Annotated in this window: 46 protein-coding genes; 27 read left to right on the top strand and 19 right to left on the bottom strand. The window is 45.8% G+C overall.

The annotated features are described in order from the left end of the window. Positions 1-185: 185 nt before the first annotated feature. Entirely contained in the window at positions 186-1034 is an 849-nt protein-coding gene (locus ACZ2XM_RS14635; RefSeq protein WP_490589698.1) for a class II glutamine amidotransferase, read from the bottom strand. A 97-nt stretch (positions 1035-1131) separates the two neighbouring features. Here ACZ2XM_RS14635 and hisF point away from each other — a divergent pair, with 97 nt between their 5' ends. The 11 genes from hisF (at position 1132) to ACZ2XM_RS14690 (ending at position 14452) form a co-directional block, all read left to right on the top strand. Continuing rightward, positions 1132-1917, top strand: a complete 786-nt coding sequence (gene hisF, locus ACZ2XM_RS14640; protein WP_201498426.1) for an imidazole glycerol phosphate synthase subunit HisF — start codon at positions 1132-1134, stop codon at positions 1915-1917. 101 nt (positions 1918-2018) lie between these two features. Beyond that, positions 2019-2534, top strand: coding sequence for a 6,7-dimethyl-8-ribityllumazine synthase (ribH, locus tag ACZ2XM_RS14645; RefSeq protein ID WP_490589699.1), 516 nt, complete (start codon positions 2019-2021; stop codon positions 2532-2534). Positions 2535-2652: 118 nt separating this feature from the next. Further along, positions 2653-3717: a transcription antitermination factor NusB gene (nusB, locus tag ACZ2XM_RS14650; RefSeq protein ID WP_490589700.1), complete on the top strand. Its 1065-nt coding sequence runs from the start codon at positions 2653-2655 to the stop codon at positions 3715-3717. A 2-nt stretch (positions 3718-3719) separates the two neighbouring features. Further along, positions 3720-4760: a thiamine-phosphate kinase gene (thiL, locus tag ACZ2XM_RS14655; RefSeq protein ID WP_490589701.1), complete on the top strand. Its 1041-nt coding sequence runs from the start codon at positions 3720-3722 to the stop codon at positions 4758-4760. Positions 4761-4901: 141 nt separating this feature from the next. Further along, positions 4902-5498, top strand: a complete 597-nt coding sequence (locus ACZ2XM_RS14660) for a phosphatidylglycerophosphatase A family protein (RefSeq protein ID WP_490589702.1) — start codon at positions 4902-4904, stop codon at positions 5496-5498. 349 nt (positions 5499-5847) lie between these two features. After that, positions 5848-7212 (top strand): bifunctional UDP-N-acetylglucosamine diphosphorylase/glucosamine-1-phosphate N-acetyltransferase GlmU, encoded by a 1365-nt coding sequence (gene glmU, locus ACZ2XM_RS14665; protein WP_490589703.1) that lies wholly within the window; start codon positions 5848-5850, stop codon positions 7210-7212. Positions 7213-7315: 103 nt separating this feature from the next. Beyond that, positions 7316-7684 (top strand): hypothetical protein, encoded by a 369-nt coding sequence (locus ACZ2XM_RS14670; RefSeq protein ID WP_490589704.1) that lies wholly within the window; start codon positions 7316-7318, stop codon positions 7682-7684. Between the two features lie 196 nt (positions 7685-7880). Continuing rightward, entirely contained in the window at positions 7881-9728 is a 1848-nt protein-coding gene (gene glmS, locus ACZ2XM_RS14675) for a glutamine--fructose-6-phosphate transaminase (isomerizing) (RefSeq protein WP_490589705.1), read from the top strand. A 296-nt stretch (positions 9729-10024) separates the two neighbouring features. Beyond that, positions 10025-10888, top strand: a complete 864-nt coding sequence (locus ACZ2XM_RS14680; protein ID WP_490589706.1) for a LysR substrate-binding domain-containing protein — start codon at positions 10025-10027, stop codon at positions 10886-10888. 657 nt (positions 10889-11545) lie between these two features. Further along, the gene (locus ACZ2XM_RS14685) at positions 11546-12913 is read left to right on the top strand and encodes a dicarboxylate/amino acid:cation symporter (RefSeq protein WP_490589707.1); all 1368 of its coding nucleotides are present in this window, start codon (positions 11546-11548) and stop codon (positions 12911-12913) included. 96 nt (positions 12914-13009) lie between these two features. Next, positions 13010-14452 (top strand): aspartate ammonia-lyase, encoded by a 1443-nt coding sequence (locus tag ACZ2XM_RS14690; protein WP_490589708.1) that lies wholly within the window; start codon positions 13010-13012, stop codon positions 14450-14452. Positions 14453-14597: 145 nt separating this feature from the next. Here ACZ2XM_RS14690 and ACZ2XM_RS14695 read toward each other — a convergent pair whose 3' ends face one another. Then, entirely contained in the window at positions 14598-15182 is a 585-nt protein-coding gene (locus tag ACZ2XM_RS14695) for an NAD(P)H-dependent oxidoreductase (protein ID WP_490589709.1), read from the bottom strand. A gap of 240 nt (positions 15183-15422) precedes the next feature. Here ACZ2XM_RS14695 and ACZ2XM_RS14700 point away from each other — a divergent pair, with 240 nt between their 5' ends. The 3 genes from ACZ2XM_RS14700 to ACZ2XM_RS14710 all read left to right on the top strand — a co-directional run bounded on the left by ACZ2XM_RS14700 (position 15423) and on the right by ACZ2XM_RS14710 (position 18183). Beyond that, positions 15423-16310 (top strand): LysR substrate-binding domain-containing protein, encoded by an 888-nt coding sequence (locus ACZ2XM_RS14700; RefSeq protein ID WP_490589710.1) that lies wholly within the window; start codon positions 15423-15425, stop codon positions 16308-16310. A 135-nt stretch (positions 16311-16445) separates the two neighbouring features. Beyond that, on the top strand, positions 16446-17204 hold the full coding sequence (truC, locus tag ACZ2XM_RS14705) for a tRNA pseudouridine(65) synthase TruC (protein WP_490589711.1): 759 nt from the start codon (positions 16446-16448) through the stop codon (positions 17202-17204). A 97-nt stretch (positions 17205-17301) separates the two neighbouring features. Next, on the top strand, positions 17302-18183 hold the full coding sequence (locus tag ACZ2XM_RS14710) for a DMT family transporter (protein WP_490589712.1): 882 nt from the start codon (positions 17302-17304) through the stop codon (positions 18181-18183). Between the two features lie 79 nt (positions 18184-18262). On the opposite strand, the gene ACZ2XM_RS14715 is transcribed toward ACZ2XM_RS14710, so the two are convergent. The 7 genes from ACZ2XM_RS14715 to ACZ2XM_RS14745 form a co-directional block, all read right to left on the bottom strand. Continuing rightward, positions 18263-19039 carry an ABC transporter ATP-binding protein gene (locus ACZ2XM_RS14715; protein ID WP_490589713.1) on the bottom strand — a complete coding sequence of 259 codons (777 nt, stop codon included), beginning with the start codon at positions 19037-19039 and terminating at the stop codon, positions 18263-18265. A 30-nt stretch (positions 19040-19069) separates the two neighbouring features. After that, positions 19070-20311: an ABC transporter substrate-binding protein gene (locus ACZ2XM_RS14720; protein WP_490589714.1), complete on the bottom strand. Its 1242-nt coding sequence runs from the start codon at positions 20309-20311 to the stop codon at positions 19070-19072. After that, positions 20308-21345 (bottom strand): FecCD family ABC transporter permease, encoded by a 1038-nt coding sequence (locus ACZ2XM_RS14725; RefSeq protein ID WP_490589715.1) that lies wholly within the window; start codon positions 21343-21345, stop codon positions 20308-20310. The genes ACZ2XM_RS14720 and ACZ2XM_RS14725 overlap by 4 nt, the downstream gene beginning before the upstream one ends. 337 nt (positions 21346-21682) lie before the next feature. Continuing rightward, entirely contained in the window at positions 21683-22507 is an 825-nt protein-coding gene (locus tag ACZ2XM_RS14730; RefSeq protein ID WP_490589716.1) for a sulfite exporter TauE/SafE family protein, read from the bottom strand. Positions 22508-22703: 196 nt separating this feature from the next. Then, entirely contained in the window at positions 22704-23195 is a 492-nt protein-coding gene (locus ACZ2XM_RS14735; protein ID WP_490589741.1) for a flavin reductase, read from the bottom strand. 104 nt (positions 23196-23299) lie between these two features. Next, positions 23300-24346, bottom strand: coding sequence for a methionine synthase (locus ACZ2XM_RS14740; protein ID WP_490589717.1), 1047 nt, complete (start codon positions 24344-24346; stop codon positions 23300-23302). Positions 24347-24496: 150 nt separating this feature from the next. Further along, complete coding sequence (locus ACZ2XM_RS14745) at positions 24497-25519, bottom strand: DUF1852 domain-containing protein (protein WP_490589718.1); 1023 nt, start codon at positions 25517-25519, stop codon at positions 24497-24499. A 281-nt stretch (positions 25520-25800) separates the two neighbouring features. On the opposite strand from ACZ2XM_RS14745, the gene ACZ2XM_RS14750 reads away from it, so the two are divergent. After that, on the top strand, positions 25801-26727 hold the full coding sequence (locus tag ACZ2XM_RS14750) for a glutaminase (protein ID WP_490589719.1): 927 nt from the start codon (positions 25801-25803) through the stop codon (positions 26725-26727). A 22-nt stretch (positions 26728-26749) separates the two neighbouring features. Here the strand turns inward: ACZ2XM_RS14750 and ACZ2XM_RS14755 are convergent, their stop codons facing one another. Then, positions 26750-27475 carry a GntR family transcriptional regulator gene (locus ACZ2XM_RS14755; RefSeq protein ID WP_490589720.1) on the bottom strand — a complete coding sequence of 242 codons (726 nt, stop codon included), beginning with the start codon at positions 27473-27475 and terminating at the stop codon, positions 26750-26752. Between the two features lie 231 nt (positions 27476-27706). Here ACZ2XM_RS14755 and ACZ2XM_RS14760 point away from each other — a divergent pair, with 231 nt between their 5' ends. From ACZ2XM_RS14760 to ACZ2XM_RS14785, 6 genes are all read left to right on the top strand, one after another. Next, a complete protein-coding gene (locus ACZ2XM_RS14760; RefSeq protein ID WP_490589721.1) occupies positions 27707-28996 on the top strand; it encodes an SLC13 family permease in 1290 nt (429 codons plus the stop codon). 365 nt (positions 28997-29361) lie between these two features. Next, positions 29362-30372 (top strand): Bug family tripartite tricarboxylate transporter substrate binding protein, encoded by a 1011-nt coding sequence (locus ACZ2XM_RS14765; RefSeq protein ID WP_490589722.1) that lies wholly within the window; start codon positions 29362-29364, stop codon positions 30370-30372. 175 nt (positions 30373-30547) lie between these two features. Beyond that, entirely contained in the window at positions 30548-31003 is a 456-nt protein-coding gene (locus ACZ2XM_RS14770; protein ID WP_490589723.1) for a tripartite tricarboxylate transporter TctB family protein, read from the top strand. Positions 31004-31008: 5 nt separating this feature from the next. Beyond that, a complete protein-coding gene (locus ACZ2XM_RS14775; RefSeq protein WP_490589724.1) occupies positions 31009-32514 on the top strand; it encodes a tripartite tricarboxylate transporter permease in 1506 nt (501 codons plus the stop codon). A 315-nt stretch (positions 32515-32829) separates the two neighbouring features. Then, positions 32830-34686, top strand: a complete 1857-nt coding sequence (locus ACZ2XM_RS14780) for an Ltp family lipoprotein (RefSeq protein WP_490589725.1) — start codon at positions 32830-32832, stop codon at positions 34684-34686. Between the two features lie 100 nt (positions 34687-34786). After that, the gene (locus tag ACZ2XM_RS14785; RefSeq protein WP_490589726.1) at positions 34787-35128 is read left to right on the top strand and encodes a DUF3817 domain-containing protein; all 342 of its coding nucleotides are present in this window, start codon (positions 34787-34789) and stop codon (positions 35126-35128) included. A gap of 120 nt (positions 35129-35248) precedes the next feature. Here the strand turns inward: ACZ2XM_RS14785 and ACZ2XM_RS14790 are convergent, their stop codons facing one another. Next, positions 35249-35860 (bottom strand): YceI family protein, encoded by a 612-nt coding sequence (locus tag ACZ2XM_RS14790; RefSeq protein WP_490589727.1) that lies wholly within the window; start codon positions 35858-35860, stop codon positions 35249-35251. A 317-nt stretch (positions 35861-36177) separates the two neighbouring features. Here ACZ2XM_RS14790 and ACZ2XM_RS14795 point away from each other — a divergent pair, with 317 nt between their 5' ends. After that, the gene (locus ACZ2XM_RS14795; protein WP_490589728.1) at positions 36178-37284 is read left to right on the top strand and encodes a siderophore-interacting protein; all 1107 of its coding nucleotides are present in this window, start codon (positions 36178-36180) and stop codon (positions 37282-37284) included. A 177-nt stretch (positions 37285-37461) separates the two neighbouring features. On the opposite strand, the gene ACZ2XM_RS14800 is transcribed toward ACZ2XM_RS14795, so the two are convergent. The 3 genes from ACZ2XM_RS14800 to recG all read right to left on the bottom strand — a co-directional run bounded on the left by ACZ2XM_RS14800 (position 37462) and on the right by recG (position 44717). Further along, a complete protein-coding gene (locus tag ACZ2XM_RS14800; protein WP_490589729.1) occupies positions 37462-40572 on the bottom strand; it encodes an efflux RND transporter permease subunit in 3111 nt (1036 codons plus the stop codon). A gap of 24 nt (positions 40573-40596) precedes the next feature. Next, a complete protein-coding gene (locus tag ACZ2XM_RS14805; protein WP_490589730.1) occupies positions 40597-41958 on the bottom strand; it encodes an efflux RND transporter periplasmic adaptor subunit in 1362 nt (453 codons plus the stop codon). 467 nt (positions 41959-42425) lie between these two features. Next, positions 42426-44717, bottom strand: coding sequence for an ATP-dependent DNA helicase RecG (gene recG / locus ACZ2XM_RS14810; RefSeq protein WP_490589731.1), 2292 nt, complete (start codon positions 44715-44717; stop codon positions 42426-42428). Between the two features lie 315 nt (positions 44718-45032). Here recG and ACZ2XM_RS14815 point away from each other — a divergent pair, with 315 nt between their 5' ends. Beyond that, complete coding sequence (locus ACZ2XM_RS14815; RefSeq protein ID WP_490589732.1) at positions 45033-46052, top strand: patatin-like phospholipase family protein; 1020 nt, start codon at positions 45033-45035, stop codon at positions 46050-46052. 129 nt (positions 46053-46181) lie between these two features. On the opposite strand, the gene ACZ2XM_RS14820 is transcribed toward ACZ2XM_RS14815, so the two are convergent. After that, a complete protein-coding gene (locus ACZ2XM_RS14820; protein ID WP_490589733.1) occupies positions 46182-46787 on the bottom strand; it encodes a hypothetical protein in 606 nt (201 codons plus the stop codon). 584 nt (positions 46788-47371) lie between these two features. Here ACZ2XM_RS14820 and argA point away from each other — a divergent pair. Then, complete coding sequence (gene argA / locus ACZ2XM_RS14825) at positions 47372-48694, top strand: amino-acid N-acetyltransferase (protein WP_490589742.1); 1323 nt, start codon at positions 47372-47374, stop codon at positions 48692-48694. Between the two features lie 134 nt (positions 48695-48828). On the opposite strand, the gene bamJ is transcribed toward argA, so the two are convergent. Next, on the bottom strand, positions 48829-49554 hold the full coding sequence (bamJ, locus tag ACZ2XM_RS14830; protein WP_490589734.1) for a BamJ family beta-barrel-assembly machinery protein: 726 nt from the start codon (positions 49552-49554) through the stop codon (positions 48829-48831). Between the two features lie 525 nt (positions 49555-50079). Between bamJ and ACZ2XM_RS14835 the strand changes: the two genes are divergently transcribed. Beyond that, on the top strand, positions 50080-51705 hold the full coding sequence (locus tag ACZ2XM_RS14835) for a mechanosensitive ion channel (protein ID WP_490589735.1): 1626 nt from the start codon (positions 50080-50082) through the stop codon (positions 51703-51705). A 337-nt stretch (positions 51706-52042) separates the two neighbouring features. Then, positions 52043-52828, top strand: a complete 786-nt coding sequence (gene budC, locus ACZ2XM_RS14840) for a meso-2,3-butanediol dehydrogenase (protein WP_490589736.1) — start codon at positions 52043-52045, stop codon at positions 52826-52828. Positions 52829-52961: 133 nt separating this feature from the next. Here the strand turns inward: budC and ACZ2XM_RS14845 are convergent, their stop codons facing one another. The 3 genes from ACZ2XM_RS14845 to ACZ2XM_RS14855 form a co-directional block, all read right to left on the bottom strand. Continuing rightward, positions 52962-53615, bottom strand: coding sequence for a lysophospholipid acyltransferase family protein (locus ACZ2XM_RS14845; protein WP_490589737.1), 654 nt, complete (start codon positions 53613-53615; stop codon positions 52962-52964). 51 nt (positions 53616-53666) lie between these two features. Then, positions 53667-55556 carry a DNA topoisomerase IV subunit B gene (gene parE, locus ACZ2XM_RS14850; protein WP_490589738.1) on the bottom strand — a complete coding sequence of 630 codons (1890 nt, stop codon included), beginning with the start codon at positions 55554-55556 and terminating at the stop codon, positions 53667-53669. Positions 55557-55704: 148 nt separating this feature from the next. After that, complete coding sequence (locus ACZ2XM_RS14855; RefSeq protein WP_490589739.1) at positions 55705-56316, bottom strand: YqiA/YcfP family alpha/beta fold hydrolase; 612 nt, start codon at positions 56314-56316, stop codon at positions 55705-55707. A gap of 198 nt (positions 56317-56514) precedes the next feature. On the opposite strand from ACZ2XM_RS14855, the gene ACZ2XM_RS14860 reads away from it, so the two are divergent. After that, entirely contained in the window at positions 56515-56772 is a 258-nt protein-coding gene (locus ACZ2XM_RS14860) for a DUF1289 domain-containing protein (RefSeq protein WP_490589740.1), read from the top strand. Positions 56773-57011: the final 239 nt, after the last annotated feature.

Here is a 57011-nt window from a genome sequence, read left to right on the forward strand (position 1 = left end):
AGTCATATAATGACTTCTAGCCAGAAAATTTATATCAGTGACTCGCTAAGTACCAGTTTTAAACAGGACTGACTATAGCATAGCTATGCAAATTTTATAGTGTGGTCTAAACCATCGAGAATTTACCTATCAACTTAAGACACAAAAATTAGAACGAAAAAAAACCTCTATCAAAAAAAGCTTATCTAAGCATTCTGCGCAATCTCTAACCCCTCTGCAATCGAGAGATAGACCGGCTGCTCAGGTACGTCTTGATAGTCAATCTTACCGTCTTTAAAAATCACACACTCATTCACCGCCAGCTGCTGCCAATGTTCATCCTCAGTCAACGGGGTGGTCGCCACTACTGTCATGACATCATCAGCATCATTCACTTGGCTAAAGTCCATGGTCACCTCAGCATCGATTAGAGTGGCAGAGCCAAACGGAGCTTGACGAGTAACGTAAAACAATAGGGTTGTGGCATAGCTCAGTAACCAGTCACCATTTGATAGGAGACAATTAAATAAGCCGTAATTGGCTAAGAAACGACACTGCTCGGTTAGAAAGGCATATAGAGTCTCTGCGTCAGGTTTGTGCTCGAAATTGTCTTTGAGTTGGTTTAATAGATAACAAAAAGCAAATTCAGAGTCTGTATCACCAACCGGACAATAATGGCTCGCGATGCCTTGCTTAATGGGGTCGCTATCATCAGCGTCTTGAATGGTCATTTTGCCATTATGAGAAAACACCCAAGGCTCGCCCCAAATCTCCCGTACAAAGGGATGAGCATTGCTTAGCAGGCTGTCATCTGATTTGCGAATATGCACGATAGTGTTGGTCGCTTTGATGCGTAAATTACTCACCAATTCTGCAATTGGCGAGTCCATAGCCGCGCGATCATCACAATAATGGCGTAGGCCAGTCGGCTCAAAATAAGCCACGCCAAAGCCGTCAATATGGTCATCAGTAAGGCCGCCACGACGGCGAAAGCCGGTTAAAGAAAAGCGAATATCAGCAGGTTTTTTGCTGTTCATGGCTAGCAGTTGGCACATAGGCAGGCTTAAGATTTGTTTTGTAAAAAAGTAACGAGTATCATAGCATTCTGGGCAATTTGTCTTTGTATTCTTATGCTATCCAACAGGCGGTTTTATGCTAGCAAAACGTATTATTCCATGTCTAGATGTGGACAATGGCCGTGTGGTCAAGGGCGTGCAATTTGTCGACATTCGCGATGCGGGCGATCCGGTCGAAGTGGCGAGACGCTACAACGAACAAGGCGCAGATGAAATCACCTTTTTGGATATTACGGCCACCCATCATGGCCGGGCAACCACCTATGAAACCGTTGAGCGGATGGCAGAGACCGTATTCGTCCCGTTGACAGTTGGTGGCGGCGTTCGCGAGATTGGCGATATTCGTAACTTGCTTAATGCTGGGGCTGATAAAGTCGCTATCAATTCAGCGGCAGTCTTCACCCCAGAGTTTGTCGGAGAAGCGGCACAGAAATTTGGCAGCCAATGCATTGTGGTCGCGATTGATGCTAAGCAAGTAGACGATGTCGAAGACGCACAAGGTAATCTGCAACCGCGTTGGGAAATATTTACCCATGGTGGCCGTAAACCTACCGGTATTGATGCCGTAGCTTGGGCGGTAAAAATGGCTGATTTGGGCGCGGGCGAATTGCTAGTGACCTCAATGGATGGTGATGGCACCAAAAAGGGCTATGACTTGGCATTAATGAAAGCCATTACCCAAGCGGTCAACGTGCCAGTGATTGCTTCAGGTGGTGTGGGTAATTTGCAACATTTAGCCGATGGAGTGTTACAGGGTGGCGTCGATGCCGTGCTAGCGGCCAGTATTTTTCACTTTGGCGAATACACGGTGGCGGAAGCAAAACAATTTATGGCTGCACAAGGGATAGAGATGCGGCTGTGAAAAAATGGTATTATAGCGGCATCTAATATTTTTTGAATTTTCACCGGTTATTTCCCCTTTACGATTTACCCTCATCTATTGAGTTCTATTAGGATTATTTTATGAAAAATTTACAACAGCAGCGCAGCGAAATCACCCATATCGATGGCAACCTATTTGAAAATACCGCTGCCCGTGTTGGTATTATCGTAGGTCGTTTTAACGGTTTCGTCGTTGAGTCGTTGGTTGATGGCGCTATTGATGCTTTATTACGTCATGGTGTGCAAGGCATCAATATTACTGTTATTCGTGTTCCTGGTGCTTTTGAATTACCACTAGCGGCTCAACGCGCAGCCGAATCTGATCGCTTTGACGCTATCGTTGCCCTAGGCGCCGTCATTCGTGGCAGCACGCCACACTTTGATTTTGTGGCTAGCGAATCTGCTAAAGGCTTGGCGGGCGTAGCTACGGATTACAACATCCCAGTTATTAACGGCGTCTTGACTACTGACAGCATCGAGCAAGCTATCGAACGTGCGGGTACTAAAGCCGGTAATAAAGGCTCTGAGGCCGCTATGGTTGCTTTAGAAATGATTGCCGTTTTATCACAGCTAGATATCGAAGAAGACGAAGAATAAATTACTAGTAATTGGTTAATTAAGGAGACTCTTGCTTTAAGGGTCTCTGCTTAGAATTTTTATAATAGTCCATAGTAAAGTCAAAACCCTCCAAGTTTGACAATAGGTATCTCCCCCCATGAGCAAAACCAATCCGGCAACCGCTGCCGACCAGTTCGACATCAACGAATCTGCGTACAAAACCTCCCATACCGCCGTGCGCAAGGCGCGACGCTTTGCTATGCAAGGTCTGTATGAGTGGCTCATGACGGATCGCCGCTTTGAGCAGACCGATCATCGCGAGTGGAAAGCCAACGCTCCCCACGATATCGCAGCCCGCACCCGTGCCAATAACGCGATGCATACCGTCCATCTGGGCTACTATCATGAGCTGATGCGTCATATTCCTGAACAAGTGGAAGAACTAGACGCGCTAATCGCTCAACATCTTGACCGTGAAATCGGCTTAATTGACCCGGTTGAACATGCCATCTTGCTAGTGGGCGTTTACGAATTAAAAGACCGTTTTGAGATTCCATATAAAGTCGTATTAGACGAAGCCATGAAGCTAAACACCCATTTCGGGGCTACCGATGCGCATAAGCTAATCAATGCGGTACTGGATAAATTAGCCCCTGAATTGCGTGAGCTTGAAGTAGCGGCCGATGAAAAACTACCTAAGGTGGCGAAAGCTGTTAAGCCTGCTCCTGTAGCAGAAGTAGCTCCTCAAGAGACGGTAGAAGACACGGATAGTGATGTTGAGCCTGTAGACGCTGAGGCAGATGCTACGCCAAAACGTGAGCCTAAACCTAGAATTGGTCTTAAATCAGGTCAGCCTATCAAGCGTAAACGTGTCGCACCTTCAACCGCTACGGCTAAAGCGGCTGGCACGGTTAAAGACAGCGCTGAAGTAGCGGAAAAAGCAGCAGAGTCTAAACTAGAAAGTGCTGAAATCGACCCTGCAAGCATTGATCCTACTAGCATCGAAACGACGTCGCTGAAAGAGGCATTATTAGCGGCAGGTACGTTAGCGACCGATTCAGTGGCAGAACAACCGCAAGAAGAAGCGATTGAGACCGCTGCTGAAGTTGATACTGATGTAGCTGCTGAAACCAGTGAAGCCACAGAAGCTGAAGTTGAAGAGAGTGTTGTAGACTCTGAAGTTACTGATACTACTGACCCTAAAAAGCCAGACGCTGAATAATCATGACCGAATTTGAGCTCATCTATCGCTACTTTGACCAACAACAGCAAGCGGCTGGGGCTAATACCCTAAGCCAGGCGACTGTGTTAAAAAGTCTGGGCGATGATGCGGCTGTCATTCGTTTGCCTGCTGAAAGCCAGTTGGTTAGTTGTGTAGATACCTTAGTGCAAGGTCGTCATTTTGCTGAAGACTGGTCACAGGTCGAGGCCTTGGCTTTTACCATTGGTTTTAAGTCGGTCGCGGTCAATGTCTCCGATATCGCTGCTATGGGCGCTACGCCACACAGTATTTTGTTGGCGTTGGCGTTACCAGAGAGACTGGCTACTGAGGCTTGGTTGGGTGAGTTTGCCAAAGGTCTCTTTCATGCTTGCACCCAATTTGGCGTACAGCTGATCGGTGGCGATACTACGCGCCATGATAAGTTGGTGCTTAGTGTTACAGCGCAGGGCTTGCTAACTAAAGATACCCGCCCTATTTATCGCAATGGCGCACAAGTCGGTGATAAAGTCTATGTCTCCGGTACTTTAGGCGACGCCTGTTATGCTTTGCATCATCTTGATACGGAGTTAGGTCAGCAGTTGAGTCATCGGTTGCATATGCCAACGCCTAAGGTGCAATTGGGGCAGGCATTAGCTCAACAAGGTCAAGCTACAGCGATGATTGACGTGTCAGACGGTCTTGCGCAGGACCTTAAGCATATTTGCCTGCAAAGCTCGGTGGCGATACGCTTAGATATCGATAAACTGCCAACCAGTAGCGCACTGCAGCAAGTTGCCACAGCCGAACGCTTGCGCTGTCAGTTGACCGGTGGCGACGATTACGAGTTGGTGTTTACTTTGCCTGCCGGCGTCTCCCCTCCCAAAAGCGCTACCATTGCGAATACTAGGGTCACCTGTATTGGTGAAGTGGTCAGTGCCGCTGATAACAGCAATGCTATAGAGGCTCATATTCAACTGGCTTATGAAGGCCAGCCCGTCACACCAGCCAGCCCCCACCCCTTTAGCGAGATGCCAAACCTGCAAGGTTTTCAACATTTTAGCTAATAGTTTTATCACTATCTCGCTCGCTACCTAACTTACGGGTTAGCTACCATCTGAGTTTAGTGAATCATCTCCCTCTGTGATATTCTTATACCCATCATTGTAGCTTTACCCTATCATTCACTTTTATAGTTGCTTATGCTCATGAGTAATCCGCCGTCTGCGCCAGGTCATAAACCCGATATTAGCAAAGCTAACGTCTGTCCTTCTCTACCTGCCGGTGCCAGTCTGGCAGATAAGGTCGTGTATTGGTTAGGGATTGGTCTTGGTAGCGGTATGCCACAGCGGGCGCCAGGAACGTGGGGCACGGTTGGTGGTTTAATTATTGCCATTCCCCTCATGATGCTAGGCTTTGTCCCATTTTTAGTCCTAACTATTATTGCTAGTATTGTTGGCATTTGGCTGTGTGGCCGCACTTCAGACCTCATGGGCGTGCATGATGATCCGCATATTGTCTGGGATGAGTGGGCGGGTATTTGGATAGCGTTATTACCGCTAGCCTATGTCAGCAGTGGTATGAGCGACGAGCGTATGCCCATCTGGTCTACGTTTGGCATGGTTAATTTACTCCTCGCTTTTGTCCTATTTCGCTTTTTTGACATTATTAAGCCTTTCCCGATTAGTTGGGCCGATAAGCAAGTCGCTGGCGGTTTAGGGATTATGCTCGATGACCTTATAGCCGGCGTTATGGCGGTAATCGTTATTTTAGCGCTGTGGTTTAGCTATGCTTGGTTTTATTAGCGCTCGGTTTTATTAATTTAATGCTCTTAGTTTTATTTATTAATACGACAGATATTTGCCGATTTTTATAATATTAAATTTGCTTTTTTATTTAAGCTACAGCTAGTACACTGAGTCATATTACCTTATGAATTTATGGCTAAGGGCATTACGCTATTGGCTTGGTTTATATTATTTAAGCGTTAAAGACTGACCTTAGCATGCTAATGACTATAGCGGTTTTATACTAGCCTTGGAAAGTGCAGTAACCCGTAAAAATACAGGCACGGATGCCTATTTTAAATCATCCGCTTTGTTGCGTTATAATCTAGCGCAATGACTCGGTAATAACTCAACAAGACCTATAATTATGACGCATTCTCTCTCTGTAATTATCCTCGCCGCCGGTAAAGGCACCCGCATGAAATCGGCCAAACCGAAAGTATTGCAGACCTTAGCAGGCAAACCTTTGCTGACTCACGTATTAGATACCTGCGCGCAATTGGCCATGCAAAAAACCATCGTGGTCTATGGGTTTGGTGGCGATCAAGTGCAAACCGCTATGACCGATTATGCTCTGACTTGGGTAGAGCAAACCGAACAGCTCGGCACTGGTCATGCGGTCAAAGTGACTTTGGATGAACTGCCAAAAGATGGTAAAAGCCTGATTCTATACGGTGATGTGCCGTTAGTTAGCGCTGAGACACTGAAAAAATTAGAGAGCGTAAACCACCAAGGTATGTCGATGCTGACGTTGACAGTAGACAATCCGTTTGGTCTAGGTCGTATTAAGCGTGATGAGCAAGGTAATATCTTAGCTATCGTTGAACAAAAAGACGCGACTGCAGACGAGCAAGCCATTCAAGAAATTAACAGTGGCATCTATTGTGTCGATAATGCGCTATTGCATAAATACTTACCCAACTTGTCGAATGACAATGCGCAACAAGAATACTATCTCACCGATATCGTCAAAATGGCGGTCGCTGATGGTATTGAAATTGCGGCGATTGAACCGGCACAAGACTTTGAAATTGAAGGGGTTAATGACCGTCAACAGCTTGCCAGTTTAGAGCGTAGATGGCAGGTCCATCTCGTTGAGGTCCTACAAGTCGCCGGTGTACAGTTTGCTGATCCTGCTCGGGTGGATATCCGCGGTCAGGTTAGCGTGGGTCAAGACGTCTTTATCGATGTTGGTGTGGTCTTGCAAGGCGACTGTCACTTGGGCAGCAATGTCACCGTTGAGGCCGGCTGTATTATTAAAGACAGTACCATTGGCGACAATACCCATGTAAAGCCTTACTGTGTCATCGATTCAGCGGAACTTGGCAGCAACGTTAGCGTCGGACCTTTTGCGCATCTGCGCCCGCAGACGCAATTGGGCGATGATAGCAAGGTCGGTAACTTCGTAGAGACGAAAAAAACTAAGCTAGGCCGTGGTAGCAAAATTAATCATTTAAGCTATATTGGTGATGCTACGGTGGGTGAGCAAGTTAATATCGGTGCAGGTACGATCACTTGTAACTATGATGGCGTAAATAAACATCAGACCGTCATTGGCGACCACGCTTTCATTGGTTCTAATAGCAGTCTGGTCGCGCCCGTGACGATTGGCAAAACGGCTACCGTTGGTGCCGGTTCAGTGATTACTAAGGAAGTCGCCGACAATGCGTTGGCCGTAGCCCGTGGCAAGCAAGTGCAAAAAGCCGCTTGGGAAAGGCCTACGAAAAAGTAAAAATAAAGTGGCTAAGCATGCAGATTAAATAAGGCCAGTTTGCCTAGCAAGGTTATAAGCTTTAGGGTCATTATTGAAAGTATTTTCTTTGAGGGTTTGCCTTATGAAAAATATTTTACCCGCTACTTTATTACTAGCCACTACCATGTTGCCATTCTCACTAGCCTCGGCGAGTACGACTATAGAATATGCCGCACAATGTCAGTACTTTAATGCTAACAAGGTCTTAAAGTACTCGGGCAAGTGTCAAGGTAATTGGGGGGTGGTTGCGCCCACGCCAGAGGAATCGTATCAGCGCTATATCTTGACTTACCCTAATGGCAATGAGATGTGGATATATATTAATTCAGATGGCTCAGCCACGGTTAATGACATTTCCGCAGTCTCGTTAAAATCTAGGAAAGGGTTTGAGAAAGTCAGGACGACTGAAGGTGAAGTATTTGAATTTACTAAAGGAGGAGAAAAAAGATAAATAGCGTCAATTGTGCCCAAAATCCCTATTTATCCTAATCCTCCAAAGTACCGCTTACAGCTTTATAGTCATTTAATGTGCTATAGCCCAACGCTTATAGATAACTGGGGCTAAAACTTTTAGCAATCATTAAGGTTTAGCCCTTTATCACTAATATTGTACGTAATCATCAAGAATAATCAGTTAAGGAACTGCCATGTGTGGAATTGTCGGCGCTGTCGCTGAACGTAATATCTCTAATATCCTCCTAGAAGGATTAAAGCGTCTAGAATACCGCGGCTATGACTCTGCGGGCCTGACGGTCATCCGCGATGGCGAGCTACACCGTGAGCGCCAAGTGGGTAAAGTACAAGAATTGGTCAATGCCGTAGAGAAAAACCCTAGTTTTTTTGAAGGGAAAATTGGTATTGCTCATACCCGTTGGGCCACTCATGGCGAGCCTGCTCAATGCAATGCCCACCCGCATGTATCGGGTAAAGTGGCGGTCGTGCATAACGGTATCGTAGAAAACTATGCTCCGCTCAAAGAAGAGTTGATAGCTAAAGGCTATGTCTTTACTTCACAGACGGATACTGAGGTCGTTGCGCATTTAATCGCCGATGCTTATAAACAGACGGATAATCTACTGCAAGCGGTCGAGCAGATTACTCCGCTACTGCATGGTGCCTTTGCGTTAGGCGTGCTGCATGTGGACCATCCCGAACAGTTAATCACGGTCCGTCTAGGCTCTCCGCTAGTGATTGGTATCGGTATTGGCGAAAACTTTATCGCTTCCGACCAGCTAGCTCTATTGCCCGTGACCAACCGCTTTATGTATTTAGAAGAAGGCGATATTGCGGTATTGACCAAAGACGATATTACGGTTTATGCCGATGGCGAAACGGTTTCACGTGATATTAAAGAGCTTGATGCTGAGCATCATAATGCGGATAAAGGTGAATTCAAGCACTATATGCTCAAAGAGATTTATGAGCAGCCTGATGCTGTTGCCCGTACTGTAGAGATGGGTATTAACCAGCAAGGCTTTAAAGCCGACTTCTTAGCGCGTAATGAAGCCATATTAGCCCATATAAAACATATTCAAATCTTAGCCTGTGGTACCAGTTACCACGCGGGTATGGTCGCGAAATATTGGTTTGAAGGCCTCACTCGCCTACCCTGCTCGGTCGAGATTGCCAGCGAGTTCCGTTATCGCAATCCTGTGGTCGTTGATAATACTTTGATGATTTGTATCTCACAGTCTGGTGAGACCGCAGATACCTTATCGGCTCTACGTGATATCCAACGTCGTAGCAAAGCCGGTGAAATTAATGGTTTTGCTAGCCTAGCCCTATGTAACGTCGCCACTTCCTCGTTGGTGCGTGAGACGGATATCTTCTTGCCTACGCTAGCCGGTGTCGAGATTGGTGTCGCCTCTACAAAGGCCTTTACCACACAGTTGGCTGCCTTGATGCTACTGGTCTTAAAAATTGGGCGTGTGCAGGCGCGTATTAGCGATGATGTCTTTAATGAAATGATCGTTGAGCTGCACAAACTCTCTGGGCAACTGTATAGCAGCTTAAGTTTAGACCAAGCCATCGCTGAGTTAAGCGAGAAGTTTGAAGCGAGAAAGAGTGCTATTTTCTTAGGTCGTGGCGTACAGTTCCCTATCGCTCTAGAAGGCGCGCTGAAGCTAAAAGAAATCTCTTATATCCATGCCGAAGGCTATGCAGCCGGTGAGCTTAAACATGGCCCGTTAGCGTTGGTCGATAAAGATATACCTATCGTAGTGCTAGCCCCTAAAGACAGTATGCTCGATAAACTTAAAGCCAATATGCAAGAAGTGCATGCGCGTCATGGTGAGCTGTTTGTCTTTGCCGGTGAGAACACACAGATTGAGAGCGATGAGCGTCTTCATGTTATTCAAGTGCCTGATGTCCATGAAATCTTAGCGCCTATCGTTTACAGCGTACCGATGCAGCTATTGTCCTATCACGTTGCAGTATTACGGGGTACGGATGTGGATCAGCCACGTAACTTGGCCAAGAGCGTTACGGTTGAATAATTTTATAAATATCAATAACTTAGATTATTATTAAGTCATTATTTATCATACTAAGCCCAACTAAGTCCTTCGCTATCTTGTATTAACAAGTTGGCGAAGGATTTTTTTTGCATAATAGAAGTAAAAAATAGCAATAGAAATATTGGCATGAGCTCTATATGCTTTAATCTCAATGTTAGGGCATTAGGCTCGTGATGGTTTGAGTCAACGGGCTCTAAAGGAAGTAGGTCAAACAGCGCTAGCTATCTTACCTATAGGCTATGGCCTGTCCTCAATTAACCACTGTAGTGAGATAAATGATAAAAGAACTTAAAACTTTCGTAGCAGTGTGCGAGTTAGACAGTTTCGCAGCTGCCGCTCGGCAGATAAACCTGACTCAGTCTGCCGTCAGTGCGCAAATTAAAACTTTAGAAGACTCCTTAGGACTATCGTTATTTACCCGCTCTGCCCGAGCCATTACGCTCAATCCACAGGGCAGCCGTATCTTACCTATAGCCAAAGAAATTTTAGGGCTATATGCGACCATGCAGTTGCCTTCAGACACCGACATTGCCAGTTATTATGGGCAGCTCAAGATTGGGGCTATCAACTCAGTGCAAGTCGGTATCCTGCCCGAGGCATTAAAAGCTATTAGCCTATTAGCCCCTTTAATGCAGACAGAGATTATTCCAGGGCGCTCTACAGAGTTGTTTGAGCAGCTTGAGGTAGGCAGTATAGATGCCGCCATAACGGTACAGCCGGCTTTCACTTTGCCTAAAGATATCGTGATTGACCCAATCATGACTGAGCCTTATGTGCTTATTAGTCCTAAAAAATGGCCCTTTTATAGCCTTAGGCAAACTCTCGAACAGCATCCCTTTATCCACTACACCCTCAAGTCATCAGCCAGCGCAAAAATCAGCAAGTTTTTTAAACAACAAGATATTAAAGTGAACACCATCATGGAGATTAATGATCTGGATGCCATCGTGCGGATGGTTGAGTCGGGTTTAGGGGTCGCCTTGATTCCGTATGCTGGCCTATGGATTAGAAGCCCAGCACCCGTACAAGTTCATCATTTAAGCGATAAAAGCTTAGTCAGAGAGATTGTACTTGCTTATCGTTATGTAGATCGCCAACAGCCAAAAATTAATGCCTTAAAACAGGTGCTAGCCTTATAATTAATCCTCCTTTTTAACCCACCGCTCTTAATAAGGACGCTTTCAGCAAATACCCCTTAACCAGCATCTCTCAATAAGTGTCTTTTAATAAAAAATCTTAGTAAGTGCCTCTCTATAAGTACCTTTCAATCAGAGCCTTTAAACAAGCGCCTCTCCATAAGTGCTTGTAAACGATTCTTCGTTAATAACCACTCTGCAATCTCATCTCCTCAATCACTAAATTACCGCCGAAAACATGCTAACAACGCGGCACGGATTACCGTGAAACTTTGCTAGGGCAACATTATGTACAAGCTAGCTCACTAAGCCCCAATATTTTTGATGCTGAGAACGGAATATTTACGTTTTTCATGCTTAGCATTCTCAGTTACGATGTTCCTACTCTAGTGATGAATGCCGACAGAGTCTGATAAACCCATAATATTGCTAACTTTTACTCAAAGATTTACACAAATAAATCTTAATGCATTGTGCTTGCCAAAAAACATGAATTGCAGCCGCTAATAAACTTTAGAAAACAATAAATTTAAGGAAATAATAAACCAACTACATCAAGGAAAGATGAGCTATAGGGTATATCAAGGACTGATTGCCCTATAGATTTTTTATATATCAACGATTGCACGACTTAAATTATAAAACTCAAGGAAAGACTTTATGTGGAAAAATATGGGATTGACGGGCAAAATTATCGTTGCTATGGCGCTAGGTATCATAGTCGGTTTATTTATCAATTACTCTGGCTTGAACGTCGAAGGCAGCTTCGTTAATACTTATGTTACTAATGGGTTTTTTGCCATCACCGGCAAGCTCTTTGTTAACTCACTCAAAATGCTCGTAGTGCCCTTAGTGTTAATTTCGCTGATTTGCGGAGTGTGTGGTATCAGCGATATACGGCTGTTGGGACGTATCGGCAGCAAAACTTTTTTTATCTATATGCTGACGACAGCACTGGCCATTGCCACCGCTATTGGCCTGGGCGTACTATTCGGTATCGGTAAAGGCATGAATATCGCCACCGATGCCGCCTTTGAAGCGCAGTCAGCCCCGCCCCTACTCGATGTATTCTCCAATATTATTCCGTCCAATCCCATCAGTGCGATGGCGAATGGCGATATGCTGTCGATTATTTTCTTTGCTATCTTAATTGGTATCAGCATTCTCATGGTGGGCAAACCTGCCAAAGGCTTGGTAAAGAGCTTGGAGTTGATTAATGAAGTCATCTTAAAGATGGTGACAATCATTATGAACCTGGCCCCTTATGGCGTCTTTGCCCTGTTAGCCAAGGCCATGTCTGAGCTGGGACTGGATCTTATTTGGTCGCTGCTCGGCTATGTGGCCGTGCTAGTAGGATCGTTGGCCTTCCATTTCTTCATCACTATGATGATTGTGCTAAAAGTGTCTTCCGGCTTATCCATCAAGACTTTTTTAACCAAAATGCGTGAAGTACAAATTTTTGCCTTCAGTACTTCTAGCTCCAACGCGACTATTCCTATTACCTTACGTACAGTGACGAAGCGTATGGGGGTGAATAACTCTGTAGCCTCATTTACCGTGCCTTTTGGTGCCACCATCAACATGGATGGGACGGCAATTATGCAAGGGACCGCCACCATCTTCATTGCCAATATTTATGGCATCGATTTGGGCGTTACCGAATATCTGACCGTGATATTAATGTCCGTGTTGGCCTCTGTCGGTACCGCAGGCGTCCCCGGAGTGGGGCTCATCATGCTATCGATGGTATTTGCGCAAGTTGGCTTACCTATCGAAGGCATCGGGCTAATCTTAGGGGTCGACCGTATCCTTGATATGTTACGGACCGCAGTCAATGTGGGCGGTGATGCTGCGGTGACGGCCATCGTGGCAAAGTCTGAGGGCAAGATGGATTTAACGGTTTATAACGATCCTGAGGCGGGCACAAGAGAAGTGTTTGATGGCCATATCGATGAAAACAGTGAGCGTGAATTCTCTGAAGTCTTTAGCGATGGCATTATGGGCAGCGAATATGACGATATCAAATAAAAGGCAGCACTCATTTTAATAACATAGATAACAATTACCGTCCCTACTCTCTTAATTTAACCTTAATTTAACTGACTCGCAAAAGGCCTTACCAACATGGCATATTCTGATAATTTAGAAACCGCTACTCTCCTAACACGTGATACTGTCCTAACTCGTATTGAAAAAGACTTACTTGGCGAACAAGCCGTGCCGGCTACCGCTCTATACGGTATTCAAACGCAGCGCGCCCAGCAAAACTTTAACATTACAGGCGTGCCAATCAGTCACTTTCCTGATTTTATTAAAGCATTGGCTATGGTGAAACATGCCGCGGCTCGCGCCAATCATCAGCAAGGGCTGCTCAGCGATGAGAAGGTCAACGCGATTGCCGCAGCCTGCACAGACCTTATTAATGGCGAGCATCATGAGCAGTTTATTGTGGACCTTATCCAAGGCGGTGCCGGGACTTCAACCAATATGAATGCCAATGAAGTCATTGCTAATATTGCCCTAGCAAAGATGGGCTATGAGTGCGGTCAATATAGTCATCTGCATCCTAATAACGATGTGAACCGCTCGCAATCGACCAATGATGTTTACCCTACTGCGGCCCGTTTAGCGATTATATTTGCGGCGCAACCGCTGAAAGAAGCGTTGGCTAATTTACAGCATAGCCTTGCGGCTAAAGGGCAAGAGTTTAGTCATATTCTCAAAATGGGCCGTACCCAATTGCAAGATGCCGTGCCCATGACCTTGGGACAAGAGTTTGATGCTTTCGCTAGTGATTTAGGCGGCGAAACTGCGCGTATTGATCACAGCTGCCGTCAGTTATGTGAAGTAAACTTAGGCGGTACTGCTATTGGTACGGGTATCAATGCGCCCAAAGGCTATGCGCACTTGGCCATCAGTGAGTTAGCAGATATCAGTGGTTTGCGCGTACGTCTTGCAGAGAATCTGATAGCGGCCAGCTCCGATATGGGCGCCTTTCTGACTTTCTCCGGCACGCTGAAGCGCTTAGCCATTAAATTATCTAAGCTCAGCAATGATTTGCGCCTATTATCCAGTGGTCCACGCACGGGATTAGGAGAAATCAATCTGCCTGCCATGCAGCCTGGCTCCTCCATTATGCCAGGCAAGGTCAACCCGGTTATCCCAGAAGCGATGAATCAAACCGCGTTCCAAATAATGGGCACAGATATGACCATTACCATGGCGGCAGAGGCCGGGCAGCTGCAACTGAACGCTATGGAGCCGCTGATTATCTATAATCTGTTGAATAACGCCAATATGTTAGAAAAATCGATTCGCATGCTCGATGAGTTATGTATTCAAGGCATTAGCGCCAATGAAGCGCGCTGCACGCAAAACGTTAATAATAGCATCGGTATTGTCACCGCCCTCGTACCACACATCGGCTATGACAATGCCAGCCGCATCGCAGGTCACGCCTTGCTGAGCGGTTTAGGGGTCGCTGAACTGGTCAAACAAGAGAAGCTGCTAAGTGATGATGAGCTGGCAGCCATTTTATCGCCGGATACTATGGTTTATAACGTTTAACCGTCAGCCTGTTTAACCCTCAGCCGTTTTAAACAGCAGCCTATCTATGCTAACAACAAAGCCGCTTTGTAGCTTTTTATGCCCAACGCATCTTTTATAGCACTACCCTATAATGGCCGTAAGATTATACTTACGGCCATTGTATTTATACGGCAAGCCAGGTGCTCAGATGCTCTTGATACTGGGCAATATCATTGGCAATGGTCGGATTCTTAATGACATCATTGCTCATAAAGGTGGGCAGGGGCTGCATGCCTAAAAACTGATACGCCTTATGGGTAGCGATATAGACCCCATCCACACCCACCCCTTCAAAAAATTGCTCGGGATCTGTGAAGGCTTCTGTAGGAGCGTTCCAAGTCACTGACAGCATATACTGCTTACCTTGTAGTAGACCCCCAGAGCCATATTTACTCTCCGCGTTGTGGCGAGAGCGCCCATCACTTTGATAGAGACTGCCATGACCAATGGTAAAAATCTCATCGATATATTTTTTCACGATCCAGGGCACCCCCATCCACCAAGCAGGGGCTTGTTGAATAACGATATCTGCCCACAGCCATTTGGCGATTTCTTCTTGAATATCATAACCTGCATCAATGTGGGTTATTTTTACTTGGTGGCCCAGACTGAGTAAATGCTGCTCGGCGATATCGGTCATAGTGTCATTGAGCTCACCTGTTGAATGAGCAAAACGTTTGCTACCATTTAATATCAATATTTTTTTCATGATGGGCTGCCTTGTATAGATTAGCTAGAGGGTGCCCAAATGGGCGTCAAACCATCAGCAGTGACTTGCCGACTATTGCTATCAAGCTGGTCAATTGTCATAAATTGCTCAACTCGATAGCAGGTTGCTCTATGCTAGGTATGAAAGTTTTCATTGGATTGGATTAGCGGTCATTATATAGACGGCTATAATTGATAAGAAGGCACTAAAAATCAAAATACTCTTGCATAAGGATCAATAATGAAAGTTACGATTAATGAGCTTGATACCTTTGTTAGTATTGTCGATGCAGGCAGCATCAGTCAGGCCGCTGAACAGTTGGGGGTCACGGTTTCAGCCGTCAGCAGAGCGTTATCCAGGCTAGAGAAGAAGCTCAATACCGCACTATTTAGGCGCACAACCAGACGCTTGGAGCTGACCCAAGAAGGGGAAAAATACCTTACCCGTGTGCGCAGTATTCTCAGTGATTTAGAGGATGCGGGAGATATGATGGTCAAAAATAAACAGGTGCCATCGGGTAAGTTGCGAATCGATGCCGCCACGCCTTTTATGTTGCATGTGATTGCGCCATTGATCGATAAATACAGCAAGGCTTATCCACAAATCGATATCGAGCTGGTGAGTAATGAGAGCTTAGTGGACTTATTAGAAGCCCGCACCGATGTGGCCGTACGTATCGGTGAATTAAAAGACTCTTCACTGAGCGCTACCCCGCTTGGCTTAAGCCAGATTCGTATTTTAGCCAGCCCTGCTTATTTGCAAAAACACGGTACGCCCAAAAGTGTGCAGGACTTGGCGCATCATCAATTATTAGGGTTTAATTCATTGGAGAAATTAAATGATTGGCCTATTTATGATGCGGCCAATAATTTATTGCACATTCATATCAATATAAAAGCGGATAGCGGTGAGACCCTAAGACGGATGGCCTTATGCGGGACCGGTATAGTGTGTTTGTCCGACTTTATGACTTATCAAGATATCCAAAAAGGAGATTTGATTCCGCTATTGGTGCCTAGTACGCTCAAAATGCAGCAGCCCATTAATCTGGTTTATTACAAAAATAGAAAGTTATCAGAACGGGTTAGCTCATTCATCGAATTTTTAAAGGCGGAAGTGACGCTTTAAGCAGAAGTCACACTTAAAGCGGAGTAAAAAACTATATATCAAAGACAGTAGCTATATAATTGTACCCTCTAAAGCACTAAGCTCTAGCCTACTAATGGCTCAACTACTACTCTCTAAAGGATGGGCACTGACAGCATGGATATCGAAAACGACACCGGCAACCCAATAGAAATCATCTATGAAGATGAGTTTATGGTGGCGATTAATAAAGAAGCGGGTCTCTTGGTGCATCGCAGTTGGCTAGATAAAGGCGAAACGCGCTTTGCGATGCAGCTCACTCGAGATGCGGTAGGGTGTCATGTCTTTCCGGTACATCGATTGGACAAGCCGACTTCCGGCGTGTTGTTATTTGCCAAGAGCCCAAGCGTCGCGCGCAGCCTGAATGAGGCTTTTACCGATCACCAAGTGACCAAACAATATTTGGCCGTGGTGCGCGGCTATATGCCCGAGCAAGGCAGCGTTGATTATGCATTGAGCTTTAAGCCCGATGCCATCGCCGATAAGTTAGCTAGCTTGGACAAACCCGCTCAGGAGGCAGTGACCCATTGGCAGAGTTTGGCACAAATTGAGCTGCCCTTTGCGGTATCAAAAAAGCATGATACCAGCCGCTATAGTCTAGTGCGCTTAGTCCCCGAGACCGGACGCAAGCATCAGCTGCGTAGGCATATGAGACATTTATTCCATCATATAGTCGGTGATACCAGCCACGGCGACGGCCGCCATAATCGATTTTTTCGCAGTCAATATAACTGTACGCGTATGCTGCTACATGCGCAGACTTTGGCGCTCCGCCATCCGGTCAGCGGTGAGCCTTTATTGCTAAAAGCGGGATTGGATGAGCAATGGCTGCGTATCTTGGAGGAGTTTGATTGGGTGGAGAGTGCTAAAGTTTAAACCGGATCAAGTTTTGGGTGATTGACAGCAAGAGTTATACCTATTACAGAGCGGTAGAATGCTAAAATAGCGCTTTTTCATTATTTGATAAGTGGTTATGGTAAAAACAAAATATGCCTTAGGGTCGGCATGGATGATTGTGGCCGCCTTTTTATTTGCCTTGATGAGCATTTTGGTAAAAGAAGCCGCCACACAGCTTGATATGCACCCTTATGAGTTAGCATTTTGGCGGTCCATTTTGCCAGCATTGATGATTTTCTGTGGTACGTTGGTGCGTCGACAAACCCTTAAAACCCCCTTTTTTTGGGGGCACATGCAGCGTAGTCTCGCCGGCACCACCGCTCTATTACTGGCTTTTTATGGGTTAAGCCAGCTGCCTTTAGCCACCTCTGTGACCCTTAACTATACTTCAGTCGTCTTCATTGCCATCTTATCCATCGTTTGGCTCAAAGAAATCCCCTCATTAAAAACATGGCTGGCTCTATTAATGGGCTTGGGCGGTATTTGTTTGATGTTGAAGCCGGCCTTTGAGTCAGACCGGTTAATTGAAACCTTAATCACGCTGAGTGGCGGAATTTTTACCGCTTTTGCGCTATTACAAGTGCGTGCCTTGTCGCTGATGGGCGAACCGGCTTGGCGGATTGTGTTTTATTTTTCGGCGGTGGCAGCGGCCGTTTCGGCCGTGGTAGCAACGTGGGTGGGCTGGCATCCGCTGACTCTAGCCAGCTTGCCTTATATAGCTGGCATCGGTGGCGCCGGGTTATTGGCACAGCTGGCCATGACCCATGCTTATCATGTGGGACAGAAATTTACGGTGGCAGCGTTGTCTTATTTGACCGTGGTATTTGCGGCCATTTATGGGGTGGTTTTTGTGGGAGAAAGCATCGGCTTAATAGAGATTTTAGGCATTGTAGCCGTGATTTTGGCAGGGGTCGTTAGTAGCGTGCCTGAGCAGAAAAAAGCTTTGAAACTGTCTTAGCCCTTGCTGCAATAACAGACTTAACCACTCACTCAATAACGGATTTAACCACTCATTTAATAACTGATTGAACATCTAACTAACTTAGTGACTGCATTTTTCGGTAAGGATGCACCACCGGCAGCCCGCGGCTACTGGTTAAAATCTCAATATCTACTTGATACACTTGTCGTAGGATTTGCGGCTGCAAGACGGCTTGCGGCGTGCCTTGTGCTTGGATTTCTCCCTCTGCTAACAGCAATAATTCATCAGAAAACTGCGCGGCAAGGCTCAAATCATGCAATACCATCAAGCAAATCAGTTGATGCTCTTTAGTATAATGGCTGACCTTTTGTAATAAGTTGATTTGATGGGCCATGTCCAGCGCCGACACCGGCTCATCAAGCAGTAAAACTTTGGGACGCCGTAGCAAGGCTTGGGCAAACATCACCAGCTGACGTTGCCCGCCGCTGAGCGCACGGATAGGGCGATGCGCCAATTCGGCAATATTTAGTTGTGCCATCAGGTCAATGGCCTCGCGCATCAACTCATCGCTAATATGCCGACCCAACGCGTCCATACGCCCCAGCAGCACCACCTCAAGCGTATTAAGCTCGGCATCGGTATGGCTATCTTGCGGCATATAGGCAATAGGCTTGCGCCAGGTCATGAGATGGGCTTTACTTTGGGCGTTGTCTTGATAGCGGATATTGCCTGAAAACGCTAATTCACCAAAAATAGCCTTTAATAAGCTTGATTTGCCCGCCCCATTTGCCCCAAGCAGCGTGTATATTTTGCCAGGATGGAACTGGGCGTTGATAGCGTGGGCTACGGTGAGCGAGCCCCGCTGTATAGTGAGATGGTCAAGTTCAAGCATTATTATATCTTTATAAAGTTAATGGCAAAATTAAGCAAACAGGCTGCCTAGCCACTGGGTTAGCTTATCCCACCATGACAACTTTTCAGCTGCTGGCGGGGTGGGCGTGGCTGCTGCTGAGTCGGGCGCTGTGGCGGTCGTTGCTGCGTCATCTTTACACACACTGTCGCCGCAGCCTAGCTGGATAAAAAACGTACCGTTGGGCTTAACCGGTAAGTATTTTTCATGAAAGTCCATGTAGGTTTTTTCAGGGTCGATATCGGTAAAGGCTTGGGGATACAGGGCTTTTGCCATAAACTGAGCCGAGGCCAAATCAGACAGTGAGCGAGATGCCGTATGATAAATACCATACACCCGGTTATTTTTTACCGCCGGTAGCTCGGCCCAGCCGTTACGCGTGGTAAAGCCTTTGAGGCGACGTTGGGCTTCCTCGGCACTGATATCAATACCCATGGCCATAGCATCGGTCTGTTTCATGCCCACTTCGGTGCCTGAGATGATGATAACGTCAGGCTGACTCACCAACAGCTGCTCGGGGTTAATAGGTCTCCAATTTTCGACAAACGGTTTGCTGATATTATCACCGCCGACGGTATCAGCAATCGCCCCCCACATATTTTTGCCAAACGTAAAGCTGTGCTCTTTTGGCCCTTTATCGCCAAATTCAATATAGATTTTTGGCTTGGCTGACCCCGTGGCCTGCACCCGTTTTTGGATATCAGCGATCCCATCAGCGTATTCTTGCGCGGCTTGGTTAGCCCGTGGTTCTGTACCAGCAATTTGCCCAAATATTTTGGTGCTGTTGGTATGATTAGTGACACTTTGGTCGTTATAATCGACCACTACCACCGGGATATTTGATGCCTCAAAGCGCGGCATTTCGGCTTTTAGCGTATCGTATTGCCACTTGGCCAATATCACCACATCCGGTTTCATTGCCAAGGTTTTTTCCAGCGAAAACGTACCCCTATCGATATTGCCGATATCGCCAATACCTTGTAAATTAGGCAGTTTTTCGCTGTATAACTGCCAGCTGCCTGGGTTAAAGCTTTCCCAAAACTCCCGAGAAATACCCACCACGTGCCCAAAATTATCGGCTCCGGTTGCCGCAATATAATCCGGATAATAAAACCCTAATACCACGCGCTTGGCCGGCACATCGACTTTAACGTCACGGCCTAATACATCATGAATGGTCTTGATTTCAGCTTGTGCATTCATCGCTGTCATTAATACTGCTGTCGCCAATGTGGCACGTATAACTAGTTTCACCGCTTACTCCAAATAATCCAAAATAGAAAAGGCACGCCCACAAATGAGGTCACAATGCCCACAGGAAACAAGGCCCCTGGGATAATGACTTTCGATAATACTGATGAAAAGGATAAAAAAGCCGCGCCAGCGAGCATGGTGGCGGGTAAAAAATAGCGTTGGTCCTCTCCCACCAATAAGCGGGCAACATGCGGGGCCACCAAGCCGATAAAGCCGATGACCCCAACGAAACTAATCGCCGTTGCCGTCATCATAGCGACCAAAATCAGGGTTCTAATACGCAATCTTGTTAAGTTCACGCCAAGGGCAGCGGCTCTATCTTCGCCCAGACGTAAAGCGGTTAATTGCCAGCCATCTCGCATCAATAAGGTAATGCACACCGTACTGACCACCGCCACCACCGCCAGATTGGTCCACGTGGCCTTGTTAAGGTTACCAAACAACCAAAATAGTACTTGCTGAGAGACCTCAGGCGAGGCAATAAATTGCACTAGCGATAACAGCGATTGAAAAATAAACAGCAGGGCAATGCCCACCAGTATCAAAGTAGCGGCGGCAAATTGCTTTAGAGAAGCGAATAAAAACAACACTGCGGAGGCCAGCATGGTCATGACAAATGCCCCGATCGGTACCGCATATTGTATCGGCAAACCAAAACCGCCAAAGGCAATCACTAATGAGGCGCCAAACCCTGCTGCTGCTGCCAACCCCAAGGTATAAGGGCTCGCCATGGGGTTGTTTAATAAGGTCTGCATTTCAGCACCGCCTGCCCCAAGCGCGGCACCGACCACTAACGCCATCAGAGCAATAGGCAGGCGCAGATCATAAACGATGGTATGGGTGGTGTTTTCCACACCGGTTAGCCGTAACAATGCCGCAATCACATCATTTATGGGTAACATCGAAGGGCCGGTCATTACGTCCAAAACCAGCCCCATTACGCACGCTACCGCAAACGCTAACAACACCATGCGGCGCTTGTTCTCGATTTTTCGTTGTTCACGAATGATGCGTTCGCTCATTGCTTGGGGCATTTTATAATCCAAAGGGTTAGAGCAATTTTGAGCAACCCTATTACGTTCGCTAGAAATTTGAACTGAGTATTATAATGGTAATGAGAAATATTCACAATTAAATACTAAGTTATCTAGTTAACCTTAGATTGATAATTAACGCTGTCTAATTACTTAATTTACTATAGGTTCTTAGGTTAAAAGTTAAACCTTTTATTTCATTAATTAGAGCACTTAAAGTCGACTATCGAATAACTAAGATTACCTACATAAATAGAAAAACCCCCGCTACGGTCAAACCATAACGGGGGTTTTTCTATACGCTAAAATACTAGCGGTCATTTAGTAGTGCCGCTATCTATGAAATGGCCAGCAGCCCTTTATAAAGGAAGAAACAAGCCACAACGAATAACAACACTGCAAAGCACTTCTTTAATAGCTCAGGCGATAGCATATGAGCGACTTTTGCACCGAGCTTAGCCGTGAAAAAGCTCATACTGCCAATACCTAAAAAGGCATAAATATGCACAAACCCAATGGTATTGGGCACATCAACTTCCTGCTGTATCCCAAAAATCATAAACCCTAAAGCACCAGCAATCGCAATAGGCAGGCCACACGCTGCTGACGTGCCCACCGCTTTTTGCATCACTACCCCATAGCGTGTGAGATAAGGCACCGTTATGCTGCCACCGCCAATGCCAAAAATGGCCGATGCAATACCTATGCCCGCCCCTGCCATTAATTGGTTAGGCTTTGAAGGTAGTACTGTATTGGCACTGTCGGAACTAGCAGCGGCCTGCTTTTTGCCGCCTTTAAACATCTTTTGTGCGACCCACAGCAAAAATAGACCTACGATAATTTGTAAATGCACGCCAGAGAGCCAACCGGCAATTCCTGCGCCAAAAAAGCAGCCAAGAGCCATACCAGGCGCTAAATTTTTGAATACTGGCCACATGACAGCGCCATTTTTATTATGAGCCATCAAGGAGCTGATAGAGGTGACGATAATGGTTGCCAATGAAGTGCCTAGCGCCAAATGCATAATGGTGTCAGCGCTGTAACCCATTTGGGTAAAGACGATAAATAATAGCGGCACGATGATAGTACCACCGCCCACGCCAAAAAGCCCCGCAGCAAATCCTGCTAGCGCGCCTATGATTAAAAAGATGATTAATTCCACAGGATATTTTCTTCGTAGTGAAAAGCTACTCTCAACTTATTAGCATGGTAGTAGGCTGGTGCTTTAGCCTAGCCATTTAATATTCTACCTACTAAAAGTGGGGCTAAAAGCCGCAATCTAAGTTGAAAATAGCTTTAGTTAGAGGATTATTAGGGACTGCTGGACAGAACCTAATTAAGAAGTTTAAAAAGCTAACTTACGCTAATTCGACTTGCCCAATTTGATGGTAGCCACGTTTGAAATACACCAAGCTTTCCTCATGCTCGCTTTGCTGAATGGCGACGACTCGGCAGATAAACACACTGTGTGTGCCCACGCGCTGAATCTCCTCAATCTCACAATCAAAACTCACCAAAGCATCTTCTAAAATAGGCGAACCTGTGACCAATCGGGTCCAAGCGCCCTGTTTAAAGCGCTCTTCTGAGCATAATTTAGAGGCAAAGGTATTGGATATGGGCTCATGATGCGCGCTCAATACATTGACGCTCAAAACTTTATTTTCAATAAAATGCTCATGCGAGCGCGAAGTCTGATTCATACAGACCAACAGCGTAGGCGGAGTATCAGTGACACTGCATACCGCAGATGCGGTAAACCCATGGCTACCTGATACTCCTTGCGTGGTGATCACATTGACTGCCGTCGTTAACGAAGCCATGGCATCTCTAAAGTCGCTTGCTTCAATCATCATTCAAATCCTAAATCTGCGCTCGATAAGTTAATTGATTGTGCGTATTGATTGTGGTGATTAATTAGTCCAGAGCCAAAATTTGCGTAAGTTTCGTCAGTTAATTAAGCTGTTAGCTCATTACGTACGATTGCCGCACCGGCACTTAAAGCTGCCAGCTTACCGCGGGCCACTTGGCGTGACAATGGCGCCATACCACAGTTGGTCGAAGGATAGAGCTTATCCGCATCGACAAATTGTAGGGCTTTGCGTAGCGTATCGGCGACTTCTTCCGGAGTCTCGATAGTATTAGTAGCCACATCAATAGCACCAATCATGACTTTTTTACCGCGGATTAGCTCAATGAGTTCCATAGGCACATGCGAGTTTTGGCACTCTAGCGACACAATATCGATTTTAGACTGCTGCAGTTTCGGGAATGCTTGCTCGTATTGGCGCCATTCCGAACCCAAGGTCTTTTTCCAATCATTATTGGCTTTAATGCCATAGCCATAGCAAATATGCACAGCCGTTTCACACTTCAAGCCTTCGATAGCGCGCTCTAAGGTAGCAATACCCCAATCATTCACATCATCAAAGAATACGTTAAAAGCGGGTTCATCGAATTGGATAATATCTACCCCAGCGGCCTCTAATTCTTTAGCTTCTTCATTAAGGATTTTAGCAAATTCCCAAGCTAACTTTTCACGGCTTTTATAATGACTGTCATATAGAGTATCAATCATGGTCATTGGGCCAGGCAACGCCCATTTGATAGGCTGATCGGTTTGCTGACGTAAAAACTTAGCATCGTCTAAAAAGACTGGCTTTTGACGGCTTACCGCACCCACTACGGTTGGTACGCTAGCTTCATAACGATTGCGAATTTTAACGGTTTCACGATTTTTAAAATCTACCCCGTCAAGATGTTCAATAAAAGTAGTCACGAAATGCTGACGGGTTTGCTCGCCATCGCTGACGATATCGATGCCGGCATGCAGTTGCTCTTGTAAGGAGACTCTTAAAGCATCTTGTTTGGCTTCTAGCAATTGCTCGCCTTCTAGTGCCCAAGGGGACCAAATTTTTTCAGGTTCAGCCAACCAAGATGGTTTTGGCAAACTGCCCGCCGTTGAGGTTGGTAATAAGAGTGATTCTAGGGATAAAGTGGTCATGGTATCTCATCTTTTATATTTAATATTTTGGTTTTAGATTGCTAATAGTTAGATTTCTAATAGCTAGAACGCCACTCTTAATTCTGCCAACTCTGTTAACTGTTGGCGTAGATTAAGAATGACGTCATTCACTCATTAAGCAGCCACTCATTAAGCAGCGTGTTTGTTAGCAGCCGTATTGGTATCTGCTGCTTCTGCAACATTATATTTTGCTGCCCACTCTTCAAGAATGTCTTGATAAGGCTTGATAAATGCTTCTTCCGTAAACTTGCCTTGCTTGACCGCCATCTGACTGCGCTCTTCACGGTCATAGACGATTTGCGTTAGCGAATAATCTTGATACTTCAAGCTAGGCTGATATACCTGCGCGGCTGTAGAATTGGCATTGTAAATTTCAGGGCGATAAATCTTTTGGAAAGTCTCCATGGTACTGATAGCGCTAATCAATTCAAGATCAGTGTAATCACTCAGCAAGTCACCAGCGAAATAAAACGCTAAAGGTGCCACGCTACCCGCAGGCATAAAATAACGCACGGTTAAGCCCATTTTATGAAAATAATCATCCGTTAGTGAATACTCATCCTGCTTATACTCCACCCCTAATATAGGATGCTGATTGGTCGTACGCTCATAGGTTTTACTGGTAGAAACACTCAGGCAAATTACTGGTTGCTTACTAAATTCGGCTTGGTAAGCTTCTGAATTTAGTAAAGATTGGAACAGCTTGCCATGTAAGTCACCGAAGTCTGCAGGGGGCGGCGTGCCAGGATTTTTAGCAAAATGGTCCAATAGCACGACGCTGAAATCATAATCGCGCACGTAAGAAGAGAAGCTGTTACCAATCATGCCTTCAATACGCTTATTTTCTTTATGATCCACTATGGTGGTTTGCAGCGTCTCAATGACCGGAAAAGTATCGCCATTGCCTTCAATATCTAAATTCGCAGAAATAATATCCACTTCCACAGAATAACGGTCTGCATTCGGATTGTCCCAATGCGCTAACGTGTTAAAACGATTGTTTATCATGCGTAAGGTTTTGCGCAAGTTCTCCTGGCGCTGCTCGCCACGAGCTAAGTTTGCGAAGTTAGTGGTCAGACGCGTGCTGTCTGCAGGCTCATAATTTTCGTCAAAACGAATTTTTTTAATTGAATATTTAAATGCTGTACTCATGGCGATTCCTACCCTAATTCAAACTCATTAACTGAGATAAAGCTAAATTTCTGTATGGGAGGAATCATACCCAATCTCTTACATGAATAAAAACGATACTATTTAATTTTAAGATGAATTTTATTCATGTTGGTGTGTTAAGCACTTAGACTTAAAGCTTAGCTTTGCAGAAGACGGGACAGGCGATAACGGCGGAGAAAACTACAATTTTTCCTCCGCATAATCTTTTATTCCGCTAAAATTACTCCCTTGCAAAAACGCAATAAAAATACGGTTAAGCCATGAACATGCAAAGAATTCTTGATGATATTGCCGCCGAGATGGCCGCTGAGACTGACCGTGGCGAGGTAGCAGACTACATTCCACAACTGGCCCATGTCGATCCCAACCAGTTTGGTATCGCGGTCGCCACTCCTGATGGGCAGGTCTACACTGCAGGCGATGCCAATACCCTGTTTTCCATACAAAGTATCTCGAAAGTATTTACCCTGACCATTGCGCTAGGCAAATTAGGCGATGCCCTGTGGACGCACGTGGGTCGTGAGCCCTCCGGCGATCCTTTTAACTCCATTATGATTCTTGAGAGTGAGTCGGGACGGCCGCGCAACCCCTTTATTAATGCCGGGGCGATTGCGGTGGTAGATGCCATCATGATGGGACATGAGCCGAAAGAGATACTGGGAGAAATCCTACGCTTTGTGCACTTTATTGCCGACGATGAGTCCATCCGTTTTGATCATAAGGTGGCCGCCTCTGAGATGGCACACAAAGACCGCAACGCAGCGTTAGCCCATTTTATGAAAGCTTTTGGTCGGCTAGAACACGATGTAGACAAAGTACTTGGCACTTATTTTCATCAATGTTCGATTGCGATGACTTGCCAGCAATTGGCCCGTGCCGGACTGTTCTTAGTGTCGAATGGGATGAATGAGCACACGGGCGTCAGGGTCATTAATGCCGAGCGCGCGCGGCGGATTAACTCGCTCATGATGATGTGTGGTCACTATGATGGCTCCGGCGAGTTTGCCTATCTGGTCGGTCTGCCGGGTAAAAGTGGTGTGGGCGGTGGTATTTTGACGATAGCCCCAGGTAAAGGCGCCATTGCGGTATGGTCACCCGGGCTTGACCATGTAGGCAACTCCAAACTAGGCTTAAAAGCCTTGCAGCGGCTGGTCGAAAAAACAGGTTGGTCTGTTTTTTCAACCTAGAGCAAAGGGGGTATAGGCAAGCCTAAATAATATTAATCTCATAACTGAATTTTTCCGCCATACCATAGGACTCTCTATACTCGATAGGTTCACCTTCTAGATTTTTGGCGATACGACAGACTTTGACTAAATTTTCTGTTTTTTCATTGTCTAAATAAGGGTCGATGTGGTCTTTGATAAAAAATAAGGTCTCTACTGCCGAGGAGACAAACTGGCCACACTTGGTGTAATAAAAAGGGTACAGCAGATTTTCGAAGTCTTCAGGGGCCAGCTTAGCAAAGGCTTGGTAACGGCTTTTTGGCAACCAAATTCTTTCGCTTAGCAGCACCTTGTCCTCAACCATACGCACCCTTTCTATATAAATTAGGGCTTTATTTTTGCTGATATTGAGCTTTTTATTAATGGCTTCATCGCCTTTTATGACCATAACCTTTTTGATTAGACCTGTCGGAGTAACGTACGAAGCGTCTTTGTCGCGGAACTTAAAAAACCTTAATAAAGAACTTTCGAAATTGGGGCGTTTTAAAAAAGTCCCGCGGCCCTGCTGCTTGATGAGCACGCCTTCATCTACCAGTTTTTCCACAGCTTTGCGCACAGTCCCGACCGACACCTGATACTTATCGGCAAACTCCTGCTCGGTAGGCAACGGGGTGTTTTCATCCCACTTGTTCTCTGTCAGCAAGGTTTGAATATGCCAACGCACTTGCTCATAGCGTGGCAGGTTGAAGCTTTTAAAATTTTCTATCATTTTTTCACCACAGTGGCAGAAGGTTGATGGGGGCAGCTAGGTTGCATTTAGGGTTATCGGGTTACTAAGAAGTGTGCTATACCTAATTTGTTTTAAAGGGTTACCTTTTTTAGGGGTCAGTTTTAAAGGCCCATGCCTTGGCTATACAGGCTCATTTAGTCAACTATTGGTCAATATTGTCATCATGCTACGCACTATAAAAACTCAGGCCGTTGAGGTCAAGGATTAGATATGACTGCCTACGTTCTAGCCGCTATAGTGATTTCAATCCTGCTCGGCTATACCACTAAAATCAACATTGGCCTATTTGCCATAGCTTTTTCCTACCTAATCGGCTGTTTTGGTATGCAGCTGAAGGCGACGGAAATTATTGAGCTCTGGCCGCTGAAAATTTTCTTTGTCATTTTTGCCGTGACGCTGTTTTATAACTTTCCTTTAGCCAATGGTGCTTTAGAGAAGTTATGCAGTCATCTAATCTATAAGTGTCGCCACTTTCCCGCTTTTTTACCTTTGGTGATCTTTTTTGTCGCCACCATTATTGCCGGCTTAGGAGCCGGCTACTACACCGTGTTAGCCACTATGGCGCCTATGATTTTGCTGCTGTCTAAAAAGACCCGTTTAAATATTATTATTGCTACTTTGGCCTTGAACTACGGGGCTTTGGCTGGGGCCAACTTTATAACCTCACAAAGCGGGGTTATTTTCACTGAGCTTATGCGCGGCGCCGGCGTGGCCAATGATAATGCTTTTACTTATGCGCTAGGTATTTTTGCTGCGACTTTTCTGGTGCCCACCGTACTGCTTGGCGGCTATAGTTTTATTAATGCCAAAAACAGCAAAGTGGCGATTGACGCGACCTTGCCAGAGCCTTTAGACCGCAAACAAAAACAGTCTATCGTGCTGATTTTTCTCATGATGGCTATCGTGCTAATCGTGCCTATTTTGCACCTACTGATGCCGCAGAGCTCCGCCATTGCGTTTTTAAACTCAAGGATTGATATTGGTTTTATTGCCATTTTTTTCGCTGTCATCAGCTTATTGCTCAAGCTCGGCGACGAAAAAACAGTGATAGCCTTAATCCCTTGGAACACGCTGATTATGATCTGCGGCGTCGGCATGTTGATCGGCCTCGGCGTAGAGGTCGGGGTTATTTACCAGTTGACCGACTGGTTAAGCACCAATGTGCCTATCTGGATGATACCCCTCTTAGTCTTCGTTATTAGCGCCATTATGTCGATATTCGCCAGTACACTTGGGGTCGTAGCGCCCGCTTTATTCCCTATGGTGCCGCCCTTAGCCGTTGCCTCAGGGCTCAGTCCAGTATTGCTGTTTGTCTGTATCGTGCTGGGTGCCCAAAGCTCATCCCTCTCCCCTTTTTCTTCAGGAGGCAGTCTGATGTTAGGCGCCTCGCAAGAAGTTATAGACAAAGATAAACTGTTTCTGTCTTTATTATTTAAAGCAGTTCCCATAGGGATTGTTACGGGCCTAGTCGCCATTCTACTGATTCAGTTTATATTTTAGGCGTTACGTTTATATTTTTGACAGCCGCATTATTTAAATACTCTGCCACTACCCTTCTGCTCTGCAGCCCAGCATTACTGGGCATCTGCCTATCAAATTGACCTAAAAACCCAATCCCAAACCGGTTTAAGCTCACGAGCATAATACCTACATTTTGATAAAATTCATATATACATACATATGTTTCTTGTCATTTATAAACTATTCTGTTACTTTTGCACAGTGATAAAAAACCTACCGTTACTAAATTGAGCCAATGCCGTTAAGTTCGTCTTAGCTCGTCTTAATGTTACTGGTGACCTCGCTAGTACTGCGGTCAACCCCCTATTGATTTGTAGACCACCACTACACACAAGGAGCGTCGTGTGAAAAAACTATCCTATTTGGCTCTTGGCCTATCTGTTATTGCCCTTACCGCCTGTAATAAAACTGAAACTACAGCAGCCGCTGAGTCGGGTTATGAAGCACCTTCACGCCCTGAATGTATTGCCCCTGCAAAACCAGGTGGCGGCTTTGATTTGACCTGTAAATTGATACAGTCGGGCCTCCAAGAGACCGGCGTGCTAAAAAGCCCAATGCGGGTAACCTATATGCCGGGCGGCGTTGGTGCTGTGGCTTATAACAAAATCGTGGCCAATGATCGCGCTAACAACGATGCGGTTGTTGCTTTCTCTACCGGCTCCCTCCTAAATTTATCCCAAGGTAAATTTGGTAAATTCACTGAAAAAGATGTGCGCTGGTTAGCAGGCGTGGGTACCGACTATGGCGCTGTCGCGGTCAATGCCGACTCTCCAATTAAAACTTTGGCAGATTTGGTCGCTGCGCTGAAAAAAGATCCTAAAGCAGTCAGCTTTGGCGCTGGCGGTAGTGTGGGTGGCCAAGATTGGTTGCAGACCGCTATGCTCGCAAAAGCGGTGGACTTAGATCCTAATAACATGACTTACGTGGCTATGGAAGGTGGCGGAGAAGCCATTACAGCGGTATTGGGCAACCATATTACGGTCGTAAGCTCGGGAATAGCCGAGATGATGCCGCAAGTTACCGCGGGCAAATTACGGGTATTGGCTGTATTTGCAGATGAAAGACTAGACGGCAATATGGCGGACCTGCCTACAGCCAAAGAACAAGGCTACGATGTGTCTTGGCCGGTCATCCGTGGTTTCTACATGGGTCCAGACGTTAGTGACTCCGCTTACAACTGGTGGAAAACCAGCTTTGACACTATGTTAGCTGATCCTAAATTTGCTGAGATTCGTACCCAACGCGAGCTACTTCCTTTTGCTATGACCGGCGAAGAGCTTGAGCAGTATGTCTACAAACGCACCGATGAGCTGCGTACGCTATCAGAAGAATATAATCTGATCGAAGCCAAATAAACCTTGTAAGACTCAATATTTTCAATAACCCACTATCGATAGCAGATTTAACAATATTGCAGTTAAAGGCTCTTAAAAGCTGCTAAAGATAGTGTGGTTAGCCCTGTATTGATGTGGTACTGAAGGCTGGAGATGTCCTACCAGCCTTTTATCCTCCGGTTTTAGGAATACTATTATGACCATGGAACGTGCGTTTTCCGGACTTATGGCATTGGTTAGTTTTGGCTTAATCTATGTGGCTATTGGCTACGTAGCCCCTATTGCCTACGATCCAATTGGCCCTCGTCCCTACCCCATCTTAATTTTTTCTCTATTGGCCCTAATGACATTAGTGGTAACTTTCAGACCGGCCAAATTCACCAAAGCTATCGATTTAGGTATGAACAAGGCCATTGTTAGAAACTTGGTCTTATGCATCATAGCTTTATTACTTTATGGCATATTTTTTGAGACCTTGGGCTTTCCTATTGCCACGACCTTAATGTCGTTTGCAGTGGGCTTATTGTTCAACGGCAATCCTTTGAAAAGCATTATCTTCTCAGTGATTAGTAGCATTGTTTTATACATTCTGTTTGACATGCTTTTAGATGTCAAATTACCACTTGGACTGTTATCAGGGATTATAGGATAGCCAAAATGGGTACTTTTGATTTTCTAATGCATGGCTTTGCCGTGGCCACGACCCCGCAGAACTTAATCATTGCTTTGGTGGGGGCATTTCTAGGTACTATCGTCGGTATGTTACCTGGGCTTGGCCCGATTAACGGGGTTGCCATCTTACTGCCCTTCGCTTATGCGCTGGGTTTACCGCCAGAGAGTGCACTCATTCTATTGGCCGCGGTCTATCTGGGCTGTGAGTATGGCGGGCGTATTTCTGCCATTCTTATCAACGTGCCAGGAGATGCTGGCGCTATTATGACCACGCTCGATGGCTATCCTCTAGCTAGGCAAGGCAAAGCGGGTATCGCCCTATCGCTATCGGCGGTCAGCTCTTTTATTGGCGCGACCATTGCCACTATTGGCGTGGTGCTATTTGCCCCTATTCTAGCCAAGTGGGCGGTGTCTTTCGGACCTGCTGAATACTTTGTGTTGATGGTCTTTGCCATCACTTGTTTGGGCGGCTTAGTCGGCGATCAACCGGTGAAAACTGGCATCGCTGCCCTGATAGGCTTAGGACTGGCAACAGTTGGTGTGGATGCGGTCACTGGTATTTATCGCTTTACTTTCGACTCAGTGAATCTATCCGACGGCATCCAATTTACCACCATCGTCATCGGCTTCTTCAGTGTTAGTGAGATTCTCATCTTGCTCGAAAGAACCACGACCGGTCATAAGGTGATTGAGCAAGGCAAACGCAGCCTGTTAAACTTTAAAGAGTTTATGTTTAGCTTGGGCGCTATGTTACGCAGTGGCTTGATGGGTTTTGTAGTAGGCATTCTACCGGGTGCTGGGGCGACGATTGCCAGCGCTATGACCTATGCCAGTGAGCGTAAAATTGCCGGCGATAGCGGTACTTTCGGTGAAGGCGATCTGCGCGGTGTGGCTTCTCCTGAAGCGGCAAACAATGCCTCAGCATGTGGCTCATTTGTCCCTATGCTGACTCTAGGTGTGCCAGGTTCTGGTACCACTGCGGTCATGATGGGCGCTTTAACGTTGTACAACATCACCCCAGGCCCGCAGCTTTTTACTGAGCAGCCTGATATTGTTTGGGGTCTTATCGCCTCCTTGTTTATCTGTAACGTCATTTTGCTAGTGTTAAACATTCCTTTAGTAGGTCTATTTGCCAAGCTCTTAAATGTCCCTAGCTATGTATTAATCCCAGCCATCGCTGCAGTCAGTTTTGTTGGGGTTTATTCCATCAATAGCACGACTTTTGACTTGGTGTTCATGGTAGCCCTAGGGGTGTTTGGTTATTGCTTACGTAAGTTAAACTTCCCTTTATCAGCGCTCATTTTAGGCTATGTATTGGGTGAGCTGATGGAGTCCAACTTAAGACGCGCGTTGTCTATCTCGCAAGGTGATTTGGGTATTTTATGGAGCAGCCCTATTACTGTTGCTCTATGGGTACTGGCTATCTTGATGGTCTTTATGCCAATCATCCGTAATGTCTATCGCAAGAACTTTAAGAAATCTGCGGTGTAAGCTACACAGCAACTTTTCAAATACTTATGAAGGTGGTTATACGCGATGTGTAGCCGCCTTTTTTTATGTAGATATTACCGCAGTTTACATGCTCATAGACATCTACTAATAATTTTCAAAAATAGAAATTAGAATATAAGTGACTAATTTTCTATTTTTTATAACTAGAAAATTGTTCTATTTCAACTACAATACACTCTATAGTGGTCGACTTACTACACCAACTTACTTTGAGAATAATTATCTAAGATAGTAAGCGTCGAAAATAATATAAGTCACCTTATTTGTTCGACTAAAATATGCGGAGAAGAAATTTTGTCTACAACCACTGTAATTGGCATTGTAGTTCTCGTTATGTTCACAGCAGTATTTATCCACAATGTTGTTTACCCAGGAATAATAAATTTATATTTCCGAAGTAATAATTTTATCGCTATCAAGAACCGGGTGAGACAACATATCGGCGAATGTAATGAGCTGAACGAACACATAGAGCATCTAAAACTATCCTATACTCATGTAGAAGCCTTCGATTATGGAGAAGGACGCTTATCGGATAACAGTAACTATAATATGAAAAGAGGACAATGGGCGACTGAAATAAAAAACAGATGGACACACCAATGCTCATCATCCATCGTAAAAAGTGCTAACAACCAACCGTTTAAGTATCTATGTAAATACTTCAACATAAATTCTGATGAAAAAACATTGGAACAGTTTGAAGAGGTATTAAATGATTTTTCTGCAGTGGAACAAGGTAAGTATTTATTAGCGAATGAAAGAGATGCTATCGTATCAAGTATCAGTGACTCCATTCCTTCCTACATATTAAAAAACTATAGAAATAGAGTTAATGAAGAATTAGGTTTTAGGAATATCAGTTTATCTAACTTATATTTTCCTGTTTATACTTTTCAATATGTCTCTGCAGGTGGGAATAGTTCATCAAAGTTCGATCTGAAATTAGATATAGAGCAATTAGAAAGATTTATAAACTACTTAGCCAACCTAGTAAAATTCAAAAACAGTGTGGCAGGACAAAGAGCTTTAATGACTGCGAAGCTAAGAGAAAAGATAAAAGTTAGAGATGGCTTTGCTTGTAAAATCTGTGGTCTTTCGACGGCAGACGAGAAAAATCTTTTATTAGAAATTGACCATATTATCCCTCTTTCAAAAGGAGGTATTACTTCTGAAGATAATTTGCAAACATTATGCTGGAAATGCAATCGCTCTAAAGGGTCAAAAGTACTGGATACCCCGAGCCCTATTTACAGCCAAGCAGCTGTAGACCTTAAGCCCAGCAAACCTGCTAATGATGATAATAAGCAAACGGAAGAAGTAAGAAGCTCTATTAAGTCCGAACAAACACAGCACAGAGTCCATGCAAAAAATAATACTCCTATCCCGGATAGTGCATATATAGAGACATCAAACTTTTCGCATGATGAAATTGTACAGCAAGACTTCCCTAAAGATGAAGAGGTCTATCTGACATACTTTCCCATCGATATAGAACTAGAAGAACCAATTGCTGAACAGATGCAAGAAAAAAAAGAGTCAGCCCTACCAGAAAAACCTCAAGGCTTGACCAGAGCACAAACTAATGCAGTAAGATCAGCAAAAGAATATCTTGAATATTCAGGATATTCGCGTGATGGCTTGATTGATCAGCTTCATGATGGAGATAAATATGCCATCATCGATGCTACTAGTGTAGTAGATAGTTTATGTATTGATTGGAAAGAGCAAGCTGTTAAATCAGCGAAAGATTATATTGAATATTCAGGTTATTCACGTAAAGGCCTCATTGAACAACTCCAAGATGGGGATGATTATACTGTTATCGAGGCCACTGCTGCAGTAGATAGCTTAGGCATTAACTGGAAAGAGCAAGCTGTTAAATCAGCGAAAGAATATCTTGAGTATTCAGGCTACTCGCGCAATGGACTGATTGAGCAACTTCAGGATGGAGACGACTATGCTATTGCTGAAGCAACTAGTGCAGTAGATAGCTTAAACGTTGATTGGAACGAGCAAGCTGTTAAATCGGCGAAAGAATATCTTGAGTATTCAGGCTACTCGCGCAATGGTTTGATTGAACAACTTCATGAAGGAGATGAATATACATTAAGTCAAGCGACTTATGGAGCAGAAAAGGCTGGCACTTAAAGGGTAGTAAAAAAATTACTCAGCATAGACTTCTGAAAACTAAGTAGAATACCTATGACTAGAATTTTTTTGATAAGAGATACCTAAGAAGGAAAACCCAGTGCCACAAGCTCAGCCAAATATCGAAACTACCAGTCCCCTTAGCAAAGAACAGCACATTTCGTTAAAAATCCTAACTATCGCAGGCTATCTCGAAGGCACGTCTTTCTTATTATTGCTCGGCGTCGCTATGCCGCTTAAATATATGCTGGGCATGCCAGAAGCGGTAAAATATGTGGGTATGGCGCATGGGGTTTTGTTTATTGCCTATATTTTGATTCTTATAGGAACAGCTGGCAAAATTAAACTGCCTATTTGGGCTGTACCTGCCGGCGTAATAGGGTCATTCCTGCCATTTGGCCCCTTCATATTCGACCATCAATTAAAAAAGAAGTTAAAGTAAATCAGGTCGATAACTGAAATAATTACTATTAAAAAAGCCCGTAACTCATAGCAGTTGCGGGCTTTTTAATTGGGCTACGGGCATACAATTATTAATAGCATATTTTCTTCGTGTAATGCCTTACTGCTTGGCCGCCTCAATCTGGATATCTAACTTGACGTCCTTGCTCATACCTAGCAAGACGTACTTGCTAATCCCCCACTTGGTACGATCAATCGTGGTCGTAAAGTCACCGCCACAAACGGATTTTTTGAGGATAAGGCTAAAGTAACAATTATATTTTGTTGCCGTCAGTTGTACGGGGTGAGTTTGCCCATGTAAGCTCAGGTTGCCATCGATACGAGTAATTTGCGGATAGACGGTCCCTGCTGCAAAATGCCACTCAGTAGACTCAAACTTGGCGGTTGGATAGCGCTGCGCATCAAAAAAGTCCGGACTTTTTAATACCTCATCAAAATCTTTATTGCCCGTATTTAAAGACTGCATAGGAATATCGATAGCAATATGGCCGGTTTTATCGCTAGCATCGTACTGCATTTGTCCAGTGAGATTATAGAATCCGCCAGTATTGGTAGAGGTCTTAAAATGGTCGATGGCGAAGCGTACGTTGGCATGCGCCGGATCAATATTATAAGTAGCGGCATGGCTAAGGCTGCTCAAACCAGGGAATAAGCATAGTAGCCCTAGCGCCTGCTGAGCGAGCCGGACGGTCTTCCTTATAGTAGATGACATAGATAAAGTCCTTTTTAACGATGATGGGTTGCCGCTGCAGCCATGTATATTTAGCATAACTATACTCTTATCATCATAAGTTAAGCAGTATTTAATGATAAATGGCCGTTGTTATAGACTAATAACACCTAAATAAGCAGTATTAAATATACAAAATAGCCCCTATCAATGACCGCATCGAGGCTACCTGTAGGACTCTCGTAAGAGAACCTAACACCTACCCCTAATAGCACTCTTTTAGCAGTTATCATATTTGATAATAATAATCATTTAGGTTAAATTAGTGACCTGATTATCCATTAGGAAATTCCGTTCTCATGACTGCTCTCACTGCTACTAGAGTCCCGCTATCACACCCTGATAAACCCTTATTCATCAGTCATATCAACGAAGACCATCTTGATGAGTTGGCCATGTTTGCCGATGCTTTCACCGCCTTATCCATCAATGCGTCGACCCCAGTCAAGCTGCAGGAAATCTATGCCAATGGTATCGATATAACTGTTGAGCAGCCTGATGTGGCCGAGCCTTCGCATCATTTTGTGCCTTTTGCTGCTGCAATTAGCGCCCCTGAAGAGCTCAATCATCAATACGTGCTATTGCTGCAAAAAGCCGCCAAAAAACTCGGTAAAAAAACCATCAAACTGCAAGAGCAGACGTTTACCCTGCAGCAAAGCTATCTGGTCACCCCCAATATGCTACGTTTGGAGGTGACAGCACCGGCAGATACCCCACTAACCCATCCCGGCTATGCTTATTTATTTGATCTATCTGATTTATCCGATGTATCTGATTTATCTGGGCCAGCCGATTCTGAGCAGGCGGCAGACTCGGCTGCGCGGCAGCATTGCTACTACACGCTACGCCGTGCTTGGCAACAAGCGGGGCAAACTGACGTTACCGGGTGGATTGATGTCTATATCCATGGTGATACCCCAGGCGGTAATTGGGCCAAGAGCTTACAGCCTGGCGCTAGCCTCAAAAGCTTGCGCGAATTTCCAGAAAAAATAGACCATCTAGGCTCAGGGCAGTGTCTCCTTATCGCCGATGAGACCTCCCTACCCACGATAGCGCGCTTGCTAGAGACTTGGCAAAACCCCGTCGCGCCTATTATCCTAGCCATTACTAATGACCCCAAGGATGCCGACTATCTGCGCAATCTCGAATGGCACCCGACCCTGTGCAACCCTAATGTTAGCGACCGTGCCCTGATTATCCCCATTACCAACTTGCCAACCTTAGATTTGCCCGCCCATATCAGTGACCTCTTAAATAGCCATGAACAGCTGGCCACTAGGCGTATCGATAAGGTTTGGGGGGCGCTTGAAGCCAATGATGCCAAGGCACTGCGCAAACTCTTAAAAGATCAGTTGGCGCTGTCTCGGCAAGAACTGGCGGTCAAAGTTTATTGGCGCCTCCAGTAACCCTAGCTTAATAGCGTCTGATTTATAATAAGAATACTGGTATGAGTTCTTGGTTAATGGCCTTTAACTAAAAATTTGGTGTGAAATCAGGCCTATAAAAAAACCGACCTAATAAAATATTAGATCGGTTTTTGTGCTTTAGTCAGGCTTATAGTAATCAGGCTAAAGGCGCAAAGCTTAAGACACCTTGTCTCCCACCTCATGCTCCTCAGCGCCATGCGGACGTAACCAATTGGCAAACCAATTGGAAATATCATCCATAAAGGTATATACCATTGGAATCACGATCAGGCTCAGTAGCGTTGACGTGACTAGCCCGCCAATGACCGCTGCCGCCATAGGTTGCCGGAAAGTAGGGTCAGCCTCTCCCCAACCTAATACCAGCGGCATCATGCCTGCCCCCATCGCAATAGTAGTCATGATGATAGGCCGTGCCCGTTTATAACAAGCATCGAGCAAGGCATCAAAGCGGTTTAAGCCGTGATCACGCTGCGCCAAAATCGCATAGTCTACCAAGAGAATCGAGTTTTTCGTCGCAATCCCCATCAGCATAATAAAGCCAATCATCGACGGCATCGACAGACTACTGCCGGTAATGACCAGACCAACAAAAGCGCCGCCAATAGACAACGGTAAGGCCATCAAAATGGTCAACGGCTGCAATACCTTGCCAAACAAGAGAATCAACACGCCAAAGATACAGATAATCCCAACAGAGATGGCGATAAGGAAACCACTAAACAGCTCCGCCATGCTCTCAGCCTGACCTTGATCGATGATAGAAATGGAGTCTGGCAATTGCTGTAGTGACGGGGTTGCTTTCACTGCTTCAATCAAGCCCCCAAGCTCGCCATCCCCCACTTGTACGCTGATATTAATAGACCGCTCTCTATCAAAGCGCAATACTTCGGAGGGACCGGTACCAAAATCAAGCTTCGCCACTTCGGCAATACGCGCCCCGCTGCCATCAGTGCGGCTACTGGGGAGAAATAGATCACCCAATTGGCTGACGTTATCTTTGGCTTCATCAGGTAAGCGGACGACGATAGGGATTTGGCGAGTATCTAAATTCAACTTAGATAAGGCTTGCTCATAATCCCCCACTGTCGCGACACGTAACGTATCGGCGATACCTTGAGTAGTCACGCCGCGATCGGCCATCGCCAAGCGATCAGGCGTCACTGCCAACTCTTGGCGCGGTAAACTGCGATTACTCGTCACATCACCGGCCATAGGTAGCGCGCGGATTTCGCTCATGACTTGCTGAGCGGTTTGCTCTAACACATCAGCGTTGGTACTGGTGAGCGCAAAGCTATAACCGGTCTCACCACCACTGGCTAGCCCCACTTCAAATCTAGCACTTGGTACGGCTGCCAACGTGTTGGTAATTTCTCGTTCAATTTCAGTCTTACTTCTGCGGGTGGTACGGGGTGCTAAGACAATATCAAGACTGGCAGCGTTCTCGGCATTACCACTATTATCGCGCGAGTCTAAGCTCGCCGCTTGCGGGGCACCGACCGCGCTTAAAACCCCCTCTACCCCATCGATTTGCATGATTCGCTCACGCGCCAGCTCACTAATGCGCATAGTATCGGCCAAGCTTGCATCCGGTGTGAGTTCAATGCCCACACGCGATTGGTTAATATCGTTATCCGGAATAAAAGTGGTGGGTAAGAACTGTATTAAGCTAAGCGACGCGGCAAATAACGCTAAGGTGATACCTAAAGTGATCCAACGATGATGAATAGTCCAACTTACGGTTTTTAAATAAGCCTGCATAAGCCGGCCTTTTTTCTCCACATGGTGCTTTTCTGGACGCAACATATAAGCCGCCATCATCGGCGTAATCAGACGCGCCACTAACAATGACGCGAAGATAGCGAGCGCCGCTGTCCAACCAAACTGACGGAAAAACTGGCCGACTACGCCACTCATAAAGGCCGTGGGTAGGAATACTGCAATCAAAGTAAAGGTCGTCGCAACGACCGCTAAGCCAATCTCATCGGCAGCTTCCATCGCCGCGGCATACGGCGTCTTGCCCATCCGTAAATGCCGCATGATGTTCTCAACCTCAACGATAGCATCATCGACCAGTACACCAATGACCAGAGATAACGCCAGTAAGCTGATAATATTCAGACTGAAATCAAATAGGTACATCGCTAAAAAGGTAGGAATGACCGATAGCGGTAAGGCCACAGCAGCCACGATAGTCGCCCGCACGTTACGTAGGAATATAAAGACCACAATAACCGCTAACACCCCACCTTCAATCAGCATTTTTAACGAAGCGTTATAGTCTTGCTCGACGGGTGTGGCGCGGTCATAAACTTTGGTAATGGTGTAATTGGGTAAGTCTTTGCGCATTTTTGCCAATTCAGCATCGACCATCTTTACGACGTCGACTTCACTAGCGCCGCGCGCCCGACTCACGTTAAAGGCAACTACTGTCTCACCATCGAGTAGCGCCACTGAGCTAGGGTCAGCTGGACCATCGGTAACGGTCGCCATGCTGCCCAAACTCTGCGTACCGCCCACTGGGACGGCAATCTGTAGTTCATTCAGCTCACGGGCGTTTTCTACTGCACCTAATACGCGAATGGTTTGCTTATTATTGCCGACTTCGGCTTGACCGCCTGAAGTATCTTGTTGAATACCCGCAATTTGCTGTGAGAGTTGTGCGATAGGCAATTGCAGAGCGTTGAGGCTGGCTGGGTCTACGGCTACGGTAATTTGCCGCTGCAAACCGCCGACCCGTTCCACTTTACTGACGCCTTTTATGTCAGAGAGACGCTTATTGACGGTATCGTCTACAAACCAAGAGAGGTCTTCCACACTCATATCTTTGGCGGAGACCGAATAAGTCACTACCGGTAAGCCGGCTGTGGTTAGCTTAGAGATAATCGGGTCATTGGCCGCCGCCGGTAAATCGCCACGCACCTCTCCTACCGCTGAGCGCACATCGTCTACCGCTTCTTGAATGTCTTTTTCCAGCACAAACTCAGTCGCTATCGTTGCAGCTCCCGTTTGCAGGGTAGTCCGCATATGTTTGATGCCTTCAATACTCGCCAGTTTGTTTTCGATTTTCTTAGCCACATCATTTTCAAGCTGACTGGGTGCAGCACCGGGTAAAGTCACCGTCACGACGACTCCCGGAAAATCAATATCGGGAAACTGCTGCACCTTCATTTGCATAAAACCATAAATCCCGCCCAAAGTGAGCAGGATAAACAGTAAGATAGCGACGAGCGGGTTTCTGATGGAATAAGCCGAGACGTTTAAGCTCATGAAGTTTTCCTATTATCCTACTGGCTACTTATTAGCAGCACGTTTGGGCTGATTGGTCGCTTCAATTTCAGCTATACGGACGATATCGCCATCATTTAAGAAACCGCCGCCTTGGCGCACAACAGCGACATCTTTAGCCAACGGTTTGGTCACGATGACTTGATCACCTTGACGCTCGCCTAAGCTTACTTTTTCTTTCTTAATCCGGTAGACAGTCTCGCCATTATCGGCTTTCTCTTGATTGACTAGCATGACATAGTCGTAGCCATCTTCCGTGATAATGGCACTAATGGGTAACACTTGCTTGCCTTCACCGCCGAGCATAAAGCTACCGCGTTGGTACATGCCCGAACGCACTAAAGGACTCTTGGCTAAAGTGGCATAGACGCTAACCTGACGGCTACCTTTCTCTGCGGTTGGTGCGATACGGCTGACCTCTCCCATCACGCTTTTATTATTCGGTAAGCTCACTTGTACTGGCGTGCCAACATTGATTGCACCCAATTTATCGGGGTCGACCTGGGCTTGCCACTCTAAGACGCCATTTTCGATAATAGTGAATAAGGGCTCTTGACCCGGTACGCTACCCACGTTGGCGGTTTTTTCGCTAATCACGCCGCTGACTGGCGCCGTGACTTTCGCATTGTTTAAATTCAAGGTTTGGTTGCTGAGGCGCGCTTTTGCCGCTTCAACAGAGGCTGCCGCTTGATTGGCGGTAGCGATATAGCGATCCACTTCTTGCTTACTGACCGCGTCGATATCCAGCAAAGGAATGACCCGTTCAGCGTCCGCACGCGCTACGGTGAGACTGGTCTGCGCTTCAGCCAAATCCGCTTGCGCTTGTACGCGTTGCTGCTGCATGGCATCAGTATCAAACACAGCCAAGACTTGCCCTTGTTTGACCTGCGTGCCTTCTTGTACCAACACCTGATCAATCGTTACCCCATCGACTTTACCAAACACAGTAGCGATATCTTTAGGCCCAATCGTCCCATCAGCACTGAGCGCATTGTCGATGACCGCTTGCTCGGGCGTGACAATCTCTACGGTTAAGACGGGCTTTTGATTGCCTGTTTCTGGAGCAGTATCTGTAACTCCTGCTGGCACAGGTTGCGGCGAGTTAGCAGCCCCTGAATCTGTAGCAGTCTCTAGCTGCTCAGCGGCTTGTTTTTCACCCCACAATTTACCCGCCAGCAAGCCAATACCTAACATTAATAGCATGAGAGGCAGTAGCCATTTCCAGCGCTGCGTGCTGTTGGCCGTTTTTCTATAAGATGGCGGCGATATAGTCTCTGAAGTTGTGTCAGTGACCGGCCCCTTATCGAGGTTAGGTGACGACTGATCTTCAGATTTAGGGGTCTTGGATAGATGGGGATCTTGACTCATGATATTCTCTAAACCGGCTGTGTTAAATGAGGGCTACGCTAAGAACGTGATGGCGAATTCAACAGAAACCCAATAAAAACGCAGTGAAATATAAATAATAGGGCTACAGCTGCTAGCGCTTTAGCTAGTAATTTTCTAGCTGGTCACTTTTTTAGCTCGTAACAATACAAACAGATTGCTGAAAATTATACTCGAATTATAGCGGGCGTATTGCAAGTTGCTGTAAGCACAATTGCTGGCTTATTCACTAGATTAGAGGTCATTTACGCTGGCCTCTTGAGCCTTAAAAATATTACTTTAGCCTACCAAATCATACCTTTATCGTCACGTATGCCTGATAAATCCCGAGTCCACCTTATTATTACTAATGATATCGCATAATAGCTATAAAAACATAGCATAGATAACTTATATGAATAACAGGCTTTGCGTTACCAAACTTATTTTAAGCTATAGCTTATAGTCGCTTACACATTGGTATATTTGCTCGCCTCCGGCATCCAACGCTCAATCAATAAGCCTACGTCTTGCTTGCGCTCAGGAGCGCTGATTAGACGTTCAGCCAGAGTACGGGCGATCATTAATAAGTTTTCATCCCTAGCTAAATCAGACACGTAATAGCCGATATTACCAGTCTGGCGTTTGCCGAGCAGCTCACCGGGACCACGCAATTGCAAATCTTTTTGGGCAATAACAAAGCCATCGCTGCTATCGCGTAGCACATTTAAGCGCTCGGTACCCGTCTCTGACAACGGCGTCTGATACAGTAGGACACAAAAGCTCTTCTCAGAGCCCCGCCCTACTCGGCCACGCAGCTGGTGCAACTGCGATAATCCCAAGCGCTCGGCATTTTCAATGACCATCAACGAGGCATTGGGCACATCGACCCCAACCTCAATCACGGTAGTGGCGACCAGTAAATCTAGCTCACCTTCTTTAAAGGCTTTCATCACGGCCTGTTTCTCTATGCCTTTCATCTTGCCATGCACGAGCCCAATGCGGATATCCAAGCGCTCAGCCAAATCGGCATAGGTGGCTTCCGCGGCTTGCGCATCCAATATACTCGACTCCTCTACCAAGGAACAGACCCAGTAAGCTTGTTTGCCCTGCGCGCAATTGGCCGCGATTCGGGCAATCACTTCATCGCGACGGTTTCTATCTATCGTTACGGTTTTAATAGGGGTGCGACCCGGCGGCAACTCATCAATGATAGAGGTGTCCATATCGCCATAGGCACTCATGGCTAAGGTGCGCGGAATGGGGGTCGCGGTCATAATTAGCTGATGCGGCGTACTGCCAGAGACGCCTTTGCTGGTCAGTGCCATCCGTTGCTCAACGCCAAAGCGATGCTGCTCATCGATGATGACCAAACCCAACTTGGCAAACTGGACTTTATCTTGGAATAACGCATGGGTACCGACCACGATTTGTACTTCATTATCGACGACCGCAGCTAAGGCTTCTCGCCGTTGTTTGGCGGTTTGCTTACCCGCGAGCCAGCCCACCCCTATCTCTAAGGGTTCAAACCAACTTTTAAAATTAATAAGATGCTGCTCGGCTAAGATTTCGGTCGGTGCCATGACGGCAACTTGCCAGCCGCTATCTAAAGCATAGCAAGCGGCCAGTGCGGCCACTAAGGTCTTGCCCGCGCCCACATCTCCTTGAACCAGTCGCAACATCGGTATCGAGGTCGCCATATCACTGGTGATTTCTTTGACCACCCGCTGCTGAGCGCCTGTCAAACTAAAGGGTAAATTGGCTAATAACTTAGCCGCTAATGGGCTGTCCTCATCGCACTTCGGGGCTTTATGCTGATGGAGTTGTTGACGACGGTACAGCATACTGAGCTGATGCGCCGTCAACTCTTCAATGATGAGACGCTGGCAAGCCGGATGACTGCGTTCTTTTAACTGCAGTAAACGTTGGGTTTGCTGACCGATATCAGTATGGATAGGCGGGGTATGGATAAGGGTTAAGGCTTCAAATAGGCTGAGACCATAAATAGCGGTTTGAATTTGTTTTTCTTGCTCAGACAGCGTCGTGGCTGGCTTATCGCGAGCAAAGGCATTGGCCAACGTCGCAAACATATCGGTTGCGTCTGTTAAGTCCGCATCTTGCATACTGCCTGGCGTTAGCGGCGCCGTTCTGAGCCCGCTGACAGACTGCCAATCGGCAGCGTTAAATACGGTCAACGGTAAGCCTTGCTGGCGAACCAGCTGCAATGCCAACTTAATAAGAGTGCGCAGTTTATTTTGGTGCAGTCCTTTAACTGCCGGATAAATGGGCTGCAGCCCGGTATTATCCACCGCCGCCCCTCTAGTGACGACACTATACTCAGGGTGCGCCATCTGTAAGCCGTAGCGCGTTAGCTTTACCTCACCAAACAGTCGCAGCCGCATACCTAATGCCATGGTTTGAATCAGGCTGCTATAGACTTTAAAAAAACGCAGTGAGACTCGTCCGGTCTCATCCTCTACAATCACCGTCATACCGCCACGATTATTATCCACATGCACGACCTCACCTTCAACCAAAGCAGATTGGCCATGCTCTAAATCGCGCATCGTGACGAGACGACTGCGATCTTCGTAATCGCGGGGCAAATGCAATAACAAATCAAAAATTCGCGCAATATGCAGTTGTGCTAACTGCCCCTCGACTTTGACACCCACCCCTGCCAGCGCACTTACCGGCAAATCGACGGCAGAGGGCGCATTAGCGGTAGCAGAATTAGCAGCAGTCTCAACAGAAGCAGTCATAAGGGCTCAACACTCATTAAAGTTGGTCGCAAAAGGTACAGCTCTATAGTGGCGCAAATGGGCGGTGGAGACAAGAAAACGGCGTTAAATTAATAATGCTGAGCGTAAAATAAGTTGAGGACTCAGGAAAACAGCAAAAACTTTCACTTATCCGAATATTAACGGATATATTATCCCGATGAACGGTAAGATATGCTACGCTTACGCAAATTTTACTAACACCCTACATTTTAGTACGATAAAATTAGTAATGGTAATGTCAGCTACCCTAATGCTGACTGTCTATAGACTAGCGAAAGATAACAGGCGAGTATTATGTTGAGATGGTGGTCCCGTAGCACTAGCTTTAACCTGAAGAGTACTTGGACGCGCGGCACTCGTGTGGCCAAGATGGGGTTGAGTGCCGGGGTTTTACTCATGACAACCTCGTGTACGACGACCTCGATTTACGACACCCCCATGCAGACGCTCAAACCGACTAAACCAGTTATCGCCTTAGTGTTAGGGGGTGGCGGTGCCAAAGGCTTTGCTCATGTTGGCGTCATCAAGGCGTTAGAGGCCCGCGGTATCAAGCCTGACTTAATCGTCGGCAGCAGTGTCGGCAGCTTTGTCGGTAGCCTTTACGCCAGTGGCATGACTGCCAATCACCTTGAGCATCTAGCGTTAACGACGACAGACAATGAATTGACAGACTTCACCCTAGCTTATCAAGGCATTATTGAAGGGGTGAAACTCAAAGACTTTGTGAACGCCCAAGTCGGTCAGCGTCCTATTGAAGCGCTGCCTATCCGTTTTGCAGCAGTCGCTACCGAAAAGCATACGGGCAAACAAGCCGTCTTTACCAGTGGCAATACCGGCTTGATAGTCCAAGCCTCATGCAGCGTGCCTAACGTGTTTATTGCCCCGCGCATTCCCGAGCAAGTCGGTAAAAAATACGTCGATGGTGGCGTAAGCAGTCTAGTGCCGGTCGATGCGGCGCGCGCCCTCGGTGCCGATGTGGTGATTGCGGTTGATATTACTGATGCCACCTCCACCAGTAAGGCAGACGGTCAACGTAATATCTGGTCGATGATGGAGCAGAGCTACGTCGCGATGCAAAATACTGCTAAAGACGGCACTGCTAAAGGCAAATATAGCCAAGGCGGTCTGCCGGTCAGCCAAGGGGAAGTCAATCGCGCCGATGTCATCATCCGGCCTAAAGTCGCCCATATTAGCTCAGTAGATACGTCACGGCGTGCCGAGACCATTACCGCTGGTGAAAAGGCGGCCAATGAAAAACTTGCCGCTATTGCCGAAGCCATTGCTAAAGCGGCTATTAATCCTGATATTAAATAAATGGCAGCTTGATGGCACAGTAGCTAGCAAAAACCACTTCTATTCCTAATTGGCGTAACGTAAAAAGGCTCCTAATCTATTGATTGGGAGCCTTTTTTCTACTTAATCATTTCACTATTTTAGCAAAACCTATTTCACCTTAGCGCGGTATTTCACTACAGTGGTCTCGTTTAGGCCTAGACCTTCGATATCCCAACGCACGCCTTTATAGAATTTCAAAGGAATTTCTTGACGAGTACCGTCGATGACCCCTTGTAGCGGCATGCGGGCAAACGTCTTGCCATCCACACTGCCTAAAGGAAATTCTGGAGAAACCACACGTAGCAATTCTACTTGCTCAGGCACCCCTACTGTCACCGTCATTTTACGGACGCGGTCTTTATTGGTATTGGTAAAATAGGCGTGATATTCCAAGACGTTGCCAGACTGCAAACGCGTATTGGCATTAACAGGAGCTAAAGTCTCTTGGCCATTGGCATCCACACTGACCAAAGCCGCAGTAATTTTACTGGTAACTGCAGCCGCGTTACCCGTGGCAGCTTGGGTATTTTGCTGAGCGATGGCCGCCGTTTCAGCTGAGCTTGGATTATTCAATTCCGATTCAGGGGTAGGTAGCATCGCAGAGGCTTGGGTGATTAGCGCGGCACTAAGTAGCGTACCAGTAAAGGCCGCCGCTAAACGACGCTTGCTAAATACAGTAGAGGTAGCATTGGCAGAGTGTTGTGGTGTCATCATGATGTTATTAATTCCTTTAAATGTCTTAGAGTTGAATCACTGTAGCAAATCTTGGATAGACTGTCCTTGTTTTTATGCAGACAGTATCTTTAGGCTCATTATAGAAGGTTTATCAGGGATATTAACAGTGTATTCTTAGCATAGCAAAAACCACTTAGCTGTATATAAGCCGCGTGTTTAGGTTATGTGTCAGACGCAGTTAGTGACGCTAATAAACGCTTACTGCTCTTTAGTGTCTATAGTGTGCTGAGTAGTGACCTACTAGCCCATAAAGCGCCGTAAAACGGCTCAGCAAAAGTAGGATTGATTCATAGCAACCTTAATAAAAAGATAGCCCAGACTGAGGAATTTTGCTATGGTAATTCACACTTATACCCACTTTTTATTGCGCCTAAAGACTGGGTAGAATATCTCCTTACTTTTTTATCCTCTCGTTATTTTGGAGCGGCACGCCTGCAACAGCACTATCATTTCGTGCTCAGCTCGCTAAAAATTGCTAACCCGCTTGAGCCTACTGCTCAAAGAAAATAGAATTTAGCGCCGCTCTAATAAAATAACTGCCACTTACTTTTTTGACTTTGATGATGACGACTAGCGCCATGCCACAGATTAACCCAGAATATATCCAATGGTTCCGTAATTCTGCCCCCTACATCAACACTCACCGAGGCAAAACCTTCGTGATTATGTTTGGCGGGGAAGCGGTCAACCATCCGACTTTTAGCACGTTGATTCATGATTTTGCTTTGCTTCACAGCTTAGGTATTAAGCTGGTGCTGGTGCATGGTGCGCGACCACAAATCGAGCGCAACGTAGAGCAAGCCAATATCAGCTCTCCATTATGTGATGGGGTGCGCGTAACGCCACGCGAGGCTATGCCGCACATCTTAGAGGCTGTAGGGGCCATTCGTTTGCAGATAGAGGCCCAGTTGTCTATGGGTCTGGCCAACTCCCCTATGTATGGCTCACGCATTGATGCAGTATCGGGCAACTTCGTGACCGCCCGTCCTTACGGCGTCCGTGATGGGGTAGATTACCAAATGACCGGTGAAGTGCGCTCCATCGATGTCGATGCCATCAAAAATAACTTAGCCCATAATCACATGGTGATCCTAGGCTCGATGGGGTATTCCGCCACGGGCGAAGTCTTTAACTTACTTGCTGAAGATGTCGCTTTGAAAGCTGCGGTAGCGTTGAATGCCGATAAGCTGATTTTCTTAGGCGAGCAGTCCGGTATTAGCGATGGCGAGCGCTTATTGCATGAAATGATTCCAAATGAAGTCGATCGTTTCTTACGCGACCGCGATACCAATCTTGAGATTAATTACTTCTTATACTGTGCCAGCTTAGCTTGCCGTCAAGGGGTTCATCGCACCCATATTATCTCATATGCTAAAGATGGCGCTTTATTAGAAGAACTGTTCACCCGCGATGGCTCAGGCACCTTGATTAGTCATGACCCGTATGAAGAGATTCGTCGCGCAGATATTGATGATGTCGTGGGTCTAGTAGAGTTAATCAAGCCGTTAGAAGAGCAAGGCATCTTAGTCAAAAGGACTCGGGAGCGTCTTGAGCAAGAGATTGAAAACTATAGTGTAATCGAGCGTGATGGTATGATTTTAGGCTGTGCTGCCCTCTACCCGCTTGACGATGCTTCCGCTGAAGTTGCTTGCGTCGCTGTACACCCTGAATATCGCAATGGTAGCCGCGGGGCCGACCTGCTAGCTTTCTTAGAGCAGCAAGCCCGCAGTCACAGCCTCTATAAACTATTTGTCTTAACCACTCGCACGGCGCATTGGTTTGTTGAGCAAGGCTTTGTTGAAGTTTCCGCAGACGAATTACCATCGGCTCGTCGTGAGGTCTATCATAATGGCCGTAACTCTAAAGTCTTCCAAAAATTGCTGTAGTTAGGCACGCTAGTTAGCCTTTTCTGACTCACAGCAAAAAGCCCCCGATATTGAATATTGGGGGCTTTTTTATGGTCTAGCGTGCTAAAAAGAGATCGTTTGCTAAAAACTGATGTTTCTAGCCCTTATGCCGCTTATTTAACTTCTTTTAGCTCAACCGTGAATAGCAAAGTGCTGTTTGGATCGATGCCTTGGTTGCCCGTCTCGCCATAAGCTAACTCTGAAGGGATAACGAATTCGTACTTACCGCCTTCTTTCATCAACTGTAGACCTTCAGTCCAGCCAGCGATGACTTGGTTCAATGGGAACTCAACGGGCTCGCCACGCTCATAAGAGCTGTCGAATACTGTACCGTCGATCAACTTACCTTCGTAATCTACTTTCACCACGTCAGTAGCTTTTGGTGATTTACCAGTACCTTCAGTGATCACTTTATACTGTAGGCCTGACTCAGTGGTTTTAAAACCTGCTTTTTTAGCATTGGCTGCTAAATATTCAGCGCCCTTTTTCTTATTGTCTTCTGCTTTGCCTTGCATTTCAGTGACCATTTCTTTTTCTTTCTTCTGCTGATACTCAGTCAAAATTTTGATCATTTGCTCTTCGGTCAAAGCAGCATCTTTACCTTCATAGCCGTCACGGAAGCCTAGCTCAAAAGTGTCTAAGTCTAAATCGCCGACCATGTCTTTATTGCTGTCAGCCATCATGTAACCGATGCTATAGCCTACTTTTTCTATCTCTGGGCTTTGCTCGGTGATCGTGACCGATTGGGCCGCTTTATTGCTGTTATTGGCACTACAACCCGTCACTAACAAAACTGCGCTAGTTAAGGCACTTAATACAAGGGTAGTATTTGCTTTCATAAAGATCTCATCTTATTTCAATAGAAGTTTAACGGGTGGTCTGACTTATAAAGTGGTCAACAGCTTTTAGCAGTGGCGAGCCACGCTTATTCGTCTATAACCACGCCTTTATATGTGCGCAATCATAGCAAATCTACACTCAGCAAGCTACGTTTTGCCAAAATCGCTTGCATTAATGTTATATTTTTGTTATCAGCGCCTACCTATACAGCGGGGTTTTATCTGTTATATGGGGCGTATGTCGTATTCTAACTTCCATATTAGCCTGATGTTAGTTAGAGTAAAGGAGTTTTGTAAATACCTAACTTTTCTTTATGGTAACATTGGAGTTAATAGTAAGGTTGTTTAACCAAACTAATAAGCTATTCCATAGTTTTGCAGGCTTTCACCTAACAAAATTTCATGTTATTCACTTTCATGTTTTTTGCACTAAAGACAACAACAAGCTCATAACAACATGGACCTGTAGTCACCCATTTTTTGGCCTGCAGTTGTCCTATGACTTTATCTCACTAGGAGAACAACATGGATCACATGTTTGTATCATTTAATAACTACCTTGGTGGCCCTATCGGCTCCATCATTGGCGCGATTTTGATTTTCGTTCTAGGATGGTTGGTAGCTCTAGGTATTGCAGCCTTAGTCCGTAACGTACTGGCTCGCATTAATCTAAATCAACGTATGAATACTTCGACGGGTAAGACTTATGACCTCGAGGGTATCATCTCCAAAATTATCTTCTGGTTTATTTTCATCATTGCTATTTCAGCAGCGCTAAACCAGCTAAACCTTAACTCTATTTCAGCTCCTTTTGCTAATATGGTCGGTCAAGTTTTAGGTTTCATCCCTAACCTCATTGGCGCTATCGCTGTGGGTATTATCGGTTGGGTTATCGCGACTATCGCGCGTACGGCCCTCAATGCTGCGTTGTCTAAGACGAGCATGGATGAGCGTTTAAGCGCTGAAGCGGGCATGAAGCCAATGAGTACCACGATCGCCGATATGGTGTACTGGTTCATTTTGCTGGTTGTCCTTACTATGGTCCTCGGCCAACTTGAGCTTGACGGCTTATTTGCGCCATTGACGAATATGGTTAATAAGATTTTTGACTTCCTCCCTAACCTAATCTTAGCTGGTGTGGTCTTCTTTGTCGGTTACATCATCGCCAAAGTCGTTCGCGGCATCGTGGTCAACTTAGTTTCTACTTTTAATGTGCAAGAATTGGCATCTAAAGCCGGTCTAAGCAACCAAAACAGCATCCCTAACATCGCTGGTTCTTTAGCGTTTTTAGTGGTTATCATCCCAACGATTTTAGCGGCTTTAGAAGCCCTAAAAGTTGAAGCTATTGTGCGCCCTGCGACCAATATGCTAAATAAAATCATGGAAGCTCTGCCAAACATCTTTATGGCAGTTGCGATTCTAGTGGTGACTTACTTCGTAGTTCGTATGGTTGCAAACATCGTAAAAGGCTTGCTTGAGAATACTCAAATAAACCAATTACCTGAGAAAGTTGGCCTAGCACAAACTATGGGTTCAACGCGCATCTCTGACTTAGTCGGTCATGCTATCTTATTCTTTGCTATGTTGTTTGCTGCTATCGCTGCCGCTGACTTACTGAACTTTGAAGCCATTAGTGCGCTTATCTTGATGTTCATCGACTTCGGTGCCAGCATCATCCTTGGTGCAGTTATCCTATTCATCGGTTTCTGGTTAGCCAACCTTATCGCCGGTATCGTTGAGCGTTCTGAGCAGGGTTCTCCATTCCTAGCCAACATCGTTCGCGTCCTTATCATGGGCCTAGTATTAGCTATGGGTCTAAAAGCGATGGGTATTGCTGACTCTATCGTGAACCTAGCCTTCGGTCTAACTTTGGGTGCTGTGGCTGTTGCCTTTGCCCTATCGTTTGGTCTTGGTGGTCAAGAAGCGGCTGCCCGTCTATTGCGTAAGCTACAAGACAAGGTCGATGAAGAGCGTACTGGTTTGAAAGTTGAAACGACTCGTCACACTAAAATGACGACGGATACTTCGGCTACTCAAAACGCTACTACTGATACCACTGCTCCAGCAGCAACGGTAGAGACTGACGTAAATACTTTAGATATCGGTGTTCCAACGTCGCCAAGCGCACTGGACAATGATAATTTAAAATAAGTTCAAACGTTTGCTAGGCTCGCTGTAACTCTGAGTTATAGCCCGTCTTACTAAAATAAAAGAGACAGCTACGGCTGTCTTTTTTTATGCGTAAGTAATCAGCGACTGCCCATAGCGATGGTCATACCGTGCTTTTTCTAGGTAAATTCCATGAGGCCAGAGACTGTTAGCCGCCACCTTATAGCGATGTTACTAAGCCCATAATGTCAAAGACGGGCTATTTGCTCTACAATGGATTGTATAACCCTTAGAAATATATAGGCTAAGACGCAAACTGCGCATAAAACTTATAAAAACCATTCATTAAGCAATAATTCGCAAAAATAAGGAAAGCACTATGATGAAACGCTTCAAGGAAAAGACCGTTATTATCACTGGGGCAGGCTCTGGTATTGGCCGCGCAACGGCTATTCGATTTGCCAAAGAAGGGGCGCGTCTCGTGCTAGTAGGACGCACTACTGAGACTTTAGAAGAGACCGTCAAACAGTTTCCTCAAGATCCCACTTGGATTCATTCAGAAAACTATCAAATTATTACCTGTGATATCAGCCAACAACACCAAGTGCGCGCCATGATAGACCACGTACTCAAAAAGTTTGAGCATATCGACGTGTTGGTGAATAATGCCGGTAAAGCTGTACAGGGTAAGATTACTGAGCTGAGCGCTGAAGACTGGCAAAGCGCTATAGATGTGAATCTCAATGGGACTTTTTATGTGTGCCAAGCTGCGATGCCAGCGTTAATAAAGTCCAAAGGTAATATTATCAATGTGTCCTCTGTGTCGGGTATGGGCGGGGACTGGAATATGGCCGCGTATAATGCCGCCAAAGCTGGGGTTACGAATCTAACCCGTACGCTAGCGATGGATCATGGCCGTGATGGCGTGCGTGTCAATGCGGTGAGTCCAAGCGTAACTAAAACCAACATGACGACTAAGATACAAGACAATGAAGAAAAAATTGAGAAATTTTTAGCCCGTTGTCCCTTAGGCCGTTTGGCGACCCCAGAGGATATCGCTGCCGCTATCACTTTCTTAGCGAGTGAAGATGCCGCTATGATTACGGGCGTTGATCTACCAGTCGATGGTGGTGTTAGTGCCTCGAATGGTCAGCCGCAGTTTTAACGCTAAAAATTAGTATAAATAATTTATTATCAATCATTTAGTATTAGTCATAAAAAAACCCTTAGCTTATTGAATTAGGCTAAGGGTTTTTTTGCGCTATAAGTTAGATTTAGGCTAATGACAGCTTAAGTCATCACTTATTCACATCTTTTAGCGGTTGAGATAAGCGCTCAGGGTGTTTAGGGACCACCCCTTTATACTGCTCAAGTATCTTAGACATGTCCTTCTTGATATCGCCTGTGGGTAATACGGGCTGCATAAAACGCACTTCTTTGGTTTTATAGTCCATAGCTACCGGTACGATAGGAACTCCAGCTCCTGCAGCAATGTAATAGAACCCGGTCTTCCACTCTTTGGTATAAGCGCGCGTTCCTTCAGGAGATAGCCCTAGTAATAAAGGCTTTTCCGACTTAAAACGATCGATGCTGGTTTGTAATACCGAACCCTTTTTACCCCGATCGATAGGAATAATACCTGCCCACCGTAAAAATGGGGATAAAACGGGCACTTTAAACAGGCTTTCTTTGCCCATTATTTTAATATCTAAATCTAACGCTAATATCGAGGGAATAGCAAACAGTCCATCAATATTTGAGGTATGGGGCAAAGCTAAGAATACTGCTTTAGGCACATTCGGAATATCGCCAACGACCTTCCAACCCAGTACCTTTAGTACCGCTTTCGCGATTGGTGGTGCAATGATACCGCCCCGTCTAGGGACTTTATCGCCTAACTTTTTACGGGTCAAAGGACTGCGAGTAAACTTTGGATATTGAGGGTCAGTCATATAAGTCTCTATGCTAATTAGGCCCAGTTAAATTACAGTAAACAACTGTTATCATACCACAATATCAGCCAAGTCCCCTTTAGACTCTAACCACGACTTACGATCCGAAGAGCGTTTTTTGGCAAGCAGCATATCCATGACGCTATTGGTTAAGTGCATATCATCCATATCCAATTGCACCAAACGGCGGGTATCAGGGTTCAAAGTAGTATCCCGCAGCTGCTCAGCGCTCATTTCACCCAAGCCTTTAAAGCGGGTAATCTGCGGTTTCTTATTACCCGGTACTGCGCTCAAAATCTGTGTCAATTCGCTCTCATCCAACGCATAATGCACCTCTTTGCCCACATCAATACGGTACAAAGGCGGCATAGCGACAAACAAATGACCAGCATCTACTAAGGCTGGGAAATGCTTGACGAATAAAGCACAAATTAACGTGGCAATATGCAACCCATCCGAGTCCGCATCGGCTAGGATACAGACCTTATCGTAGCGCAGTTCAGACAAGTCATCCGATGCCGGGTCTACCCCAATAGCAATGGCAATGTCATGAATCTCTTGGCTCGCCAATACCGTATCAGGCGATACTTCCCAAGTGTTTAGGATCTTACCTTTTAACGGTAAAATCGCTTGGAAATGGCGGTCACGTGCTTGTTTGGCACTGCCCCCTGCCGAGTCCCCTTCTACCAAGAATAACTCCGCACCATCGCGTAAATTACCACGACAATCCGCTAATTTACCTGGCAAAGCCGGCCCTTGCGTAATCTTCTTACGCGCTACTTTTTTGGCTGATTTAAGACGAGTGCCTGCTTTAGAAATGGCCAATTCGGCAATCTGTGCGCCCAAATCAGCATGTTGGTTGAGCCATAAGCTAAAGGCATCCTTTGCTTGGGCTTGTACGGCTGCTGCTGCCTCACGACTTGATAAGCGCTCTTTCGTCTGACCAGAGAACTGCGGCTCAGAAAACTTCAACGATAGAATATAGTTGACGCCATCCCAAATGTCTTCACCGGTCAACTTCACATTACGTGGCAATAAGTTATGAATATCACAAAACTCACGCAGTGCTTCTAAAATACCAGTACGCAGACCATTAACGTGGGTACCGCCCTGTGCAGTGGGGATTAGGTTCACGTAACTCTCTTGAATCGGAGTACCGCCCTCAGGTAACCACGATAGCGCAAAGGTCACCCCTGCTCGCTCGCCTTGCTTGGCTTCATAACTAAAATAAAACGGCTCTGGTGGCAGCGTCTCAAGACCATCTAATTGTTCATCAAGGTACTCAACCACGCCATCGGCAAACTGCCAAACGACTTTATCGTTATTAATATCATCAATAAACTCAATTCTTAAACCTGCTGATAACACGGCCTTGGCTTTAAGGTTATGCTTGAGCTGTTTGACACTAAATTTCGGCGAATCAAAGAAAGAGCCATCCACCCAAAAGCGTACCTTAGTACCACGCTTACGTTTATTAGGGCTCACCGACTCGGTAAGTTCTGTCACCGGAGCGCCGTTTTCGAAAGCCATATCATATTGCGTACTATCGCGCCAAACCGAGACCTCTACGCGTTTTGACAGCGCATTGACGACCGAAATACCCACACCGTGCAAACCACCAGACACCTGATAGTTGCTGGTAGAAAATTTACCCCCAGCATGCAAGCGGGTAAATATCAGCTCGATACCCGATTGGTTAAATTCAGGATGAATATCTGTCGGCATACCACGGCCATCATCTTCTACCGATAGCGAGCCGTCTTCATACAGCTGTACTTTAATGGTTTTGGCATAGCCGGCTAACGCTTCATCTACCGAGTTGTCTATGACCTCTTGCGCCAAATGGTTGGGACGCGTGGTATCCGTATACATACCAGGACGGCGACGGACCGGCTCCAGTCCCTCTAAGACTTCAAGTGATTGGGCGTTATATTGATTCACGGTGGTATCCTTTGCCTTGCGGGCAGCTGAGATGCTTAACTAAAGTTTTCTATGAGCTTATTATAACGAATATTGCCTAAGATATCGGGGTCAAATCAACAGTCACGACAGTTAATGTCGTTAGTAATGAACTTGCAACCGCAACAGGTTAAGCCAGTAAACTCAAGGCTTTTGGTAATAATATCGGTAATAGCTCAGCAAAGTCAGTCATCCGATGATCCCCTCCTTCCTGCAGCACCACTTTTGCTCCCTTCTGCCGATAAAAATCCGTGGCAATCTCTGGGTTTAATAGCTCATCACCGGCTTTAATCCAAGCCAGTACCTTTTTAGGGTGACTAACCGCTGTTAAGCAATGCTCAGCAAACCACGCTAAATGAGCCGGCGTTATCTGCCAACCGCCGGTAGACTGATAAATAACCGTATCCGCATCAACAGTCTCAGGCTGGCCTTGCAAAAACCGCTGCAGACTAATATGCGGTTGTGTACTAGGATTTAACAACACCGCAGGGCAACCCATATGATTACTGACTAGGGTGGTAAAATACCCACCCAATGAACTGCCCATTAATAAAGTGGAACTTGTTTGCTCTTTTTTCCCTACTAACTCGCACAATAACTTAAAGACTTGTGAAGGGGGCACATTTAAATCAGGACATACTACTTCAATATCAGGATGATGCGCTGCACAGTAGGTTTCTAACATGAGACCTTTCATAGAGTTAGCAGAGCTGTCTAATCCATGAATATAAATGATTTTCATATCTTTCTCTTCATATCAGTTAATGAAAAACCACTTTTTAATAAAGCTGTGTTTATTCCGTGTTGCCTAAAGATTATCACGCTTTAATCCATGATAATATTAACAAAATAGGAAGGCCTTATTCTAACTGTGCTAGATACTGCTTTCGCTTTATAATTAATACACCCTTTTAAATTTATTCGTAGACATAGAGTCGTCATGCAAAACCAAATTGAGCTCTTTGCCGTTGAAAACCCTTGCGTTGGCGTCTGCCGAAGCAATAAGAAAGGGTATTGCTTCGGCTGTCTACGCAGCCGCCCTGAGCGGCAAATGTGGTTTCAGATGACTAATGAACAGCGCCGCGAAGTATTACGGCTGATAGTGGGTCGTCGGCAACGTATTGAGCAGATGCGTAGGCGCAAACAGGAGCAGCTGGGCTTTGATTTTGGGGAAGATGAGGTTGGTGATTTGTTTTAGAGACAGCCCCTGCCTTTTTTAAAGGAAGGCTGGGATGGATTGCAATTAAACAATAAAAAGCCCCCGGTGCGTGAGCAAAGGGGGCTTTTTAATTTAGAACTATAGATACTGAACTGCAGGCAAAGAAAAGCCCCTTAACAATTAAGTTAAGGGGCTAATCAAGGTATAGGGAGCTGACGATGACCTACTCTCACATGGGCGAACCACACTACCATTGGCGCTAAGACGTTTCACTTCTG

The sequence above is a fragment of the Psychrobacter sp. CoH-33_TS_01 genome (assembly GCF_058189395.1).

Coding starts and splice junctions, on each gene's coding strand:
- ACZ2XM_RS14635 (WP_490589698.1), bottom strand. CDS start 1,034: ATGTGCCAACTGCTAGCCATGAACAGCAAAAAACCTGCTGATATTCGC.
- hisF (WP_201498426.1), top strand. CDS start 1,132: ATGCTAGCAAAACGTATTATTCCATGTCTAGATGTGGACAATGGCCGT.
- ribH (WP_490589699.1), top strand. CDS start 2,019: ATGAAAAATTTACAACAGCAGCGCAGCGAAATCACCCATATCGATGGC.
- nusB (WP_490589700.1), top strand. CDS start 2,653: ATGAGCAAAACCAATCCGGCAACCGCTGCCGACCAGTTCGACATCAAC.
- thiL (WP_490589701.1), top strand. CDS start 3,720: ATGACCGAATTTGAGCTCATCTATCGCTACTTTGACCAACAACAGCAA.
- ACZ2XM_RS14660 (WP_490589702.1), top strand. CDS start 4,902: ATGAGTAATCCGCCGTCTGCGCCAGGTCATAAACCCGATATTAGCAAA.
- glmU (WP_490589703.1), top strand. CDS start 5,848: ATGACGCATTCTCTCTCTGTAATTATCCTCGCCGCCGGTAAAGGCACC.
- ACZ2XM_RS14670 (WP_490589704.1), top strand. CDS start 7,316: ATGAAAAATATTTTACCCGCTACTTTATTACTAGCCACTACCATGTTG.
- glmS (WP_490589705.1), top strand. CDS start 7,881: ATGTGTGGAATTGTCGGCGCTGTCGCTGAACGTAATATCTCTAATATC.
- ACZ2XM_RS14680 (WP_490589706.1), top strand. CDS start 10,025: ATGATAAAAGAACTTAAAACTTTCGTAGCAGTGTGCGAGTTAGACAGT.
- ACZ2XM_RS14685 (WP_490589707.1), top strand. CDS start 11,546: ATGTGGAAAAATATGGGATTGACGGGCAAAATTATCGTTGCTATGGCG.
- ACZ2XM_RS14690 (WP_490589708.1), top strand. CDS start 13,010: ATGGCATATTCTGATAATTTAGAAACCGCTACTCTCCTAACACGTGAT.
- ACZ2XM_RS14695 (WP_490589709.1), bottom strand. CDS start 15,182: ATGAAAAAAATATTGATATTAAATGGTAGCAAACGTTTTGCTCATTCA.
- ACZ2XM_RS14700 (WP_490589710.1), top strand. CDS start 15,423: ATGAAAGTTACGATTAATGAGCTTGATACCTTTGTTAGTATTGTCGAT.
- truC (WP_490589711.1), top strand. CDS start 16,446: ATGGATATCGAAAACGACACCGGCAACCCAATAGAAATCATCTATGAA.
- ACZ2XM_RS14710 (WP_490589712.1), top strand. CDS start 17,302: ATGGTAAAAACAAAATATGCCTTAGGGTCGGCATGGATGATTGTGGCC.
- ACZ2XM_RS14715 (WP_490589713.1), bottom strand. CDS start 19,039: ATGCTTGAACTTGACCATCTCACTATACAGCGGGGCTCGCTCACCGTA.
- ACZ2XM_RS14725 (WP_490589715.1), bottom strand. CDS start 21,345: ATGCCCCAAGCAATGAGCGAACGCATCATTCGTGAACAACGAAAAATC.
- ACZ2XM_RS14735 (WP_490589741.1), bottom strand. CDS start 23,195: ATGATTGAAGCAAGCGACTTTAGAGATGCCATGGCTTCGTTAACGACG.
- ACZ2XM_RS14740 (WP_490589717.1), bottom strand. CDS start 24,346: ATGACCACTTTATCCCTAGAATCACTCTTATTACCAACCTCAACGGCG.
- ACZ2XM_RS14745 (WP_490589718.1), bottom strand. CDS start 25,519: ATGAGTACAGCATTTAAATATTCAATTAAAAAAATTCGTTTTGACGAA.
- ACZ2XM_RS14750 (WP_490589719.1), top strand. CDS start 25,801: ATGAACATGCAAAGAATTCTTGATGATATTGCCGCCGAGATGGCCGCT.
- ACZ2XM_RS14755 (WP_490589720.1), bottom strand. CDS start 27,475: ATGATAGAAAATTTTAAAAGCTTCAACCTGCCACGCTATGAGCAAGTG.
- ACZ2XM_RS14760 (WP_490589721.1), top strand. CDS start 27,707: ATGACTGCCTACGTTCTAGCCGCTATAGTGATTTCAATCCTGCTCGGC.
- ACZ2XM_RS14770 (WP_490589723.1), top strand. CDS start 30,548: ATGACCATGGAACGTGCGTTTTCCGGACTTATGGCATTGGTTAGTTTT.
- ACZ2XM_RS14775 (WP_490589724.1), top strand. CDS start 31,009: ATGGGTACTTTTGATTTTCTAATGCATGGCTTTGCCGTGGCCACGACC.
- ACZ2XM_RS14790 (WP_490589727.1), bottom strand. CDS start 35,860: ATGTCATCTACTATAAGGAAGACCGTCCGGCTCGCTCAGCAGGCGCTA.
- ACZ2XM_RS14795 (WP_490589728.1), top strand. CDS start 36,178: ATGACTGCTCTCACTGCTACTAGAGTCCCGCTATCACACCCTGATAAA.
- ACZ2XM_RS14800 (WP_490589729.1), bottom strand. CDS start 40,572: ATGAGCTTAAACGTCTCGGCTTATTCCATCAGAAACCCGCTCGTCGCT.
- ACZ2XM_RS14805 (WP_490589730.1), bottom strand. CDS start 41,958: ATGAGTCAAGATCCCCATCTATCCAAGACCCCTAAATCTGAAGATCAG.
- recG (WP_490589731.1), bottom strand. CDS start 44,717: ATGACTGCTTCTGTTGAGACTGCTGCTAATTCTGCTACCGCTAATGCG.
- ACZ2XM_RS14815 (WP_490589732.1), top strand. CDS start 45,033: ATGTTGAGATGGTGGTCCCGTAGCACTAGCTTTAACCTGAAGAGTACT.
- ACZ2XM_RS14820 (WP_490589733.1), bottom strand. CDS start 46,787: ATGATGACACCACAACACTCTGCCAATGCTACCTCTACTGTATTTAGC.
- argA (WP_490589742.1), top strand. CDS start 47,372: ATGACGACTAGCGCCATGCCACAGATTAACCCAGAATATATCCAATGG.
- bamJ (WP_490589734.1), bottom strand. CDS start 49,554: ATGAAAGCAAATACTACCCTTGTATTAAGTGCCTTAACTAGCGCAGTT.
- ACZ2XM_RS14835 (WP_490589735.1), top strand. CDS start 50,080: ATGGATCACATGTTTGTATCATTTAATAACTACCTTGGTGGCCCTATC.
- budC (WP_490589736.1), top strand. CDS start 52,043: ATGATGAAACGCTTCAAGGAAAAGACCGTTATTATCACTGGGGCAGGC.
- ACZ2XM_RS14845 (WP_490589737.1), bottom strand. CDS start 53,615: ATGACTGACCCTCAATATCCAAAGTTTACTCGCAGTCCTTTGACCCGT.
- ACZ2XM_RS14855 (WP_490589739.1), bottom strand. CDS start 56,316: ATGAAAATCATTTATATTCATGGATTAGACAGCTCTGCTAACTCTATG.
- ACZ2XM_RS14860 (WP_490589740.1), top strand. CDS start 56,515: ATGCAAAACCAAATTGAGCTCTTTGCCGTTGAAAACCCTTGCGTTGGC.